Source organism: Phreatobacter oligotrophus (assembly GCF_003046185.1).
GTDB lineage: Bacteria > Pseudomonadota > Alphaproteobacteria > Rhizobiales > Phreatobacteraceae > Phreatobacter > Phreatobacter oligotrophus.
The window spans coordinates 1-54,480 of record NZ_PZZL01000004.1; the positions used below are offsets into that span (position 1 = coordinate 1).

57 protein-coding genes and 2 tRNA genes (1 of these 59 only partly in view) are annotated in these 54,480 nt (G+C 68.3%); 34 read left to right on the forward strand and 25 right to left on the reverse strand.

Annotated elements, in window-relative coordinates; genetic code table 11:
- Positions 1–628: 628 nt before the first annotated feature.
- Complete coding sequence (locus tag C8P69_RS09775; protein WP_108176598.1) at positions 629–1,903, forward strand: GGDEF domain-containing protein; 1,275 nt, start codon at positions 629–631, stop codon at positions 1,901–1,903.
- A gap of 250 nt (positions 1,904–2,153) precedes the next feature.
- On the forward strand, positions 2,154–2,843 hold the full coding sequence (locus C8P69_RS09780) for an outer membrane protein (RefSeq protein ID WP_108176600.1): 690 nt from the start codon (positions 2,154–2,156) through the stop codon (positions 2,841–2,843).
- A gap of 104 nt (positions 2,844–2,947) precedes the next feature.
- On the opposite strand, the gene C8P69_RS09785 is transcribed toward C8P69_RS09780, so the two are convergent.
- The 3 genes from C8P69_RS09785 to mnmA form a co-directional block, all read right to left on the reverse strand.
- Positions 2,948–3,024: transfer RNA gene (locus tag C8P69_RS09785), tRNA-Met, on the reverse strand.
- A 154-nt stretch (positions 3,025–3,178) separates the two neighbouring features.
- A complete protein-coding gene (locus C8P69_RS09790; protein WP_108176602.1) occupies positions 3,179–3,811 on the reverse strand; it encodes a class I SAM-dependent methyltransferase in 633 nt (210 codons plus the stop codon).
- An 11-nt stretch (positions 3,812–3,822) separates the two neighbouring features.
- Positions 3,823–4,992, reverse strand: coding sequence for a tRNA 2-thiouridine(34) synthase MnmA (gene mnmA, locus C8P69_RS09795; protein WP_108176604.1), 1,170 nt, complete (start codon positions 4,990–4,992; stop codon positions 3,823–3,825).
- Between the two features lie 105 nt (positions 4,993–5,097).
- On the opposite strand from mnmA, the gene C8P69_RS09800 reads away from it, so the two are divergent.
- The 5 genes from C8P69_RS09800 to C8P69_RS09820 all read left to right on the forward strand — a co-directional run bounded on the left by C8P69_RS09800 (position 5,098) and on the right by C8P69_RS09820 (position 10,301).
- A complete protein-coding gene (locus C8P69_RS09800) occupies positions 5,098–5,787 on the forward strand; it encodes a DUF1045 domain-containing protein (protein ID WP_108176606.1) in 690 nt (229 codons plus the stop codon).
- Between the two features lie 95 nt (positions 5,788–5,882).
- Positions 5,883–7,172 (forward strand): serine--tRNA ligase, encoded by a 1,290-nt coding sequence (serS, locus tag C8P69_RS09805; protein ID WP_108176608.1) that lies wholly within the window; start codon positions 5,883–5,885, stop codon positions 7,170–7,172.
- Positions 7,172–7,954 (forward strand): 5'/3'-nucleotidase SurE, encoded by a 783-nt coding sequence (gene surE / locus C8P69_RS09810; RefSeq protein WP_108176610.1) that lies wholly within the window; start codon positions 7,172–7,174, stop codon positions 7,952–7,954. Before serS ends, surE begins: the two co-directional genes overlap by 1 nt.
- Positions 7,955–7,961: 7 nt before the next feature.
- Positions 7,962–8,609, forward strand: coding sequence for a protein-L-isoaspartate O-methyltransferase family protein (locus C8P69_RS09815; RefSeq protein ID WP_108176612.1), 648 nt, complete (start codon positions 7,962–7,964; stop codon positions 8,607–8,609).
- A 96-nt stretch (positions 8,610–8,705) separates the two neighbouring features.
- Positions 8,706–10,301, forward strand: a complete 1,596-nt coding sequence (locus tag C8P69_RS09820) for a LysM peptidoglycan-binding domain-containing M23 family metallopeptidase (protein ID WP_108176614.1) — start codon at positions 8,706–8,708, stop codon at positions 10,299–10,301.
- Positions 10,302–10,447: 146 nt separating this feature from the next.
- On the opposite strand, the gene C8P69_RS09825 is transcribed toward C8P69_RS09820, so the two are convergent.
- Positions 10,448–11,476: an ATP-binding protein gene (locus C8P69_RS09825; RefSeq protein WP_108176616.1), complete on the reverse strand. Its 1,029-nt coding sequence runs from the start codon at positions 11,474–11,476 to the stop codon at positions 10,448–10,450.
- Positions 11,477–11,557: 81 nt separating this feature from the next.
- On the opposite strand from C8P69_RS09825, the gene yajC reads away from it, so the two are divergent.
- Genes yajC through C8P69_RS09850 form a run of 5 tightly spaced genes read left to right on the forward strand, consistent with a single transcriptional unit; the run spans position 11,558 to position 15,825 of the window.
- Complete coding sequence (gene yajC / locus C8P69_RS09830) at positions 11,558–11,887, forward strand: preprotein translocase subunit YajC (protein WP_108176618.1); 330 nt, start codon at positions 11,558–11,560, stop codon at positions 11,885–11,887.
- 48 nt (positions 11,888–11,935) lie between these two features.
- On the forward strand, positions 11,936–13,552 hold the full coding sequence (gene secD / locus C8P69_RS09835) for a protein translocase subunit SecD (RefSeq protein ID WP_108176620.1): 1,617 nt from the start codon (positions 11,936–11,938) through the stop codon (positions 13,550–13,552).
- Between the two features lie 25 nt (positions 13,553–13,577).
- Positions 13,578–14,534: a protein translocase subunit SecF gene (secF, locus tag C8P69_RS09840; RefSeq protein WP_108176622.1), complete on the forward strand. Its 957-nt coding sequence runs from the start codon at positions 13,578–13,580 to the stop codon at positions 14,532–14,534.
- Between the two features lies 1 nt (position 14,535).
- Positions 14,536–14,934 (forward strand): Mth938-like domain-containing protein, encoded by a 399-nt coding sequence (locus tag C8P69_RS09845; RefSeq protein WP_245901969.1) that lies wholly within the window; start codon positions 14,536–14,538, stop codon positions 14,932–14,934.
- A gap of 6 nt (positions 14,935–14,940) precedes the next feature.
- Positions 14,941–15,825 (forward strand): phytoene/squalene synthase family protein, encoded by an 885-nt coding sequence (locus tag C8P69_RS09850; RefSeq protein WP_108176624.1) that lies wholly within the window; start codon positions 14,941–14,943, stop codon positions 15,823–15,825.
- Between the two features lie 3 nt (positions 15,826–15,828).
- Here C8P69_RS09850 and C8P69_RS09855 read toward each other — a convergent pair whose 3' ends face one another.
- The 3 genes from C8P69_RS09855 to uvrA all read right to left on the reverse strand — a co-directional run bounded on the left by C8P69_RS09855 (position 15,829) and on the right by uvrA (position 20,369).
- Complete coding sequence (locus C8P69_RS09855) at positions 15,829–15,993, reverse strand: DUF1127 domain-containing protein (protein ID WP_108176626.1); 165 nt, start codon at positions 15,991–15,993, stop codon at positions 15,829–15,831.
- A 136-nt stretch (positions 15,994–16,129) separates the two neighbouring features.
- Positions 16,130–17,401 carry an MgtC/SapB family protein gene (locus C8P69_RS09860; RefSeq protein WP_108176628.1) on the reverse strand — a complete coding sequence of 424 codons (1,272 nt, stop codon included), beginning with the start codon at positions 17,399–17,401 and terminating at the stop codon, positions 16,130–16,132.
- Positions 17,402–17,447: 46 nt separating this feature from the next.
- Positions 17,448–20,369, reverse strand: a complete 2,922-nt coding sequence (gene uvrA, locus C8P69_RS09865; protein ID WP_108176630.1) for an excinuclease ABC subunit UvrA — start codon at positions 20,367–20,369, stop codon at positions 17,448–17,450.
- Between the two features lie 397 nt (positions 20,370–20,766).
- Here uvrA and ssb point away from each other — a divergent pair, with 397 nt between their 5' ends.
- On the forward strand, positions 20,767–21,303 hold the full coding sequence (gene ssb / locus C8P69_RS09870; protein WP_108176632.1) for a single-stranded DNA-binding protein: 537 nt from the start codon (positions 20,767–20,769) through the stop codon (positions 21,301–21,303).
- An 11-nt stretch (positions 21,304–21,314) separates the two neighbouring features.
- A complete protein-coding gene (locus C8P69_RS09875) occupies positions 21,315–21,827 on the forward strand; it encodes a GNAT family N-acetyltransferase (RefSeq protein ID WP_108176634.1) in 513 nt (170 codons plus the stop codon).
- Here C8P69_RS09875 and C8P69_RS23850 read toward each other — a convergent pair.
- Positions 21,824–22,201 (reverse strand): hypothetical protein, encoded by a 378-nt coding sequence (locus C8P69_RS23850; protein ID WP_170118196.1) that lies wholly within the window; start codon positions 22,199–22,201, stop codon positions 21,824–21,826. The two genes, C8P69_RS09875 and C8P69_RS23850, sit on opposite strands and share 4 nt — an antisense overlap.
- A gap of 79 nt (positions 22,202–22,280) precedes the next feature.
- Here C8P69_RS23850 and C8P69_RS23855 point away from each other — a divergent pair, with 79 nt between their 5' ends.
- Entirely contained in the window at positions 22,281–22,838 is a 558-nt protein-coding gene (locus C8P69_RS23855) for a TetR/AcrR family transcriptional regulator (protein WP_170118197.1), read from the forward strand.
- Between the two features lie 3 nt (positions 22,839–22,841).
- On the opposite strand, the gene C8P69_RS09885 is transcribed toward C8P69_RS23855, so the two are convergent.
- A complete protein-coding gene (locus tag C8P69_RS09885; protein WP_108176638.1) occupies positions 22,842–23,315 on the reverse strand; it encodes a hypothetical protein in 474 nt (157 codons plus the stop codon).
- A 90-nt stretch (positions 23,316–23,405) separates the two neighbouring features.
- Between C8P69_RS09885 and C8P69_RS09890 the strand changes: the two genes are divergently transcribed.
- Positions 23,406–23,801, forward strand: a complete 396-nt coding sequence (locus C8P69_RS09890) for a DUF2306 domain-containing protein (RefSeq protein WP_108176640.1) — start codon at positions 23,406–23,408, stop codon at positions 23,799–23,801.
- 2 nt (positions 23,802–23,803) lie between these two features.
- Here C8P69_RS09890 and C8P69_RS09895 read toward each other — a convergent pair whose 3' ends face one another.
- Entirely contained in the window at positions 23,804–24,433 is a 630-nt protein-coding gene (locus tag C8P69_RS09895) for a MarC family protein (protein ID WP_108176642.1), read from the reverse strand.
- A 211-nt stretch (positions 24,434–24,644) separates the two neighbouring features.
- On the opposite strand from C8P69_RS09895, the gene gyrA reads away from it, so the two are divergent.
- On the forward strand, positions 24,645–27,401 hold the full coding sequence (gene gyrA / locus C8P69_RS09900) for a DNA gyrase subunit A (protein WP_245901970.1): 2,757 nt from the start codon (positions 24,645–24,647) through the stop codon (positions 27,399–27,401).
- A 71-nt stretch (positions 27,402–27,472) separates the two neighbouring features.
- On the opposite strand, the gene C8P69_RS09905 is transcribed toward gyrA, so the two are convergent.
- On the reverse strand, positions 27,473–28,639 hold the full coding sequence (locus C8P69_RS09905; protein ID WP_245901971.1) for a M20 family metallopeptidase: 1,167 nt from the start codon (positions 28,637–28,639) through the stop codon (positions 27,473–27,475).
- A 208-nt stretch (positions 28,640–28,847) separates the two neighbouring features.
- Between C8P69_RS09905 and coaD the strand changes: the two genes are divergently transcribed.
- From coaD to tgt, 5 genes are all read left to right on the forward strand, one after another.
- Complete coding sequence (gene coaD / locus C8P69_RS09910) at positions 28,848–29,354, forward strand: pantetheine-phosphate adenylyltransferase (RefSeq protein ID WP_108176646.1); 507 nt, start codon at positions 28,848–28,850, stop codon at positions 29,352–29,354.
- 45 nt (positions 29,355–29,399) lie between these two features.
- Complete coding sequence (locus C8P69_RS09915; protein ID WP_108176648.1) at positions 29,400–29,969, forward strand: peptidylprolyl isomerase; 570 nt, start codon at positions 29,400–29,402, stop codon at positions 29,967–29,969.
- Positions 29,970–30,001: 32 nt separating this feature from the next.
- On the forward strand, positions 30,002–30,502 hold the full coding sequence (locus C8P69_RS09920; RefSeq protein WP_108176650.1) for a peptidylprolyl isomerase: 501 nt from the start codon (positions 30,002–30,004) through the stop codon (positions 30,500–30,502).
- Between the two features lie 71 nt (positions 30,503–30,573).
- Positions 30,574–31,650 (forward strand): tRNA preQ1(34) S-adenosylmethionine ribosyltransferase-isomerase QueA, encoded by a 1,077-nt coding sequence (gene queA, locus C8P69_RS09925; RefSeq protein WP_108176652.1) that lies wholly within the window; start codon positions 30,574–30,576, stop codon positions 31,648–31,650.
- Positions 31,647–32,792 (forward strand): tRNA guanosine(34) transglycosylase Tgt, encoded by a 1,146-nt coding sequence (gene tgt / locus C8P69_RS09930; RefSeq protein WP_108176654.1) that lies wholly within the window; start codon positions 31,647–31,649, stop codon positions 32,790–32,792. The genes queA and tgt overlap by 4 nt, the downstream gene beginning before the upstream one ends.
- Before the next feature lie 4 nt (positions 32,793–32,796).
- Here the strand turns inward: tgt and C8P69_RS09935 are convergent, their stop codons facing one another.
- Positions 32,797–33,621, reverse strand: coding sequence for a polyphosphate kinase 2 family protein (locus C8P69_RS09935; protein ID WP_108176655.1), 825 nt, complete (start codon positions 33,619–33,621; stop codon positions 32,797–32,799).
- Between the two features lie 115 nt (positions 33,622–33,736).
- On the opposite strand from C8P69_RS09935, the gene C8P69_RS09940 reads away from it, so the two are divergent.
- A complete protein-coding gene (locus C8P69_RS09940) occupies positions 33,737–34,102 on the forward strand; it encodes a hypothetical protein (RefSeq protein ID WP_146167313.1) in 366 nt (121 codons plus the stop codon).
- Between the two features lie 3 nt (positions 34,103–34,105).
- Here the strand turns inward: C8P69_RS09940 and C8P69_RS09945 are convergent, their stop codons facing one another.
- The gene (locus C8P69_RS09945; RefSeq protein WP_170118198.1) at positions 34,106–34,609 is read right to left on the reverse strand and encodes a DUF2937 family protein; all 504 of its coding nucleotides are present in this window, start codon (positions 34,607–34,609) and stop codon (positions 34,106–34,108) included.
- Positions 34,610–34,755: 146 nt separating this feature from the next.
- Between C8P69_RS09945 and C8P69_RS23860 the strand changes: the two genes are divergently transcribed.
- Both C8P69_RS23860 and C8P69_RS09955 read left to right on the forward strand, forming a co-directional pair.
- The gene (locus tag C8P69_RS23860; RefSeq protein WP_170118199.1) at positions 34,756–35,025 is read left to right on the forward strand and encodes a hypothetical protein; all 270 of its coding nucleotides are present in this window, start codon (positions 34,756–34,758) and stop codon (positions 35,023–35,025) included.
- 92 nt (positions 35,026–35,117) lie between these two features.
- A tRNA-Lys gene (locus tag C8P69_RS09955) sits at positions 35,118–35,192 on the forward strand.
- 64 nt (positions 35,193–35,256) lie between these two features.
- Here the strand turns inward: C8P69_RS09955 and C8P69_RS09960 are convergent.
- From C8P69_RS09960 to recG, 6 genes are all read right to left on the reverse strand, one after another.
- On the reverse strand, positions 35,257–35,769 hold the full coding sequence (locus C8P69_RS09960; RefSeq protein ID WP_211353814.1) for a translation initiation factor 2: 513 nt from the start codon (positions 35,767–35,769) through the stop codon (positions 35,257–35,259).
- Between the two features lie 110 nt (positions 35,770–35,879).
- Positions 35,880–36,626 (reverse strand): SDR family oxidoreductase, encoded by a 747-nt coding sequence (locus C8P69_RS09965; protein WP_108176663.1) that lies wholly within the window; start codon positions 36,624–36,626, stop codon positions 35,880–35,882.
- Between the two features lie 82 nt (positions 36,627–36,708).
- Positions 36,709–37,443, reverse strand: a complete 735-nt coding sequence (locus tag C8P69_RS09970) for a hypothetical protein (RefSeq protein WP_146167314.1) — start codon at positions 37,441–37,443, stop codon at positions 36,709–36,711.
- 23 nt (positions 37,444–37,466) lie between these two features.
- Positions 37,467–38,369 carry a PfkB family carbohydrate kinase gene (locus C8P69_RS09975; protein ID WP_108176667.1) on the reverse strand — a complete coding sequence of 301 codons (903 nt, stop codon included), beginning with the start codon at positions 38,367–38,369 and terminating at the stop codon, positions 37,467–37,469.
- Positions 38,366–38,731, reverse strand: a complete 366-nt coding sequence (locus tag C8P69_RS09980; protein WP_108176669.1) for a YbaN family protein — start codon at positions 38,729–38,731, stop codon at positions 38,366–38,368. Before C8P69_RS09980 ends, C8P69_RS09975 begins: the two co-directional genes overlap by 4 nt.
- A 3-nt stretch (positions 38,732–38,734) precedes the next feature.
- On the reverse strand, positions 38,735–40,849 hold the full coding sequence (gene recG / locus C8P69_RS09985) for an ATP-dependent DNA helicase RecG (protein ID WP_108176671.1): 2,115 nt from the start codon (positions 40,847–40,849) through the stop codon (positions 38,735–38,737).
- Between the two features lie 215 nt (positions 40,850–41,064).
- Between recG and C8P69_RS09990 the strand changes: the two genes are divergently transcribed.
- The 8 genes from C8P69_RS09990 to C8P69_RS10025 all read left to right on the forward strand — a co-directional run bounded on the left by C8P69_RS09990 (position 41,065) and on the right by C8P69_RS10025 (position 50,795).
- Positions 41,065–41,364 carry an FAD assembly factor SdhE gene (locus tag C8P69_RS09990; RefSeq protein WP_108176673.1) on the forward strand — a complete coding sequence of 100 codons (300 nt, stop codon included), beginning with the start codon at positions 41,065–41,067 and terminating at the stop codon, positions 41,362–41,364.
- Positions 41,364–44,882: a transcription-repair coupling factor gene (gene mfd / locus C8P69_RS09995; RefSeq protein WP_108176675.1), complete on the forward strand. Its 3,519-nt coding sequence runs from the start codon at positions 41,364–41,366 to the stop codon at positions 44,880–44,882. Before C8P69_RS09990 ends, mfd begins: the two co-directional genes overlap by 1 nt.
- Positions 44,883–45,146: 264 nt before the next feature.
- Complete coding sequence (locus C8P69_RS10000) at positions 45,147–45,536, forward strand: nuclear transport factor 2 family protein (RefSeq protein ID WP_108176677.1); 390 nt, start codon at positions 45,147–45,149, stop codon at positions 45,534–45,536.
- 160 nt (positions 45,537–45,696) lie between these two features.
- Positions 45,697–46,398 (forward strand): DUF3053 family protein, encoded by a 702-nt coding sequence (locus tag C8P69_RS10005; RefSeq protein ID WP_108176679.1) that lies wholly within the window; start codon positions 45,697–45,699, stop codon positions 46,396–46,398.
- Between the two features lie 276 nt (positions 46,399–46,674).
- Complete coding sequence (clpS, locus tag C8P69_RS10010) at positions 46,675–47,010, forward strand: ATP-dependent Clp protease adapter ClpS (protein ID WP_245902010.1); 336 nt, start codon at positions 46,675–46,677, stop codon at positions 47,008–47,010.
- Positions 47,011–47,081: 71 nt separating this feature from the next.
- Complete coding sequence (clpA, locus tag C8P69_RS10015) at positions 47,082–49,562, forward strand: ATP-dependent Clp protease ATP-binding subunit ClpA (RefSeq protein WP_108176683.1); 2,481 nt, start codon at positions 47,082–47,084, stop codon at positions 49,560–49,562.
- 148 nt (positions 49,563–49,710) lie between these two features.
- Complete coding sequence (locus C8P69_RS10020) at positions 49,711–50,448, forward strand: AzlC family ABC transporter permease (RefSeq protein ID WP_108176685.1); 738 nt, start codon at positions 49,711–49,713, stop codon at positions 50,446–50,448.
- Complete coding sequence (locus C8P69_RS10025; protein ID WP_245901972.1) at positions 50,445–50,795, forward strand: AzlD domain-containing protein; 351 nt, start codon at positions 50,445–50,447, stop codon at positions 50,793–50,795. The genes C8P69_RS10020 and C8P69_RS10025 overlap by 4 nt, the downstream gene beginning before the upstream one ends.
- Here C8P69_RS10025 and C8P69_RS10030 read toward each other — a convergent pair whose 3' ends face one another.
- The 3 genes from C8P69_RS10030 to C8P69_RS10040 all read right to left on the reverse strand — a co-directional run bounded on the left by C8P69_RS10030 (position 50,796) and on the right by C8P69_RS10040 (position 51,981).
- The gene (locus C8P69_RS10030) at positions 50,796–51,239 is read right to left on the reverse strand and encodes an HIT family protein (protein WP_108176687.1); all 444 of its coding nucleotides are present in this window, start codon (positions 51,237–51,239) and stop codon (positions 50,796–50,798) included.
- Positions 51,240–51,310: 71 nt separating this feature from the next.
- On the reverse strand, positions 51,311–51,556 hold the full coding sequence (locus C8P69_RS10035) for a hypothetical protein (RefSeq protein ID WP_108176689.1): 246 nt from the start codon (positions 51,554–51,556) through the stop codon (positions 51,311–51,313).
- Positions 51,557–51,711: 155 nt separating this feature from the next.
- Positions 51,712–51,981 (reverse strand): hypothetical protein, encoded by a 270-nt coding sequence (locus C8P69_RS10040; RefSeq protein ID WP_108176691.1) that lies wholly within the window; start codon positions 51,979–51,981, stop codon positions 51,712–51,714.
- Between the two features lie 221 nt (positions 51,982–52,202).
- Between C8P69_RS10040 and C8P69_RS10045 the strand changes: the two genes are divergently transcribed.
- Positions 52,203–52,520, forward strand: coding sequence for a hypothetical protein (locus C8P69_RS10045; RefSeq protein ID WP_146167315.1), 318 nt, complete (start codon positions 52,203–52,205; stop codon positions 52,518–52,520).
- A 9-nt stretch (positions 52,521–52,529) separates the two neighbouring features.
- Here C8P69_RS10045 and C8P69_RS10050 read toward each other — a convergent pair whose 3' ends face one another.
- The 3 genes in view from C8P69_RS10050 to C8P69_RS10060 are tightly spaced (at most 10 nt apart) and all read right to left on the reverse strand, a layout consistent with a single transcriptional unit that may run on beyond the window.
- On the reverse strand, positions 52,530–53,708 hold the full coding sequence (locus C8P69_RS10050) for a GNAT family N-acetyltransferase (RefSeq protein ID WP_108176695.1): 1,179 nt from the start codon (positions 53,706–53,708) through the stop codon (positions 52,530–52,532).
- 10 nt (positions 53,709–53,718) lie between these two features.
- Positions 53,719–54,471 carry a glycerophosphodiester phosphodiesterase family protein gene (locus tag C8P69_RS10055; protein ID WP_108176697.1) on the reverse strand — a complete coding sequence of 251 codons (753 nt, stop codon included), beginning with the start codon at positions 54,469–54,471 and terminating at the stop codon, positions 53,719–53,721.
- Positions 54,471–54,480 carry the end of a RidA family protein gene (locus C8P69_RS10060; protein WP_108176699.1) on the reverse strand. Its footprint extends 449 nt past the window's final position, so only the last 10 of its 459 coding nucleotides appear in the window; its start codon lies off the right edge, out of view; the stop codon is at positions 54,471–54,473. The genes C8P69_RS10055 and C8P69_RS10060 overlap by 1 nt, the downstream gene beginning before the upstream one ends.

The following is a 54,480-nucleotide window of genomic DNA, read 5'->3' on the forward strand; positions in this document are numbered from 1 at the left end:
GAGCGCTGGGCTACCGTTCCCCGCGCGAGTTCATCGCATCACGAGCAAACGAAACTACGGTGGCGATCGCGTCCGATAATTAAGGGGCTACAACAATCTCTCTGACCTGACTGTTCATTTCGGATCGCTCCTGTGGGCGATCCCCGTTCCCGAGGATCGATCTGATACATTTGAACGAGGTAATCAACGTTTGATTACCGATAGCGTTAACCGCGGAACCTTGATCTGGACGCCAGAAACATAGAGTTACCGTTGCGTGAGCGCGCCGGTGGCCAGGGCCTGTATCCAGTCGAGACAGCGCGGTGCTGTCGGGATGTCCTGTGCAAGATGGACGCCGCTTCTCCCGGGGCCGAAAGCCCCTGATTTTGCCCTTCTAGAGGCCTCCTGTTCGGGGTCTCGCCAGACGGGCACGGGACGTTAAGATTTCAGCAAGGATGGGCTGTCCCAAAACGGCGAGGGTCCAGTCACAAGCCTGTGCGCAGCCCTCACGTGTGGTCATGTCAGCCCCGGGCGGGACATGTGCGGCCACCGGGAGTCGTCCGCACCGCCGAATCCGGGCAAGGATGGCGCCGTCAGACGCGATGGCCTCCACGGCATCCCTGGCCGATTTCACAAAAGCGATTTTCACATGTCCGGCATCCTTCTCCTGCTGACGCAGTCGGTCGTCTACTTCATCGTCATGGCAGCTCTGTTTCGCTGCCGAGCCGTCCTCGGCCTTGGCGCGTTCTTTTGCGCCCTGGGGGTGATGCATTTCCTCGAGACCTATCTGGCGGCCGTCTTCTTCATCGAGCTGCCTTTCGGTTTGATCTCGCCCGGCTCGACCGTTCTTTTCTCCGGCAAGCTCGCCATCATCCTCCTGTTCTACATCCGCGAGGATGCGGAGGCGGTGCGCCAGCCGATCTATGGCCTTCTCATGGGCAATTTCCTGATGGTGACGCTGGTCGCGATGTTGCGGCTCTCGGGGCCGCCCGTGGCGCTGCCGGGCTACAATCCGGACCTCGCGCTGATCGACCAGATGGGCCTGCTGATGGTCTGGGGCACGACGCTGCTCTTCATCGACGCCATCGCGCTCATCCTCATCTACGAGCGCCTGCGCGGCCTTCTCGCGCGCTCCCTGGTGGTCCGGGCCTGGCTGAGCCTCGCCATCATCCTGTCCTTCGACCAGGTCGCCTTCTTCGTCGGCCTGCACTGGGTGACGGGAACGCCATGGAGCGCGCTGTTCGGCGGCTGGATCGCCAAAATGGGGGCGGCCGTCGTCTATGCGGCCTGTCTCGGCGTCTATCTCGCCGTGTTCGAGAAGAAGGCCGAGGAGTCAGCGCCGGAACCCCTGGCGGACATCTTCCACAAGCTCACCTACCGGCACAAATACGAGGTCCTGCTGGGGGCAACGAGCCGGGACGCGCTCACCGGCGCCTGGACGCGCGAGCGCTTCACGGCGCTCGCCCCCACCATGTTGGCCCAGGCCATCGACAGCGGCCGGCCCTGCAGCCTGCTCATGATCGATGCCGATCATTTCAAGCAGATCAACGACAGCCAGGGTCATATCGCCGGTGACGCCGTGCTGCGCCGGATGGTCGAGACCATTCGCGCCCATATCCGGGGCGATGATCGGATCTTCCGCTATGGCGGCGAGGAGTTCGTCGTCCTCGCCCCGGATCTCGGCGCGGCCGCGGCGACCATGGCAGCCGAGCGAATCCGCAAGGCTGTCGCGACCGAGTTCGCCGGTGATGGCGTCCCGGCGCCGACCATCAGCGTGGGCGTCGCCACGGCGCCGGACGAGGGCACGGGACTGGAGGGCCTGCTACGTCTGGCGGATTCGCGGCTCTATGAGGCCAAGCGTCTGGGCCGCAACCGCGTGGTGGCGGGCCCGGCTGTGGCCGGTGGCGGGCAGACCATGCCGTGAGACGGCGCCGGGCGGCCCGGCCGTTTGGCAGCGGGAGGATGTCGCGATCGGCTGCTCTTCTCGTTGCGCCGCCCTGAATCCCGACGCGTCATGCCAGCATGACCGCGGTGTCATCGCTGTTGCGCGGCGACCACAGTCCGTGACTCTCCCTACGGCAGGCCAAGTAAGGCACGGCAGCGCAGTGGCATTCCCTTGCGCAATCTGCTGCGGGGGGGCAAGTTTCGCGCGCTTTGAATCAAGGGGGGTCACCATGAAGTTGTACGCCATTACCGCTGCCGCCTTGCTCGGCCTCGCGAGCGGGGCCGGCGCAGCCGATCTCGGATCCCCGCGCAGCCCGGTTGCCATGGCTGCCACTGCGCCGGCGTTCAACTGGACCGGCTTCTATCTTGGCGGTTACCTCGGCGGCGCCTGGAGCACCTCGCGCCACGATTTCAGTCCCATCGGCACCCATGGCTCGGTCAGCCAGTCCGGTATCATTGGCGGTCTGACCGCCGGCTATAACTGGCAGATGAATGCCCTTGTCCTCGGTCTCGAGGCGGATCTCGGGCTGTCCGGCCTGCGCAATGCCACTACTGCCTTCTGCTGCTTCACCAACCAGAAATGGGACAGCTCGCTGCGGGGTCGCGCGGGCTTCGCCGTCGATCGGGCGCTGTTCTTCGTCACGGGCGGCCTGGCGGTGTCCGGTATCCAGGCGGGCGAGCCCGGGTTCAGTGTCGGCAACACCGTGACCCGTGCCGGCTGGACCGTCGGTGCGGGCGTTGAAGGCGCGCTGACGCCGAACTGGACCGTGAAGGCCGAGTATCGCTATGCCGATTACGGTCGCTGGGTCGGCTATGGCGGCGGCATCCCGCATCAGGTGACACTGCGGAGCCACAGCCTTCGCCTCGGCGTGAACTACCTCTTCTCCAGCGGTCCTTCCGCCGTGGTGGCGCGCTACTGAGCCGCCGCGCGCCGCGCAAACGACGAAGGGCCGCCCTCCGGGCGGCCTTTTTGTTGGCGCGATCCGGGAAAGCCAGGATCACGCCCGCTGTCATGGATTTGGAATGGTAGCGGGAGGCAGAGTCGAACTGCCGACCTCAGGGTTATGAATCCTGCGCTCTCACCAACTGAGCTACCCCGCCCCAAAAGGGCCGCAGGGCCGGCGCACCGGCCTTGCGAGAGCGCGGATATAAGGTCCGGGCCGAAGGGGTGTCAAGACGATCGCTGAGGCTTCTCGCCGCGATCTTTCAAGCCCCTGGCCAACACGTCCCGTGGGCCGGCCCGGTGGCGATGCCCTCAGGCCGCAGCCTTCTTGAACCGCACGAGCGTGAAGAGCCCGCCGAAGCCCGCCGGCTTCTTCTCGACCATGGTCAGGTCCTTCTCGCCCATCACGCGCTCGAAGGAGAAGTCGGGATGCCAGCCGAGCTTGTCGCCGAAGGGCGCGGCGGCCTTCTCGATCAGAGCGCGAATGCCGCCCTCGGCGGCGAAATGGTTCACCAGGATGACCTCGCCGCCGGGTTTGCAGACCCGGTTGAGCTCGGCCATGACGCCCTCGGGGTCCGGCACCACGGTGATGAGATACATGGCGACGACGCAGTCGAAGCTGGCATCGCCGAAGGCCAGGCGCCCGGCATCCATCTGCAGGATGCCCTCGACATTGGTCAGGCCCTCTTCCACCCGCTTGCGGGCGATCTTCAGCATGTCGAAGGACAGGTCGAGGCCGATGACCCGGCAGTCCTTGCCATAGTCGGGCAGGGCGATGCCAGTGCCGACGCCGACCTCGAGGATGCGCCCGCCGACGCGCGTCGCCGCGGCCACCGCCGCCTTGCGCCCGGTCGTGGTGATGCGACCGAAGATCGGATCGTAGATCGGCGCCCAGCGGGCATAGGCCTTCTGGATGGATTGGGCGTCGAGTTCAGCGGCTTGCATTGCAACCCCGGTCAGATCGTGGCCTGGAGAGTGGTGTGGGCGGCAGCCGGCCGCAGGTCCTGCCGCCGGCGGATGAAGCCGCCGCCGAGGACGCGGGCGGCGCCCGCAGGGCCGTCATAGAGCACGCAGGCCTGGCCCGGCGCCACGCCGTCCTCGCCGTCAAGCAGCTCGATTTCCGGGGCGCCGTCCACCATGCGCAGCAGGGCAGGGCGGGGCGGGCGCGTCGAGCGCACCCGGGCGTGGCAGGCAAGGGTCTCGCCCTCGGCGGGCAGCGCGTCGCCCAGCCAGTTGAAATCGCGCAGGCCGATCCGGTGGGTCGCCAGCGCCTCGCGCGGACCGACGATCACCTGCCGGCGCGCCGCATCGAGCCCGACCACATAGAGCGGTTCGGCCGCCGCGATGCCGATGCCGCGGCGCTGTCCCACGGTGAAGCGCATGACGCCGTCATGGCGCCCGAGCACCCGCCCGTCGACATGGACGATCTCGCCGGCCTCGGCCGCTTCCGGCTTCAGCTTCTCGACGATCGAGGTGTAGCGGCCGGTGGGCACGAAGCAGATGTCCTGGCTGTCGGCCTTGTCGGCGATGGCGAGGCCGAAGCGGCGGGCATGCTCGCGCGTCTCCGGCTTGGTCATGCCGCCAAGCGGAAACCGCAGCAGGTCGAGCTGGTCCGCCGTGGTGGCGAAGAGGAAATAGCTCTGGTCACGGTCGGCATCGACCGGCTGGTAGAGCCCGCGACGGCCGGAGGGCAGTGCGCGGCTCGCGACATAATGGCCGGTCGCCAGGGCGTCGGCCCCCAGATCCCGGGCGGTTGCCAAGAGGTCGGTGAACTTCACGTGGCGATTGCAGTCGATGCAGGGGATCGGCGTCTCGCCATCGGCATAGGACTGGGCGAAGCGGTCGATGACCGCCGCCTTGAAGCGCTCCTCGTAGTCCAGCACGTAGTGCGGAATGCCGAGCCGCTCGGCGACGCGGCGGGCGTCGTGGATGTCCTGGCCGGCGCAGCAGGCGCCCTTGCGGTGGATCGCGGCGCCATGGTCGTAGAGCTGCAGCGTCACGCCGACGACATCATAGCCCTGTTCGGCCATGAGCCCGGCCACGACCGAGGAATCGACGCCGCCCGACATCGCGACGACGACGCGCGTCGCGGAAGGCGGCTTGGCGATGTCGAGGCTGTTCCGCATGCGATCCGACGTGAGCTGAATGCCGCTATATAGGCGGTGCGGCGATCCGCGCAAAGCGGTGATGCCGTCTTGTGGCAGTCACCCGGCGGGGCTAAACGCCGCCCCATGGCTCCCCGCTACGCCCTCTATGCCGCCCCCGCCCCGGACAGTCCGCTCTGGCGCTTCGGCTCGTCCGTCATCGGCTATGATGCCGCGGCCGCGACCGATACGGCTTTCCCGGCCTCGCCGCCCTGCAATGCCGGTGACTGGATGGCGCTCACCGAGGAGCCGCGCCGCTATGGCTTCCACGGCACCCTGAAGGCGCCCTTTGCCCTTGCGGGTGGCGAGGACGAGGCCGGCCTGATCGAGGCCGTGATGCTGTTTGCCGAGCGTCGCCGCGCCTTTTCGGTTCCCCGTCTCGATGTCTCGCTGCTCAAGGCCTTCGTCGCGCTGACCCCGTCCGAACGGTCCGCCGAACTCGAAGGGCTCGCGGCGGATTGCGTCCGGCATTTCGACGCCTTCCGCGCGCCGCTCTCCGAGGCCGACATGGCACGCCGGCTGAAGGCGCCGCTGACGGAGCGCCAGAAGGCCCATCTCGACGCCTTCGGCTATCCCTATGTCTTCGAGGACTTCCGCTTCCACATGACCCTGACCGGCGCCTTGCCCGAGGACCGGCGGGAGACCATCCGGGACGGCCTTGCGGGCCTTTATGCGCCGGTGGCCGCGCCTCTGGCGGTCGACGCGTTGTGCCTCTTCAAGCAGGCGGACCGGGCAGGGCGCTTCACCATCCTCGCGCGCTTTCCCTTCGAGGGCTGATCGCCCGACCGTCTTGCCTTGCCGGGGAGCCTCGCTTAAGCCCGCAACGGCGGTTTCGCCGCGAGAATCCGCGGCGCGCAGACGGCAGGGCGACCATGCACGACATTCGCTGGATCAGGGACAATCCGCAGGCCTTCGACGCCGCGCTCGTCGCGCGCGGACGTGGGCCGCTGGCATCCTCCCTCATCGCGCTCGATGACGCCCGCAAGGCCGCCGTCTCGGCTCTCCAGGCCGGCCAGGAGCGTCGCAACGCCGCCTCGAAGGAGATCGGCCAGGCCATGGGCCAGAAGGACATGGCCCGTGCCGATGCCCTGAAGGCCGAGGTTGCTGCCCTCAAGGACCGCATGGCCGAGGCCGAGGCCGCCGAGAAGGCGGCGAGCGCCGAGCTCACCGCGGCTCTCGAGGTCATTCCCAACCTGCCGCTTGCCGACGTTCCGGTCGGCCCGGACGAGACCGCCAATGTCGAGCGCCATCGCTTCGGCACGCCGCGGGTCATCGCCGCGCCGAAGGAGCATTTCGAGCTCGGCGAGGCCCTCGGCCAGATGGATTTCGAGGCGGCCGCCAAGCTGTCCGGCGCCCGCTTCGTGGTGCTCAAGAGCAAGCTCGCCCGCATGGAGCGCGCTCTCGCCCAGTTCATGCTCGACCTGCACACCGACACCCACGGCTACACCGAGGTGAACCCGCCGGTGCTCGTCCGTGATCCTGCGGTCTATGGCACCGGCCAGTTGCCCAAGGCGGCGGAGGACATGTTCGTCACCCGCGAGGGCCTCTGGCTGACCCCCACCGCCGAGGTGACGCTGACCAACCTCGTGGCGCAGGAGATCGTCGCCGAGGACGCGCTGCCGATGCGCCTCACCGCCGCGACCCAGTGCTTCCGCTCGGAAGCCGGCGCCGCCGGCCGCGACACGCGCGGCATGCTGCGCCAGCACCAGTTCCTGAAGGTGGAGCTCGTCTCCATTACCACGCCCGACCAGGCCCTCGACGAGCATGAGCGCATGCTCGCCTGCGCCGAGGAGGTGCTGAAGCGCCTCGACCTGCATTACCGCGTCGTCACGCTCTGCACCGGCGACATGGGCTTCTCGGCCCGCAAGACCTATGACATCGAGGTCTGGCTGCCCGGTCAGAAGGCCTTCCGCGAGATTTCGTCCTGCTCGGTCTGCGGCGACTTCCAGGCCCGCCGCATGAATGCCCGCTATCGGCCGAAGGCCACCGACAACAAGCAGCCCGCGCCGCAGTTCGTCCACACGCTCAACGGTTCGGGGACCGCGGTCGGCCGCGCCCTCATCGCCGTGATGGAGACCTACCAGCAGGATGGCGGCGCCATCGCCGTGCCCGCCGTGCTCCAGCCCTATATGGGCGGCCTCACCCTTATCGAGAAAGCCTGATGCGCATCCTTGTCACCAATGACGACGGCATCCACGCGCCGGGCCTGCTCGCCGCCGAGCGCATCGCCCGCACGCTCTCCGACGACGTCTGGGTGGTCGCGCCCGAGACGGACCAGTCCGGCGTCTCGCACTCCCTGTCGCTGAACGATCCGCTGCGGCTGCGCGAGGTCGGCGAGAAGCGCTACGCGGTGAAGGGCACGCCCACCGATTGCGTGATCATGGCGGTGAAGCACATCCTGGCGGGGGAGGGGCCCGACCTCGTCCTCTCCGGCGTCAATCGCGGCCAGAACGTCGCCGAGGACGTCGGCTATTCCGGCACCATCGCGGGGGCCATGGAGGGCACGATCCTCGGCATTCCGTCGGTGGCGCTGTCGCAGTCCTACGGTCCCGAGAGCCGCCATCAGGTGCCCTACGAGACCGCCGAGGCCCATGCCCCCGGCATCATCCGCACCATCCTCGAGGAGGGGCTGCGTCCCGGCTCGCTCATCAACGTCAATTTCCCCAATCGCAGCCCCGACCAGGTGCGCGGCATCCGCGTGACCGCGCAGGGGCGGCGCGACCAGGAGATCCTGACGATCGACCCGCGCCATGACGGCCGCGGCAATCCCTATTACTGGATCGCCTTCGTGCGAAACCGCCATCGCATCGAGAACGGCACCGACCTCTGGGCCCTCGCCGAGGGCTATGTCTCGGTGACGCCGCTCGAGATCAACATGACCGACGAGCCGACCATGACGCGCCTCGCGGCGGTCTTCGCCGGCGACCGGGCGCCCGGGACCTGAGGCGGCGATGAACGCGGCGCCGGGACCGGATCATTTTCGTGCCGCTGCCGCTTTCGTCCTCATGCTGCGGCAGGCGGGCCTGTCCGACCGCCGCGTGCTCAACGCCATGGAGCAGGTGCCGCGCGTGCCGTTCCTCGACGAGGGGCATTTCGCGCTCGCCGACGAGGATGTGGCGCTGCCCATCGCCATGGGCCAGAGCGTCCTGCGCCCGACTCTCATCGCCGCCATGCTGGACGCGCTCGATGTCGCCCCGCACCACCGCGTCCTGCAGATCGGCACCGGCTCGGGCTACACCGCGGCGATTCTCGGCCGCCTCGCCAAGGAGGTCGTGACGGTCGAGCGCTGGCGGACGCTCGCCGACCAGGCCCATTTGCGCCTGCGCTCGCTCGGCTACGACATGGTCGAGACCATCTTCGGCGACGGCTTCGACGGCTTCGCCCAGCGCGCGCCCTATGACCGCATCCTGCTGACCTGTGCGGTGTCCGACCCGCCGCCGCACCTTCTCGCCCAGCTGGCGCCCGACGGTGTGATGGTGGTGCCGCTCACCGCCGGCGTCGTGGTCCGCACCGGCAAGGCCGACAGCCATGCGAGCCGCAACGCCTTCGCAGTGGCGCAGGTCGACCCGGCGGTCCATGGCGTCGCCCGCCGACTGTGAAAAAGACCTGACACCGAAGCAGCGCGACAACCGAAACTTAACCTGAACAGGTCATAAATCGTCCTGTCAGTGGTTGCGTACCGCGTGAGTGTTGCCATGGGTCTCCGTACCGTCTCCGGCTTGTCCCGGGCCGTCGTTGTGATTGCGGTCTCCGGGCTTGGCGCCGCCTGCAGCTCCGATGTGGCGCGCTTCGACGAAAACCCCTTCCGTTCCAGCCAGGTGGCCAGCGCGCCGCAGCCGAGCGTCTCGGCAGCGCCCGTCGCGGCCGTCGAGAGCCAGCCGCTTCCCTCCCGCGACTTCGTGGTGACCTCGCCGCCGCCGGCGACGGCCCAGGGCGGCTCGCCCTTCGGCCAGGGCGCCGATCCCGGCATGACTACCGGCACCGTGACCCCGCGCCCGGCCTTCGGCTCCTCCAACCCGCAGACGCCCGCCGTTCGCCAGATGGCCATGGGTCAGACGACGGCCGGTGGCCCGGTCTCGGCCGGCCGCGGCGGCTGGTCCTCCACCGGCGGCACCGCCATCCGCGCCGCTGCCGGCGATACGCCGGAGGCCCTGTCGCGGCGCTACGGCGTGCCCGCTGCCGCCATCGCGCAGGCCAATGGCATGTCCGGCAACCAGGCCTTCAGTGCCGGACAGAACGTCATCATCCCCACCTATTCCATGGCCAATGCCGGCCAGGCCGCCGCCGCCCCGGTTGCCGCGGCGGCGCGCCCGGCGACCGATCTCGTCCGCCAGCCGGCCGAGGCCCAGGCCCGTGCCCAGGCTCCTGCCGCCGCTCCGACCCGGACCGCTGCCGTCGCGCCGGCCCAGCAGCAGGGCCGCTTGTCCTGGCAGTCCGGCGCCCAGCCGGCGGCTGCGACGCCCGCTCCGGCGGCTACCGCTGCCCGTCCGGCTCAGGCCACCCGCGGCACCCACACGGTGACCGGCGGCGAAACCCTCGCCGGTGTCGCCCGTCGCTATGGCGTGCCGCGTGACCAGCTTGCCGCCGCCAATGGTCTCCAGCCCAGCCAGTCGCTGCGGACCGGTCAGGTGCTGCGCCTTCCCGCCGTTCAGGCCTCCACGCCGGCCGCCACCCGCCAGGCTGCCGCAACGCCTGCGCCGACGCCGGCGCCCGCCGCCGCTCCCACGGCCCGCCGCGAGCAGGCCCAGCGCGCCGTCGCCGAGGCCCAGGCCACGCCGGCCGGCCGCCAGGCCGACCCGCAGCCGACCGCCGCGATCCCCTCGCAGGCCGCCATCACCCAGTCGACGGCGCAGCCGTCGCCGGCCGCCGCTGCCGAAACCGCCTCCGCAACCGCCGAGGCTCCCGCTCGCGCCGCCAATGCCGAGCCGCAGTTCCGCTGGCCGGTGCGTGGCCGCGTGGTCGCCGGCTTCCGCGCCGGCACCAATGACGGCATCAAGCTGTCGGTGCCGCAGGGCACGCCGGTAAAGGCCGCTGAGGACGGCGTCGTCGCCTATGCCGGCAACGAGCTGCGCGGTTACGGCAACCTCGTGCTGGTGCGCCACTCCAACGGCTACGTGACGGCCTATGCCCACAATTCGACGATCGCGGTGCGCCGCGGCGAGCAGGTTCGCCGTGGTCAGACCATCGCCGCCGCCGGCCAGACCGGCAACGTCTCCTCGCCGCAGCTCCACTTCGAGATCCGCCGCGGCGCGACGCCGGTCGATCCGATGACATTCCTCGGCGCGAACTGAGGAACGAGGCGTCACCACCTTTCCCGGGGCAACCGGGCACGACTAGTCGATCGGTCCTCTCCTGCGACCTCCAAAGGGACCGGTCATTTTCGGGGCGGCACGGCGGTGCCGCCCCACTTGTTTTTCAGGGTCAGTTTGCGCCGGGATCAGGCCTCGAGGCGCACGCCAAGGCGGCCGGCCAGGTCCTGGACGAACTGCCAGGCGACGCGGCCAGAGCGCGAGCCGCGCGTGGTCGCCCATTCCAACGCCTCGGCGCGCATGCGCTCGGCATCGGCCTTGAGGCCGAAATGCTCCGCATAGCCCTCGACCATGGCCAGATACTCGTCCTGGCTGCACTTGTGGAAGCCGAGCCAGAGGCCGAAGCGGTCCGACAGCGACACCTTTTCCTCGACGGCCTCGCCCGGATTGATCGAGGTCGAGCGCTCGTTCTCCATCATGTCGCGCGGCAGGAGATGCCGGCGGTTGGAGGTGGCGTAGAAGATGACATTGTCCGGCCGGCCCTCGATGCCGCCTTCGAGCACCGCCTTGAGCGACTTGTAGGAGGTGTCGTCGTGGTCGAAGGAGAGATCGTCGCAGAAGACGATGAAGCGCAGGTCGGTGGCGCGCACCAGCGCCATGAGCTGCGGCAGGCTCTCGATATCCTCGCGGTGGATCTCGACCAGCTTCAGGTTGGCGGAGAGGCCCTCGGCCACCCTCTGCCGGTTGACGGTGGCATGGGCGGCCTTGACCAGCGAGGACTTGCCCATGCCGCGGGAGCCCCACAGCAGGGCATTGTTGGCGGGCAGGCCCTCGGCGAAGCGCCGGGTGTTCTCGATCAGCGTGTCGCGCGCCCGGTCGATGCCCTTGAGCAGCACCATCTCCACGCGGTTGACCCGCGGCACCGGATCGAGGCGCGGTCCGTCGGGGTTCCACACGAAGGCGTCGGCCGCCGCGAAGTCAGGCCGGGGCGGCGGGGCAGGGGCCAGCCGCTCGAGCGCGGTGGCGATGCGTTCCAGAAGAGCGTGGGAGAGGGGATCGGACACGGGATGCCTCCGGCGACGGTCGCGGTCCCATGCACCAGCGTGTGTCCCTGCGCAACCGGACCACTGGAAAGACAGGCGCGCGGCAGCTACATGAGCAGTCCCGACGCTGCGTCCGCGACCTTTCGTTGCGGGGGCGTGGCGGCATCGTTGCATTCGACGCCTTCGTGGCTATAGTCCGCGCCGAAATTCCGCCCTGCTGCGCCTCCGAGCGGGGCCTTCCCACGAGGATCCTTCATGTTCATTACTCCGGCCTTCGCCCAGACCGGTGCGGGCGGCACCAACGACATCCTGATGTCGATGCTGCCCTTCATCCTCATCTTCATCATCATGTATTTCCTGATCCTGCGCCCCCAGCAGAAGAAGGTGAAGATGCATCAGGAGATGATCGGAAACCTCCGGCGCGGCGACCAGGTGACGCTGTCCGGCGGCCTGATCGGCCGGATCACCAAGGTGGTCGACGACACGACGATCGAGCTCGAGATCGCCGACAACGTCCGCGTTCGCGCCGCCAAGCAGTTCGTCTCGGAGCTGCGCTCGAAGAGCGAACCCGCCGACGAGAAGTGAAGCCACTCCGCACCGGCCGACCCGCCGACAGCCGAGGATGACCGATCGATGCTGAGCTTCACCCGCTGGAAGGCGACGCTGATTCTCATGACCGCCTTCGCGGTCATGCTGCTGGCGACGCCCAACCTCATGCCGCAGTCTTGGGTGGACAAGCTGCCGCGGGCGTTGCGCACCCACATGACCCTCGGCCTCGATCTCCAGGGCGGCGTCGACCTGCGCCTGCAGGTCGATTCGGACGAGGTGCGGCGGACCATGCTGGAGAACCTGCGCGACGACGTGCGCCGCGTGCTGCGCGATGCGCGCCTTCAGGTCCAGAACATCGGCTTCCAGGGCAACGCGGTCGTCGTGCGCCTGCGCGAGGGCCAGAACGGCGACCTCGCGCTCACCGAACTGCGCAAGATCCCGCAGGCGATAGGCGGCGCCTTCTCGACCACCGGCCAGTTTGATTCCGAGGTCTCGCGCTCCGGTGACACCTTCACCGTCACGGCCACCGATGCCGGCATCCGCGACAAGGTCTCCCGCGCCGTCACCCAGTCCATCGAGGTGGTGCGCCGCCGTATCGACCAGCTCGGCACCACCGAGCCGGTCATCCAGCGCCAGGGCCTCGACCGCATCCTCCTGCAGGTGCCGGGCGAGAAGGACCCGCGCCGCCTGAAGGACATCCTCGGCCAGACCGCGAAGCTCGAATTCCGCCTCGTCGACCAGTCCATGACGCCGGAACAGGCGATTTCGGGCCGTCCGCCGGCCGACAGCGCCATCCTCTATGAGGAGGTCAAGGAGGGGAATCGCGTCGTCCAGCAGATCCCCTACGTGATCCAGCGCCGCGTCATCGTCTCGGGCGAGGAGCTGATCGACGCCCAGGCCGCGTTCAACGCCCAGCAGGCGGAATGGGTGGTGAGCTTCCGCTTCAATGCCTCGGGCGGCCGCAAGTTCGCCCAGACCACCACCGAGAACGTCAACCGGCCCTTCGCCATCGTCCTCGACAACAAGGTGATCTCGGCGCCGGTCATCCGCGAGCCGATCCTCGGTGGTTCTGGCCAGATCTCCGGCCGCTTCACGGCGGAGAGCTCGGCGAACCTCGCCCTGCTGCTGCGCGCCGGCGCGCTGCCCGCTCCGCTTACCGTCGTCGAGGAACGCACCGTCGGCGCCTCGCTCGGCCAGGATTCGATCACCTCGGGCACCCGGGCCGCGATCATCGGCTCGATCTTCGTGCTGGTCTATATCTTTGCGACCTATGGGCTTTTTGGCCTTTTCGCCAACATCGCCGTCATCGTGAACGTCGTCATGATGTTCGGCCTGCTCAGCCTGATCGGCGCGACGCTGACGCTGCCCGGCATCGCCGGCATCGTGCTGACCGTCGGCATGGCCGTCGACTCCAACGTGCTGATCTTCGAGCGCATCCGCGAGGAATCGCGCGCCGGCCGAAGCGTCATCGCCTCGATCGATGGCGGCTTCACCAAGGCCATGGGCACCATCATGGATGCCAACGTCACCCAGCTCCTCACCTCCATCATCCTGTTCTACCTCGGAACAGGCCCGGTGAAGGGCTTCGCGCTGACGCTCGGCCTCGGCATCGTCACCACCATGTTCACCGCCATCACCTTCACGCGCTACCTCGTCGTGCTGTGGCTGCGCTGGTTCAAGCCGGCGCGGGTGCCGATGTGACCGGACGGCAGGGAGACTGAAGACCGTGCGCCTGCTCCGACTCATCCCGGACGACACCAAGTTCGGTTTCATGCGGTTCCGTCCGATTGCCTTCGGCATTTCGGCCTTCATCGCCGCTGCGACCATCATCGGCTTCCTGACGATCGGCCTGAACATCGGCATCGATTTCAAGGGCGGCACCCTCGTCGAGCTTCAGACGAAGCAGGGCAACGCCAATCTCAGCGAGCTGCGCACCCGCCTGCAGGCCGCCAATGTCGGCGACGTCCAGCTGCAGGAGTTTGGCGGTCCCAACCTCGTCATGCTGCGCTATGGCGAGCAGCCCGGCGGCGAGCGGGGACAGCAGGCGGCCTTGCGCCGCGTCACCGGCCTGATCGAGGCCGATTACGACATCCGCCGCACGGAGGTCGTCGGTCCGACCGTGTCGGCCGAGCTCGTCCAGATGTCGGTCATCGGCGTGATCCTCTCGATCCTCGCCGTGCTGATCTACTTGTGGTTCCGCTTCGAATGGCAGTTTGCCGTGGCGGCGATGATCGCGACGCTGCACGACGTGACGGCCATCATGGCCTTCTACATCTTCACCCAGTCCGATTTCGACATCACCTCGATCGCCTCGGTGCTGACCATCATCGGCTATTCGCTCAACGACACCGTCGTGGTGTTCGACCGAATCCGCGAAATGATGCGCAAGCACAAGAAGATGCCGGTGGCCGAACTGCTCGACATCGCCATCAACTCGACCCTGTCGCGCACCACCATCACTGCCACCACGACCTTCCTCGCGCTGCTCGGCCTGTTTTTCTTCGGCGGCGAGGTCATCCAGGGCTTCACGGCCTCGATGCTGGTCGGCGTCATCATCGGCACCTATTCGTCGATCTTCATCGCCTCGCCCATCCTCATCTATCTCGGCCTGCGCACCGGCGGCTTCGGCGCCACGCGCCAGGCGGAGGAGGAGGGCGACGCGGCGGCCAAGGCCCGGGCCTGACGTGGCCCGCGGCGAGCCGATCCGCGTCCTCCACGACGGCTTCGTCCCCGGTCGCTTCGCCATCGACGCCTATGGGCGAGGCGGCTTTCGCTTCGCCGACATGAGCCATCGCGGCTCCATCCTGGCGCTGCCCTCGGGCATTCATGCCTGGCCAGTCATGTCGCTCACGGATGTCGGCGTGGAGAGCTTCGACAAGGCCGTGGCCGAGCGGGCCGCCATCGATGTGCTGCTGCTCGGCACCGGCCCGACCCCAATTCCGGTTGATGATGCGATCCGCTGGATCCTGCGCGATGCCGGCATCGGCCTCGAGGTCATGGCGACCGGCGCCGCGGCGCGCACCTACAACATCATGCTCGGCGAGAATCGCCGCGTCGCTGCCGCCCTCATGGCGGTGGATTGAACCGGCATGGACGTTCCGCCCCGGCCCGAGGCTCTCACTGCTGCCTTCGCCCATTGCGACGCGGCCGTGCGCGAGGGCGACAAGGACCGCTGGCTCGCCAGCCTCTTCGCGCCGGAAGACAGGCGCGCCGACCTTCTGGCGCTCTATGCCTTCAACCTCGAAGTGGCCTCGGTGCGCGAGCGCGTGCGCGAGGCGCTGCCCGGCGAGGTCCGCCTGCAATGGTGGCGCGATGTGCTGGAAGGCGCGGGGCGGGGGGACGTCCAGTCCCATCCCGTGGCCGCCGCCCTCCTCGACGTGGTGCAGCGCCACCGCCTGTCGGTCGCCCCGCTTGTCGCCTTGATCGATGCGCGGGTCGCCGATCTCTACGACGACCTCTTTCCGACCGTCGGTGATCTCGAAGGCTATTGCGGCGAGACGAGTTCGGCCGTGATGCAGATGGCCGCCCTGATCCTCTGCGGAGGCGACGATCCCCGCTCGGCCGATCTCGCCGGCCATGCCGGCATCGCCTATGCGGTGGCGGGGATGTTGCGCAGCTTCGCGCCGCTGGCTGCCGCCGGACGCGTCCAGCTTCCTGCGGAGATGCTGGAGGCACAGGGCGTCACGCGCGAGGACATCGTCGCGCGGCGGAAGCCGGAGGCTGTGCGGTTGGTCCGGAACGAGGCGATCGCCCTTGCGCGGCGCCATCTCGCGGCGGCCGAAGCGGCGATGAGCGGCGCCGATCGGCGGACGCTGGCGGCCTTCGTGGGTCTTGCGACAGTCGGGCCGCGGCTCGACCGTCTCTCGCGGCATACGGATCCCTTTGCGCCGGCCCCCGACCTGCCGCAATGGCGCAGGCAATGGGCCATGTGGCGCTGGGCCCGGCGCTGGGCGCGGCAGGATCGCCGCGCCTGATCGTCAGGCGGCGTCGGCAACCTTGCGGGCGATGTACTCGATCTCGCCGCGCTGGAAGCCGAGGTCGGCCAGGGCGCGGTCATCGAGCTGGGTCAGCTCCTCGCGGGTGCGCAGGTAGACAATGTGGGCCTTGAAGCGGGCGATCAGGGCGTTGAGCAGGTACAGCATGGCGGACAACCTCGAACGGACAGACGATCATTCGTTCGCGAACGATCTGACGCTTACATAGTCATTTTGCTGCAGTTGCGAGATGAGAAATTGTGCACCGCAGCTATGCCTTGGGCACATGGGGCGTTAACGGCGATTAACCAAGCATCGCCAAGGCGATGAAGGTCGCCGCGCCGGCCGCGAGCGCGAGGCCCGAGACCCCGGCGAAGATCGCCCCGAAACGTCCCGACCCCAGCGCCAGTCCGTAAGCCGCCTTGGCCAGGGTGTTGGCCGCGACGGCGATCAGCATGGCGCGGGCGGCGGCCTCGACGGTCAGGCCATGGCCGGCAAGCCCCGCCGCGGTGATCACCGGCGCGTCCACGTCGGCAAGGCCGGAGAGGGCGGAGACCGCGAAGACGCCCGCATCGCCGAACCAGGCTGCTCCCGCGCGCGTGGCGAAGGCGATGGCGCTGAGCAGGACGGCCAGCTGGATGACCCGCCAGAGATCGAAAGGATTGGTGGCGGCGGCCTCGGCATGGTCGCCGGTGTCCCGGCGCGCCAGGATGAGCGCGGCTCCTGCGGCGACCAGCGCACCGGCGCCAAGGGCCGGGCCCACCAGCGGCAGGGCCGCTGGCGCCAGTGTCGCGATGATCAGGCCGGTCCGGACATACGAGACGACACCGGCCGCCAGCGCTCCGGCCGCGAGGCGCGGCGCATCTCCGCCTTCGGCGGCGTGGCGGGCATTGGTGATGGTCGCAGCCGTCGAGGAGAGAAGCCCGCCGACCGCTCCGGCCACGAGCTCGCCGTGCCGTTCGCCGAGCAGCTTCACCGCGACATAGCCCACGAAGGAGATGGCCGCGAGCAGGATGGCGAGCGTCCAGATCCGCGCCGGCGAGACCCCGCCGAAGGGGCCGATGGGGTCATTCGGCACGAGCGGCAGGATGACGAAGGTCATGGCCAGCAGCACGATGGCCGCCCGCAGTTCCGCGAAGGTGAGCGCCTCGACGAAGCGGTGAAGCCCCTCCCGGGCCGCCAGGATGCAGACGAGGATGACGCCGCCCGCCCCGGCGATCCGGAGATCACCGATCACGGCCAAGGCGCCGAGTGCGAAGGGGACCATCGCCGCGGCGACCGAGGTGACGGAGAAGCGTCCCTCGGCGACCTGTTCGCGATACTGGAACAGGCCGAACACCGCGGAGAGGCCAAGGAACATGGCGGCGAGGAGCAATCCGCGCAGGCCCTGCGCGCCCAGCGCCTGGTCCAGCGCGGCCGACAGCCCGCCAAGTCCGCCGATCAGCGTGAAGGTGCGCAGTCCCGCCGTGCGCTGGCCATCGCTCTCGTCGCGGTCGCGCCAGTGCCGCTCGGCGCCGACCAGCGCCCCGATGGCGATGGCAATGCCGAGACGCTGCGCCAATTCGAGGTCTGTCATCATGGGTCCTGGCGACGGGACGCGTGACGTCCCGCCGGGGATCCTATCACTCCGCCGCCTCGCGCTTCACCTTGATCGGCCGGCGCTCCAGAACCTCGGCGAGGAACCGGCCGGTATGGCTGCGCTTCTCGCGGGCGATGACCTCGGGCGGCCCCTCGGCCACCACTTCGCCGCCGCCGTCGCCACCCTCCGGGCCCATGTCGATGATCCAGTCGGCGGTCTTGATGACCTCAAGATTGTGCTCGATGACCACAACGGAATTGCCCTGCGCCACCAGCTCGTGCAGCACTTCGAGGAGCTTCGCCACGTCGTGGAAGTGCAGGCCGGTCGTCGGCTCGTCGAGAATGTAGAGGGTCCGCCCGGTCGAGCGGCGCGACAGCTCCTTCGACAGCTTGACGCGCTGCGCCTCGCCGCCCGAGAGCGTCGTCGCCTGCTGGCCGATATGGATGTAGCCGAGGCCGACCTCCGACAGGGTCTTCAGGATGTCGCGCACCCGCGGCACCGCCTTGAAGAACTCGACGCCCTCGTCGACGGTCATGTCGAGCACGTCGGCGATCGACTTGCCCTTGAACACCACCTCAAGCGTCTCGCGGTTGTAGCGCTTGCCCTTGCAGACGTCGCAGGTGACGTAGACGTCGGGCAGGAAGTGCATCTCGATCTTGATGACGCCGTCGCCCTGGCAGGCCTCGCAGCGGCCGCCCTTGACGTTGAAGGAGAAGCGCCCGGGCTCGTAGCCGCGCGCCTTGGCCTCGGGGAGGCCCGCGAACCATTCGCGGATCGGCGTGAAGGCGCCGGTATAGGTCGCCGGGTTCGAGCGCGGCGTGCGACCGATGGGCGACTGGTCGATGTCGATGACCTTGTCGAGATGCTCGATGCCCTCGATGCGGTCATGCGGGGCAGGGGCCTCGCTCGCCCCGTTCAGCTTGCGGGCGATGGCCTGGTAGAGCGTGTCGAGCAGCAGGGTCGATTTTCCGCCGCCGGAGACGCCGGTGATGCAGGTGAAGAGCCCCAGCGGGATGTCCACCGTGACATTCTTGAGATTGTTGCCGCGGGCGCCGACGACCTTGAGCGCCCGGCCCTTCTGCGGCTTGCGTCGCTTCGGCAGCGGCACGCCCATCTCGCCGGTGAGGTACTTGCCGGTGAGGGAGGCGGGATCGGCCATGATCTCGGCCGGCGTGCCCTGCGACACGATCCGACCGCCATGGATGCCGGCGCCGGGGCCGACATCGACGACGTAGTCGGCCTGGAGGATCGCGTCCTCGTCATGCTCGACGACGATGACGGTGTTGCCGAGATTGCGCAGGCGCTTGAGGGTCCCGAGCAGGCGCTCGTTGTCGCGCTGGTGCAGGCCGATGGAGGGCTCGTCCAGCACGTAGAGCACGCCGGTGAGGCCCGAGCCGATCTGGCTGGCGAGGCGGATGCGCTGGCTCTCGCCGCCCGACAGCGTGCCGGAATTGCGGCCGAGGGTCAGGTAGTCCAGGCCGACATCGACGAGGAAATGCAGCCGCTCGCGGATCTCCTTGAGGATGCGCGTGGCGATCTCGTTCTGCTTGGCCGTCAGGCGGCCGGGCAACTCGTCGAACCATGCGCGCGCGCCGCGCACCGACATCTGCGAGACCTCGCCGATGTGGACAGCGCCGACCTTCACGGCGAGCGCCTCCGGCTTCAGGCGGAAGCCGTTGCAGGCCTTGCACGGGACAGCCGAGACGAAGCGGGAGATTTCCTCGCGCGCCCAGTCGCTCTCGGTCTCCTTCAGCCGCCGCTCGAGGTTCCGCACCACGCCCTCGAAGGTCTTGGTCGTCTCGTAGGACCTGAGGCCGTCGTCATAGCGGAAGGTGACGGTCTCCTCGCCGGTGCCGAAGAGGATGGCCTTCTTCGCGACCTCCGGCAGCTTGTGCCAGGGCGCGGTGAGCGAGAAGCCGTAGTGCTTCGACAGGGCGTCGAGTGTCTGGGTGTAGAAGGGCGAGGTGGACCGGGCCCAGGGGGCGATGGCGCCCTTGCGCAGCGACAGGTCCTTGTCGGGGATGACGAGGTCCGGGTCGATCGTCTGCTCGACGCCGAGGCCGTCGCAGGCCGGGCAGGCGCCGAAGGGGTTGTTGAACGAGAACAGCCGCGGCTCGACCTCGGAGATGGTGAAGCCCGAGACGGGGCAGGCGAATTTTTCCGAGAAGAGCAGGCGCAGCGGCTCGCCACCCTCGGTCTTGCTGTCGGCGAACTCGATCACGGCGATGCCGTCGGCGAGCTTCAGCGCCGTCTCGAAACTGTCGGCGAGGCGTGTGGCCATGTCCGGCCGCACGACGATGCGGTCCACCACCACGTCGATGTCGTGCTTCAGCTTCTTGTCGAGGGCCGGGGCATCGGCGATCTCGTAGAAGGCGCCGTTGATCTTGACGCGCTGGAAGCCCTTCTTCTGCCAGTCCGCCAGTTCCTTGCGGTACTCGCCCTTGCGGCCGCGCACGGCCGGGGCGAGCAGGTAGAGGCGCGAGCCCTCGGGCAGGGCGAGGGTCTTGTCGACCATCTGGCTGACCGTCTGGCTCTCGATCGGCAGACCGGTGGCCGGCGAATAGGGCACGCCGACGCGGGCCCAGAGCAGGCGCATGTAGTCGTAGATCTCGGTGACCGTGCCGACCGTCGAGCGCGGGTTCTTGGAGGTCGTCTTCTGCTCGATGGAGATGGCCGGCGACAGGCCGTCGATCTGGTCGACATCCGGCTTCTGCATCATCTCGAGGAACTGCCGCGCATAGGCCGAGAGGCTCTCGACATAGCGGCGCTGGCCCTCGGCATAGATCGTGTCGAAGGCGAGCGACGACTTGCCCGAGCCGGACAGGCCGGTGAACACCACCAGCGAGTCGCGCGGAATCGTCAGGTCGACGTTCTTCAGATTGTGCTCGCGCGCGCCGCGCACCGAAATGAAGCGGGAGTCCGGGCGGCGGACGTCGTCGCTGAACTTGTCGAACAGATCGCTCATCGCAACGGGCTCACGGGCGGCGGCAGGCGCGCGGGAAAGGGTGACGCTTAAACGGGACGGCGGCAGGGGCATGGCAGCAGGATGCCGGCCGCTCCCTCCGTCCAAAGGTAGAAACGCTCGAAGTGGAAAACCAGACCTGTGCCGTCACGGGATGTGTGCCGTGCACCAGAATCGTCGCGTTGGGGACCTCGGGTGCGGAACCTGACGGACCTTGCGGGCAAAGACAAGAACAAATATAGAACGAATGACCGCTGGCCGATCACGGAGCGGGTGGTTGGGGATATCCGAGGGTTTTCCGTCGGGACGCGGTGACGCATCGCGCCGAACGTGGGAAGCCTCGCACCTCGTGAGCGCAAGGCGCCCCGGGCCTCAGGCCGCGGGGAAAGGGAGAGCGACGATGGCAGGCAGCGTCAACAAGGTCATCCTGATCGGCAATCTGGGGCGCGACCCCGAGGTTCGTCGCCTCAACAACGGCGAGCAGGTCTGCAACCTGCGCCTCGCCACCACCGAAACCTGGCGGGACAAGGCCTCCGGCGAGCGCAAGGAGCGCACCGAGTGGCACCAGGTGGTGATCTTCAACGAGAACCTGGTCCGCGTCGCCGAGCAGTACCTGAAGAAGGGCTCGAAGGTCTATGTCGAGGGCCAGCTTCAGACGCGCAAATGGACCGACCAGTCCGGCGTCGAGAAATATTCGACCGAGGTTGTCCTGCAGCGCTATCGCGGCGAGATGACCCTGCTCGACGGCCGCGGTGGCGGCGGGGGCGGCGGCGACTATGCCGACGAGGGCTTTGGCGCCTCGGGCGGCGGTTTCGGCGGCGGCCAGGTCGAGGGCCGCGGCTCCATGGGTGGCTCCGGGGGGCGACAGGAAGCGCCGCGGCGGTCCGCTGCGCCTGCGGGCGGCCGCCGCATGGACGATGACGAGATCCCGTTCTGACGCCTGCCGCGATGAGCGATGTGCCGGTGACGGTCGCCCTGAGGCGGGCGACCGCCGACGATCTCGGCTTCGTCATGGCCACCGAGCGCCTGCCGGAGCATGAGAGCTTCATCGGTCGCTGGAGCGCCGATCGCCATGGCGCCGCCATGGCCTCCGAGGATTTCGCCTATCTGATCGCGCTGGCGGAGGGCGAGCCGGTCGGCTTCGCCATCCTGCGCGACCTGACCGATCCCCACGGCAATGTCGGGCTTCAGCGCATCGCCATGGTCGCGCCGGGCAGGGGGCTCGGGCGGGTCTTCCTGGCGTCCCTGCTCGACTGGGTCTTTCGGGAAACGGCCTGCCATCGCCTCTGCCTCGAGGTCTTCACCGCCAACACCCGTGCCCGCCATGTCTATGCGAGCCTCGGCTTCGTCGAGGAGGGCATTCTGCGCGAGGTCGTGCGCCGGGCGGATGGGACGCGCGTTGACCAGGCGCTGATGTCGATCCTCAGGCCGGAATGGCTGGCGCTGCGTTCGGCGGACTAGCGCACGGCAAGGAAGCAGAGCGCCCCGACGGCGAGGAAGACCGGCCAGGCGATGTGACGGCCGCGGCTGAGGGCGAGGATCGCAACCCCGTGGAGCACGAAGGTGACGCCGATCCCGATGATCGCGATCCGGCCGGCTTCACCCTGCGGGGCCAGGGCAAGCGCCGCCAGAACCACAGCCATCCCGGTCCAGGCGAGCGAGGTGATGTGCCAGGCGTGGCGCAGCACCTGCCGCAGGAAGGCGCTCTTCAGAACGCCGACGCGCGGTTCGATCGCGAGCAGCGGACCGATCAGCCGCCTCTCGCCGATCCAGGAATGGACGATGCTGATCGCGACCGTGAGAACGGCGGCGGTGAGAAGGGCGACGCTGCTCATGACCATCTCCATACGGGTGCGTATGGATACGCTAGGGCTGACTCTTGCCCGCGTCAATACGGCAGCGTATGGAATGCGCATGAAGGACAGCCTTGATCGCTCGGCCTGGGTTTCGGCGGGTCTTGCGGCCCTCGCCGACAAGGGGCTCGACTCGGTGCGCGTCGAACGGCTCGCGACCGACCTCAAGGTCACCAAGGGCAGCTTCTACTGGCACTTCCGCGATCGCGCCGACCTGCTCGCCATGATGGTCGAAGCGTGGCGGACATCCGCAACCGCCGACATCATCACCCGGGTCGAGGCCCGGGCCACCGCTCCGGCGGACCGGTTGAAGGCGCTGTTCGCCACGGTCCTGCGCGCCGACGGGCGCCTCGAAATGGCGATGCGCGACTGGGCAGCGCGCGATGCGGGCGTGGGGGCGGTGGTGGCCGAGACCGACGCACGCCGCGTCGCGTATGTCGAGGCGCTATTCGCCGCCATCGGCGTGCCGGGGGCGGAGGCCGGTGCCCGAGCCCGCTTCGCCTATCAGGCGCTGCTCGGCCATTTCCGCATGGGAGCGGGCGCGGCGGACGAGCGCGCCCGTGAAGAGCGCGCCCGCGAGGCGCTGGAGATCATCCTGCCGCTGATGAGCCGGCCGTGACCATCACACCACCCGCGGCGCCAGGATGGTCCACAGCGCCCGGCCGCCAAAGAGGCCTGCGGCAAGGCCGGTGACGGCGCCGAAGGCCATGCCGTAGGACCAGCCCGACACCGCCGCAGGCGCGATTGCGGTCATGGTGCCGTGGACAAACTTGGCGGTGAACAGGGTCATCATCAGCACCAGGGTCAGGCTTTCCCCGCCAAGACGCACATGGCGCGGCCCCTTGGCCAGGAGCCAGCGCCCCTGCAACCAGTAGCCGACCGCGGCGCCTGCAGCATAGGCGAGTGCGTGGGCCGCCAGCGCCGCGCCCGAATGCGGCAGGGCCAGCAGGGCGGGCAGGGTGAGAAGGCCGATCGCCGGCAGCAGATAGACGATGGTCAGCGGGATGGTGCGCTCCTGCCGCGAGCGCCAGCCGACCAGGATGAGGACGGCGAGGAGCGGCCAGACCCACAGGGGTGCGGAGGTCAGGATCAGCATGGGAAATCTCCTGGGATGAGCGATGTAAATGAACTTGACATGAGAAAATGAGAATGTAAATAGCATTCATATTGCCCACGGAGACGGACCATGACCCTCGCACCGCTGCTCGCAGCCCCCCTGGCCATTCAGCTCCATGCCATCGCCGCCCTGTCGCTAATACCACTGACCCTCGTCCAGCTGGGCCGCCGCAAGAGTGGCGTCTGGCACCGGCGCGTTGGCTGGGCCTGGGTGATCCTGATGGCGATCACCGCCGTGTCCTCGTTCTGGATCCACGGCATCCGGCTGTTCGGCCCCTTCAGCCTCATCCACATCCTGTCGGTGATCACGCTTCTAACCCTCGTCCATGCGATCCACGCCCGCCGCACCGGCAACATGCGCGGCCATCGCCTGGGGATGCTGGGTGTGACGGCGGGCTGGGCCGGGGCAGGGCTCTTCACCCTGCTGCCCTACCGCATCATGGGACAGGTGGTCTTCGGCGGCTGAAGTCAGCCGCGGAACACCGCCCTGATGCCATCGATGACGAACTGCACGGCCAGCGCCGCGAGGATGATGCCGAGGAGCCGCGACACCACGGCATTGCCCAGCGTCCCCAGCAGCTTGTTCATGCCCTCGGCCATGGACAGGCAGATCCAGGCGACGAAGACCACCACCGCCAGCACGCCGATCAGCGTCGCCATCATCACCGTGCTGCCCGCGGCCTGACCGGCGAGCAGCAGGGTCGCGGTGATGGCGCCGGGGCCCGCCAGCAGCGGGATCGCCATGGGGAAGGCGGCGACGTTGACGATGTGCTCCTTGTCGATGGCCTCCTTGGCCGTCTCGCTCTTGCGGCTGGCGCGCAGCCCGAAGACCATCTCGAAGGCGATCCAGAACACCAGGAGGCCGCCGGCGATCCGGAAGGCCGGCAGGGAAATGCCGAGCATCCGCAGGAGCCAGTCGCCGAAGAAAGCGCAGGCGGCAAGGATCAGGAAGGCGATCAGGCAGGCGCGCCAGGCGACCTGCTGGCGCTGCGCGGCGGAGAAGCCCTGGGTGACCGCCAGGAAGATCGGCACAAGCGCGATCGGCTCGACGATCACGAACATGGTGACGAGGGCGCCGGTGAGGAATTCGAGCGTCATCGGGACCCTGTTCTGCCGCTGTTTCCGGGAGATTGTGACCCCGCGAGACCCGCGTCGTCCACAGGGCTGACAGGAACCTTTCCAACCCATTGAAAACAGGGCGCTATCTGGTGCCCTGAAATCGCCGCCGGGGTTGGTTATCCCGAGCGGAATCGGATAGAAGGTCCGGGTCCCGCGGATGGCCTCCATCCGCCCCATCGGAAGAGTTCTCTTGGCCGAAGACGACGACAAGACGCCGGCGGGCGCCACGCCCACCGACCCGACCGAAATTCGCCCCGTCTCGATCACGGACGAGATGCGGCGGTCCTATCTTGACTATGCGATGAGCGTCATCGTCAGCCGTGCGCTGCCCGATGCCCGCGACGGCCTGAAGCCGGTCCACCGCCGCATCCTCTACTCGATGCACGAGAACGGCTACGAGTGGAACAAGCCCTATCGCAAGTCGGCCCGCGTCGTCGGCGACGTCATCGGTAAGTACCATCCGCACGGCGACCAGTCGGTCTACGACGCCCTCGTCCGCATGGCGCAGGACTTCTCCATGCGCGTCGAGCTCATCGACGGGCAGGGCAATTTCGGCTCGGTCGACGGCGATCCTCCGGCGGCCATGCGTTACACCGAGGTGCGCCTCGAGAAGATCGCCGGCGAGCTGGTCTCCGACCTCGACAAGCAGACGGTCGATTTCCAGGACAACTACGACAATTCCGAGCGCGAGCCGAAGGTTCTCCCGGCCAAGTTCCCCAACTTGCTGGTGAATGGCGGCGGCGGCATCGCCGTCGGCATGGCCACGAACATCCCGCCGCACAATCTCGGCGAGATCATCGATGCCTGCATCGCCACGATCGAGAAGCCCGAGATCGAGATCGAGGAGCTGATGGACTATGTGCCGGGGCCGGATTTTCCGACCGCCGGCCTCATCCTCGGCCGCGCCGGCATCCGCCAGGCCTATCTCACCGGCCGTGGTTCGGTGGTCATGCGCGCCCGCACCTCGATCGAGACGCTGCGCAAGGAGCGCGAGGCGATCATCGTCACCGAGATCCCGTATCAGGTGAACAAGGCGCAGATGCTGGAGCGCCTCGCCGAACTGGTGCGCGAGAAGAAGGTCGAGGGCATCTCCGAATTCCGCGACGAGAGCGACCGCGAGGGCATGCGCGTCGTCATCGAGCTGAAGCGCGACGCCGTCGCCGACGTGGTGCTCAACCAGCTCTTCCGCTTCACTGCCCTGCAGCAGAGCTTCGGCTGCAATTTCGTGGCGCTGAACGGCGGCCGTCCCGAGGTGATGAACCTCAAGGACCTGCTCGTCACCTTCATCGCCTTCCGCGAGGAGGTCGTCTCCCGCCGCACCAAGTTCCTGCTCGGCAAGGCGCGCGACCGCGCCCATGTCCTGTGCGGCCTTGCCATAGCCGTGGCGAATATCGACGAGATGATCCGCATCATCCGGACATCCGCCGACCCGGCCTCCGCCCGCGAGGCCCTCATGGGCCGCGACTGGGACGCCCGCGACATTGCCTCGCTGATCCAGCTGGTCGATGATCCGCGCCATCCCATCAACGCCGATGGCACCTACCGCCTGTCGGAGACGCAGGCCCGCGCCATCCTCGACCTGCCGCTGCGCCGCCTCACCGCCCTCGGCCGCGACGAGATTGGCGACGAGCTGAAGACGCTGGCCGACGAGATCACCGATTATCTCGACATCCTGCGCTCGCGCGCCCGCATCCTCGAGATCATCACCAACGAGCTGAAGTCGGTGCGCGACGAGTTCGCCACGCCCCGGCGCACCGAGATCGTCGACGGCATCGGTGAGTTCGACGATGAGGATCTGATCGCCCGCGAGGACATGGTCGTCACCGTCTCCCATGCCGGCTACGTCAAGCGCGTGCCGCTCTCGACCTACCGGGCGCAGCGCCGCGGCGGCAAGGGCCGCTCCGGCATGCAGACGAAGGACGAGGATTTCGTCACCCGCCTCTTCGTCGCCAACACCCACACGCCGATCCTGTTCTTCTCCTCGAAGGGCCAGGTCTACAAGATGAAGGTCTGGCGCCTGCCGCTGGCCGCGCCCCAGGCGCGCGGCAAGGCCTTCGTCAACATCCTCCCGCTGGAGCCGGACGAGCGCATCACCACCGTGCTGCCGCTGCCTGAGGACGAGGCCACCTGGGGCGAGCTCGACGCCATGTTCGCGACCACCCGTGGCACGGTCCGGCGCAACAAGCTGTCGGACTTCGTGCAGGTCAATCGCGGCGGCAAGATCGCCATGAAGCTCGACGAGGGCGAGGGCATTGTCGACGTCGCGGTCTGCACCGAGGCGGACGACGTGCTGCTGACCACCGCGCTCGGCCAATGCATCCGCTTCGCCGTGCCGGAGGTGCGCGTCTTCAAGGGCCGCGACTCCATGGGCGTGCGCGGCATCACGCTCGCCGAGGACGATCGCATCATCTCCATGGCGATCCTGCGCCACTTCGAGGCGAACTCGGAGGAGCGCTCGGCCTATCTCAAGATGCGCCGCGCCATTGCGGGCGAGGCGGCCGGCTCGGAAGCGGCCGACGAGGAGGAGAGCAACGGCTCCGGCGAACTCGCCGCCGATCGCTATGCCGCGATGTCGGCGGCCGAGCAGGTCGTGCTCACCATCTCCGAGAACGGCTACGGCAAGCGCACCTCGTCCTTCGAGTACCGGATCACCGGGCGCGGCGGCAAAGGCATCGTCGCCATGGCGGTGAACGAGCGCAACGGCCGGCTGGTGGCATCCTTCCCCGTGGAGGAGCGCGACCAGATCATGCTGGTGACCGATGGCGGCCAGCTCATCCGCTGCCCCGTCTCCGGTATCCGGGTCGCCGGCCGCGGCACCCAGGGCGTCATCGTCTTCGATACCCACGAGACCGAGAAGGTGGTCTCCGTCGAGCACATCTCCGACGAGGGTGACGAGGAGGAGGGTGACGGACCCGAGGCCGAGGGCGGTGAGGCCACCGAGGGCTGAGCTCGGTCTTCCGACCCGAAACGCTTTTGATCGCCCGGCCCCGTGCCGGGCGATTGCGTTTGGTCAGGCGGTCAGTCGACCTGTGTCCTGAGGATCGCCAGGGCGAGCGCCTGGGCCCGCGGCACGATGCTGTCGATCTCCAGATATTCCTCGACCGTGTGGGCATTGCCGCCGACCGGGCCGACGCCGCAGATGGTCGGCGTGCCGACGCTCGCCGTGAAACCGGAATCGGCGCAGCCGCCGGAAAATTCGCCATCGAGGCTGGTGAGGCCCGCATCGCGCGCTGCCGCCTGGTAGGCGGTGAAGATGGCCTTGGCCTCCGGCGTCTGGACCACCGGCAGGAACTCGCCCTTGATCTCCAGCTTCGCCGTCGTGCCCTTCACCGTGGGGGTATCGATGATCCGCTGGATGGCGGCGAGGGTGGAGGCGCGGTCGGCGGGGTCGATGTAGCGCAGGTCGATCTGCCCCTCGGCATGCGGGGCCGTGGTGTTCACGGACTGACCGCCCGAGACGAGGCCGACATTCAGCGTGATCCCGCGATCGAGATCCGTCAGGGCATGGATCTGAACGATCTTGTGAGCGATCTCGCCGATCGCACTGATGCCGCTTGTGAAATTGCCGCCGGAGTGAGCAGCTTTGCCATAGACGTCGAAGCGCATGAAGACGCCGCCCTTGCGGCCCGTGGTGACATTCCCCGACGGCCGCCCAGGCTCGGAATTGTAGACGGCCCGCGCCGCGCGGCCCTCGCGTTCGATGATCGGCCGCGACGACGGCGAGGCGATCTCCTCGTCCGAGGTGATCAGCACCTTGATCGGGCATGGCGCGCCGCCAAGCGCCTTGAAGGCAGCGGCGACGAAGACGTTCATGACGAGGCCGGCCTTCATGTCGGCGACGCCCGGCCCATAGGCACGGCCACCCTCGATCGTGAAGGGACGCCTTGAGACTTCACCTTTAGGAAAGACCGTATCCCGATGACCCATCAACAGAATAGGCTTCTCGTTTGAACCGGGATCGGCGACCTGCGCATGGATCGCGTCGCCGAACACCTCATGGTGCTCGCGCCAGGCGGAGATGTCGTGCTCGGCGAAGAAGCGCTCGAAGCGCGCGCCCACCGCATCGACGCCCGACTTGTCGTAGGAGCCGGAATCGATGTCGACCACCTCGCGCAACAAGTCGACCATGGCGTCCTTGTGGGCCGCCAGCCATTCGGTGATGCGTGTCTCGGTCGATGCGCTCATGGTCGTCTCCGCGTGGCTGTGCCCCCGTTCGGCCCGGCCGCTGCCGCCATTCTTCACGCGCCGCGACGGGGGGCAACGGCACCGCGACATGCCGTCCATGTGCGGCGGGGCTCGCCGGGGTTCCCTTGCGCGGGGACCGCAGTGCCGTTAAGCCGTCGCAGGTCCGCGCCGGCGGCCAACTTCAGGCGACCAGACGACAGGCGAACATATGAAGCGCGTCGCGCTCTACACGGGCTCCTTCGATCCGGTCACCAACGGCCATCTCGACGTCATCCGCCATGCCTGCCGTCTCGCCGACGAACTGGTGGTGGGCGTTGGCGTCCATCCCGGCAAGGCGCCCATGTTCACCGCGGATGAGCGTCTCGCGCTGCTGGAAGAGGTCTGCGGGCCCATCGCCGCGGCCGAGCACTGCGCTTTCCGCACCATCACCTTCGACGACCTCGCGGTCTGGGCGGCCCAGCGCGTCGGCGCCAGCCTCTTCATCCGCGGACTGCGCGACGGCACGGACCTCGACTACGAGATGCAGATGGCTGGCATGAACGCCCAGATGGCGCCGGGCGTGCAGACCGTCTTCCTCCCGGCCTCCACCACCGTTCGCCCCATCACCGCCACGCTCGTCAGGCAAATCGCCCAGATGGGAGGCGACGTGACCTCCTTCGTGCCGCCCGCCGTCGCCAAGGCGCTGGCCGGCAAGGTCAAGCCCAAGAAGGTCTGATCCCCGACCTGATCGACGCCCGAGCCGCCCCGATCCCAACGGAGAATCCCCGTGCAGCGCCGTTCCTTCCTCGCCGCCTCGCTCGCCCTCGCCGCAGCGCCCGCCGCCGCCCAGGCCATCCGCCTGCCGGCCGGTCTCGACCCCGAGAACACCCTGGTCATCGAACTCAAGGACGGCCCGGTTATCATCCGCCTGCGGCCGGACCTCGCGCCCAAGCATGTCGAGCGCATCAAGCAGCTCACCCGCCAGGGCTTCTATGACGGCATCGTCTTCCATCGCGTCATCGAGGGCTTCATGGCCCAGACCGGCGATCCCCAGGGCACCGGCATGGGCGGCTCGCAGCTGCCGAACCTTGCCGCCGAATTCTCGCGCGAGCCTTTCGTGCGCGGCACGCTCGGCATGGCCCGCGCTCAGAACCCGAACTCCGCCAACTCGCAGTTCTTCATCATGTTCGCGGAAGGATCGTTCCTGAACAATCAGTACACGGTCTTCGGCAACGTCGTCTCCGGCATGGAGCACGTCGACAAGATCAAGCGCGGCAGTGCCGCCAACAATGGCGCCGTCACCCAGCCGGATCGCATGGTCCGGGTGCGCGTCGCTGCCGATATCCGCTGACATATCCCTTTCAACGAGAACAGGAGGCCTGGATGGCCCTCGATCCCGAAAACACCATGATCCTTGAGACGACCAAGGGTCGCGTCGTCATCGGCATGCGCCCGGACCTCGCGCCCGGCCATGTCGACCACATCAAGAAGCTCGTGCGCGAGGGCTTCTATGACGGCATCGTCTTCCACCGCGTCATCGACGGCTTCATGGCCCAGACCGGCTGCCCGCATGGCACCGGCACCGGCGGCTCGAAGTACCCGGACCTGAAGGCCGAGTTCAACGCCGAGCCGCATGTGCGCGGCACCGCCTCCATGGCCCGCGCCCAGAACCCGAACTCCGCCAACTCGCAGTTCTTCATCTGCTTCGACGACGCCCGCTTCCTCGACCGCCAGTACACGGTCTGGGGCAAGGTCGCCGAGGGCATGGAGAACGTCGACGGCATCAAGCGCGGCGAGCCCGTGCGCGATCCCGACAAGATCGTCGTGGCCAAGATCGCCGCCGACGACATGGCGACCTACGGCGACGTCATCGCCAAGCTCTGACCTGTCGTGTTAGGGACGCGGCGCCCGGAGCGATCCGGGCGCCGTCTCCTTTTGTGGCCGCCCCTGACACCATGCGCGTCGACCTCTTCGACTTCGACCTGCCGAACGACCGGATCGCCCTGAGGCCGGCGAATCCGCGCGATTCGGCGCGTTTCATGGTGGTGCGGCCGGGCGAAGGGATCGAGGACCGCATCGTCCGCGACCTTCCCGACCTGCTCGCCCCGGGCGACGCGCTGGTCTTCAACGACACCCGCGTCATTCCGGCCCAGCTGGAAGGCATTCGCGAGCGCGCCGGCCAGACCGCTTCGGTGTCCGCAACCCTTCACAAGCGGCTTTCGGACAATCGCTGGCTCGCCTTCGTCAAGGGCGCCAAGAAGCTCCAGCCCGGCGACCTCGTGCGCTTTGGCGAGACGCCGGAGGCCTGCCTTCTCGCCGGCGTCCATGCCTCGGTGATCGCCAAGGACGATGACGGCGTCACCTTCGAGTTCGAATTCGCCGGTGCCTATCTCGACGAGGCCATCGCCCGCATCGGCCACATCCCGCTGCCGCCCTACATCGCCTCGAAGCGGCCGGAGGATGCCCAGGACCGTGCCGACTACCAGACGGTCTATGCCAAGGACGAGGGCTCGGTCGCAGCCCCCACCGCCGGCCTGCATTTCACGCCCGACCTGCTCGACCGGCTGAAGGCGCGCGGCATCGAGCTCCATTTCGTCACGCTGCATGTCGGCGCCGGCACCTTCCTGCCTGTGAAGGCGGACGACACCACGGCCCACCGCATGCATGCCGAATACGGCCAGGTGACGCCGGAGATCGCCGCCTCGCTCAACGCCGTCCGGGCGCGGGGCGGGCGCATCGTCGCCGTCGGCACAACCTCGCTGCGCCTCCTCGAAAGCGCCGCGGCCGAGGACGGCACGATCCATCCCTTCGCCGCCGAGACGGACATCTTCATCACGCCGGGCTATCGCTTCCGGGCCGTGGACGCGCTGATGACGAACTTTCATCTGCCGCGCTCGACGCTCTTCATGCTCGTCTCGGCCTTTGCCGGGCTTGAGACCATGAAGGCGGCCTATGCCCGCGCCATCGCCGAGGGCTACCGCTTCTACTCCTATGGCGACAGCTCGCTGCTCTTCCGGGCGGAGGCCCCATGACCCCAGTGCCGGGCTTCTCCTTCGCCGTCCATGGCCGTGACGGGGCCGCGCGCACGGGCGTCGTCACCACGCCGCGCGGCGCCATCCGCACGCCCGCCTTCATGCCGGTCGGCACCCAGGCGACGGTGAAGGGCATGTACATGGATCAGGTGAAGGCGCTCGGCGCCGACGTGATCCTCGGCAACACCTATCACCTCATGCTGCGGCCCGGCGCGGAGCGCATCGCCGCGCTCGGCGGCCTGCACCGCTTCGGTGGCTGGTCCGGCCCGATCCTCACCGATTCCGGCGGCTTCCAGGTCATGTCGCTGGCCAAGCTCCGCAAGCTCACCGAGCAGGGCGTGACCTTCGCCAGCCATGTCGACGGCTCCCGCTTCGAGCTGACGCCCGAGCGTTCGGTGGAGATCCAGGGCCTGCTCGGCGCCGACATCCAGATGCAGCTCGACGAATGCGTGGCGCTGCCCAATGAGCGCGCCGCCATCGACAAGGCGATGCAGCTGTCGCTGCGCTGGGCGGAGCGCTCGCGCCGCGCCTTCGAAGCGCAGCCCGCGGGCCGGGCGCTGTTCGGCATCGTCCAGGGTGGCGACCAGCCGGACCTGCGCGTCGCCAGCGCCAAGGCCCTCGCGGCCATGGACTTCCCCGGCTATTCCATCGGCGGCCTCGCCGTCGGCGAGCCGCAGGCGGTGATGCTGGCGATGATCGAGGAGGTCATGCCGCACCTGCCCGACGACAAGCCGCATTATCTCATGGGCGTCGGCACGCCCGACGACCTGCTGGCAGCGGTCGCCCGCGGCGTCGACATGTTCGACTGCGTCATGCCGACCCGCAACGGCCGCCACGGCCAGGCCTTCACCCGGTTCGGCAAGGTCAATTTCCGCAATGCCCGCCATGCCGACGATCCGCGCCCGCTGGACGAGGCATCATCCTGCCCCGCGGCGCGGGACTATTCGCGGGCCTATCTGCACCACCTCGTGCGGACCGAGGAAATGCTCGGCTCGATGCTGATCACCTGGATCAATCTCGCCTATTACCAGGAGCTGATGGCCGGCGCCCGCGCCGCCATCGCAGCCGGCCGCTATGCCGACTACATGGCCGAGGTCCGCGACGGCTGGGCCAGGGGCGACATCGAGCCCTGGACGAGTTGATCGCTCACTCGATCCGGAAATCCGACGGCTTCCACGGCATCTTCGGATATTGCGGATCCATCGCTTCCAGCGTGTCGCGGACGATCGCGGCGATGATGGCGTTGCGGGCCCATTTGCGGTCGGCCGGCACGATGTGCCAAGGCGCGTGATCGGTCGAGCAGCGGGCGAGGGCGGTCTCATAGGCCTTCTGGTACTCGTCCCAGAGCTTGCGGTCCTCAAGATCGCCGGCGTTGAACTTCCAGTTCTTCGTCTTGTCGTCGAGCCGCTCCTGCAGCCGCTCGGCCTGCTCCTTCTTCGAGATATGGAGCATGAATTTCAGGATCACCGTGCCGTTCTCGGCAAGGATCCGCTCGAAATCGTTGATCTGGTCGTAGCGCTGCTCGATCACCTCCTTCGGTGCGAGCTTGCGGACGCGGCCGACCAGCACGTCCTCGTAATGCGAGCGGTTGAAGATGCCGATCGTGCCGCGGCGGGGGGCGGCAAGGTGGACCCGCCAGAGGAAATCATGGGCGAGTTCCTCCTCGCTCGGCCGCTTGAAGGCGGTGACCGTGACCCCGAGCGGTCCGGTGGTGTTGAAGACGCCGCGGATCGTCCCGTCCTTGCCCGAGGTGTCCGTGCCCTGGAGGACCACGAGCAGCGCCCGCTTGCCCTCGGCATAGAGCCGGTCCTGAAGGGCGTCGATGGCGACGACGTCCTCTTCGAGCTTCGTCCGGACCGCTTCCTCCTTGCCAAGGCAATCGACGTCGCGCGGGTCGATGTCGCCGAGGTCGACCTTCGAGCCGGGCTTCACCACGAGATGCTTCAGATGCTTGGGACAGGATTGCTGCATGACGTCTCACGGGTTCGGGGGCGGCCATTGTGGCGGTTGGCGCCTCTGGCGCAAGCGCCCGTGCATCCGAATGGCCCTGCCGCGTGTACCCCCTCCGATCCCCGAGGAGGACGACATGACGACACGATGGATGAGGGCTGCGGCGCTGGTGGGCCTGATGGCGGCGGGACCGGCGCTGGCCGCCGAGGATTATGGCGCCTGGCCGTTGCTGCGCGACCCGTTTCCCAGCACCGGCGGAGGAGGGGTGATGATCGGCGGTTATGATCCGATCGTCGCGGATGGGCGTTGCCGCACCGCCTTCACGGCGACGCTGCCGGACGGCGCCGTCTATCGCAACCGCGCCGAGTTCGATGCCGTGCCGGCCCAGGGCGGCATCCTCTGCACTAATGGCCGCTGGCGGTCCGAGGATGGCTCGGCCGAGGGCACGACGCCGTTCCGGGTCTTCATTCGTGACGGCGTCAAGCGGATGCCGCCCGACTGACGCTCAGGCCGTGACGCGCGGCCGGTTGCGCCGGCGCTGGACCGGCCAGATGAGGGCCCGCCCGCCGATCCAGCCAAGAAGAAAGCCGGCCATGCCGGCCATCAGGCCCTCGGAGGTCACGGGGACAGCCGGCTCGAAGGCCTGGAAGGCCCGCCGGGCGATGTCGGCATCATGGTCGCGGACGAGCAGCGCCAGGCGATGGAACGGCCCCGCCTCGGCATAGGACTGCAACTGCCGCTGCAGCCGTTCGGCGCGGGCGATGTCGCTCTCGATCTGTTCGCCGCGCTGGCGCACGAACGTGTCCGCATTGGCCTTCAGCCGCTCGAGCCCGGTCTCGCGCGAGATCGCCAGGCGCGCGGCGTCGGCGTCGAAGGCCGCGATGATGCGGGTGAGCTCGTCCACCGCTCCGCCCAGCCGCTGGCGATATTGCTGGGCATATTCCGGCACCTGCGATGCGAGGGTGGCCAGGAACAGCGCGAGGGCGAAGACGAGGCGCTTGAGGATCATCAGCCGGGGCGCTCGGTGGGTGGGACAGGGCCAGTCTAGGGCCACGCTTCGGTCGGGCAACCGTCGCGGACGGAACGTCTCGGGCGGCGGCACGTTCCCCTGACGTCCGCCCGCCGCTCGGGCTTCCATCAGGATCGGAGTGACCCATGACCACCAGACGACAACTTTTCGCTGCCGGTGCCGGATTGGCGGTTCTCGCCACCGGGTCGACCGCAGTGCTCGCCGCCCCGGTCACCGCAACGGCTGTGCCCGTTGACCCGATCGTGACTGGGACTCCGCTGGAGATGCAGAACAACGTCGGCCCGCGTGGCGATGTCGTGCGCCGCGGGAGCCGCGGCTACTACCGCCGCCGCTGGCGCAACCGCGCGATGCGCCGTCGCTATTGGCGCCGCCGGGCCTGGCGCCGCGGCTGGTGAGGGCAGGGGGCCGGTGGTGATCACCGGCCCTTTCCTTATTCCCATCCCGGCGTTGACTTCCGTCCGCCGATCCGCCAAACCCGCGCCCGGATGGGCGGGTAGCTCAGCGGTAGAGCACGTGACTTTTAATCATGTGGTCGAGGGTTCGATCCCCTCCCCGCTCACCATCGTAGCCGGCGCGGGTACGTCGGCCGGGTGAGATCATCCACAATCACGCGTCAGCACACAGCCTCAGCGGAAGGCCGGCGTGACCGCGACGGAGGCCGTCATCTGCGCCGGGGGCGCGGTCAGAACGGCGACCGGCGTGCGCGCAGCGGCGGGACGGCGCACGGGCCTACGGTTCGTCGCGGGCGGCGGTGCCGGAGGCACGATGGCGGCGAGGCGTCCCACGACCGGGTTCGGCGTGTGATCGAGCGCGGCTCCGCTCGCAGCATCGACGCCCATGCCGATCAGTCCACCGGCGAGGATATTGCCGGCGAAGCTGGTGCCGCCTTCCCGCGAAATCTCGGTGCGGACGGCAACGACCGCGTGCTCGAAGCCGTCCTTGCGGAAGGTTGCCTCGAAGGGCTTGTTGCGTTCGATGGCGATCACGCAAGGGGTGACACAGCTGTGTCCGAGCGAGGTGGTGACGACGGCACCGCTCGGTTCGCTGGCGAAAGTGACCTGATTGGTGGTGCCCCGGATGGCCGTCGCGCAGCCGCCGACGGCAACGGCCACGCAGGCCGCTGCGATGATCCTCAACATACTCGTATTCCCCTCAGCCACGCGCATGGCGTGCAGGCGGAAGCTAGGGGCGCGCGCTCCTGCGAATCAACCGGACTTTGATACCTCTCCCGGTTGTTTCAACAGGTTCCTTACAACGAGAAACCACCATCGACGATGTGAATAGCACCTGTCGTATAGGCCGCCTCGTCCGACGCGAGGTAGAGCGCCAGCATCGCCACCTCTTCGGCGGTGCCGAGCCGGCCGATGGGCTGGCGGTCGATGAAGGCCTTGCGGGCGGCGGCCTCGCTCTGGTTGGTCGAGGCGGCGAGCGCCTTGATGCGGTCGTCGAGCGAGGGTGACTGGATAGTGCCCGGGCAGATGGCGTTCGAGCGGATACCGCGGCGAATATAGTCCATGGCCACCGACTTGGTGAGGCCGATGACCGCCGCCTTCGAGGCGCCATAGGCATAGCGGTTGGCGACGCCGCGCACCGAGGAGGCGCCCGAGGCGATGTTGACGATGGAGCCGGCGCCCTTCTGCAGCATGCCCGGCAGGAAGGCCTTGATGGTCCGGTGCATCGACTTGACGTTGAGGTCGAAGGAGCGGTCCCAGTCCGCCTCGCTGGTATCGAGGACATTGCCGTGATGGACCCAGCCGGCGGCGTTGACGAGGATGTCGATCGGGCCGGTCTTGGCGGCGAAGGCTTCCACTGCGCGGGTCGAGGTGACGTCGAGCTTCAGCTTCTTCGCCTTGGGGATGCCCTCGAGCTTCGCCTTGTCGATGTCGGTGGCGTAGACCTTGGCGCCCTCGGCCACGAAGGCCTCTGCGATCGCCCGACCGATCCCGTGACCTGCGGCCGTGATCACCGCCACCTTGCCCGCCAGCCTCTTGCCCATGGTGCTCTCCCGTATCGCCGTTCTCTGCGGCTCAATCGGTTGAAGTCGTGGCATGGGCGCCGCCACGCTGTCCAGCAGCCGGCTACCCGCCGAAGCGTTGGGTGAGTTGCGCGTCGAAGGTCTTGAGGTCGGTGAGAACACGGTCCAGCAGCGCCGGGTCGCGCAGCCGGATGGCCGAATCGATGACGTCGAGGGCGGCCCCGATGGCCTCGGCCTGGCGGCGGAAATCGCCGTCGCCGATGACATCCGCGGCCGCGAAGGGCTCGCAGCGGCGCAGGGCGTAGCGATAGACGGCGGTGCGCGCGATGATGTCGACGCGCGCCTCGGCGCGGGTGAGATCCGGCGCCTGCCGCTTGTGGACCATGAGGGCATCCAGGGCCTGCGCGGATTCGTCGAGGCATTCGACGAGGCCGTAGAGGCCGAGGCTCAGCTTGAGGGTGATCCAGTCGCGCTTCAGCGGGGCGAGTTCGTCCAGCGCGCCATCGGTGCGGCCCTGCGACAGCGCCTCGGCGGCGCGCTTCAGGCGGGCGCGGCCGCCTTCCATCTGCTCGGCGAAGAGGCTGACGCGTGCGGCCATGGCGGGCGGCGCTGCGATCGTCGCGGTCACCGTCTCGTCCCACAGCGCTACCAGCGCCTTCAGCGCCGCTTCGGCTTCCGCCGGGCGGTTGGCGCGCAGGCTCGTGGTGGTGGTGCGATAGAGCGCCTGGGCCTCGGTGAGGCCGCGGACGAGAAGGTCCGTGGTGCGGGCCTCGGCAGCCGTCGCAAAGGCGAGGCCGAGGGCGGCGAGCAGCAGGAGCGGTCGGAAGAACATCGTCACAACAGGCACCTTAGCCCAGATCGTCACGCACCTGCCAGCAGGGCATCCACGCGCTCGCGGCGTGGCATGCCTTTCCGACCGCCAAATTCCGTACATTTCAAGGCAGCCGCCGCATTGGCGAACAGCATCGCGCGCGCGAGCGGCTGCCCTTCGCCGAGCGCAACGGCGAGCGCGCCGTGCCAGGTGTCGCCGGCGCCGAGCGTGTCGACGGCTTTGACCGGGAAGGCCGGGAGATGCACGACCGCGCCCGCGTCCATGTACCAGCAGCCGCGCGCCCCATCGGTGACGGCGAGAACGTTGGTCGCATCCCGCGCGGCATGGGCGAGGGCCACGGCGAGATCGTCGATGCCGGTGAGGTCGCGCAGCGCCTGGGCGGAGAAGCCGACATGGCTTGCGAGCGCAATTACTTCCGGACGGCGGGGCCGGCGGTCCGCGTCGAGAACGGAGGGGATTCCGGCATCGCGCGCCCGGGGCAGGAGGGCGAGCGCCGCCTCGATCCAGCGCGTCTCGGCATAGATGGCATCTGCGCCACGCTCGACGCCCTCGGGGACCAGCGCCGGATCCGTCAGAAGGTCCGGGTCGGAATAGCTCACCACCATGCGCTCGCCGGCATCATCGATGATGACGGCGGAGACGGGGGTGCGATGGCCGGGGCAGCGGCGGATGGCGGATGTATCGATGCCCTCGCGCGCGAACTCCTCGGTGATCATCCCGGCGAAGGGATCATCACCCAGCCGCGCCACCAGCGTCACATCCGCGCCGAGCCGGGCGCAGGCGGTCGCCGCATTGCCGGCAAGCCCGCCGCCCGAGAGCTCCATGCGATGGGTGCGGAACTTCAGCGGCACGGTCGGGATGGCATCGAGGCCATAGACGAAGTCGAGCGTGGCGATCCCCGCACAGACGATGCGGACAGGCTTGGTGGTCATGACGAGGGGCGGGTCCCGACATAGAGGGCGCTCGCCCCGATGGCGATGCCGGATAGCGCGATGCCGATGGGCGGGGCGGTCATCCAGACGATCCCCCAGGACAGCGCCATGGAGCCGATGGCGATGGCCTTGATGCGCGGCGCGATGGCGCCGTTCTGCCGCCACTGCCGCACCGGTGGGCCGAGCTTCGGGTGATGCAGCAGCCACCATTCGAAGCGCGGCGAGGAGCGGGCGAAGCACCAGGCGGCGAGGATGAGGAAGACCGTTCCGGGAATGCCGGGCAGGATGAGGCCGATCACGCCGAGGCCCGTGAACAGGCAGCCCGCCAGGAAGATGATGAACCGGAACGGCCGGGAGATCATGGCTCAGCCCGCCTCGACGAGGCGGATCGCCTCGTTGCGCCCGAACAGGTAGAGCAGATCGCGCAGCGCCTCGCCACGGGGGCCTGCGAGATGCGGGTCCGTCTCGACGATCATGCGGGCATCATTGCGGGCCGTCTCAAGCAGCGGCGCGTGATGTTCGAGCCGCGCGATGCGGAAGCCCGGCATGCCCGACTGCTTGGTGCCGAGCAGGTCGCCCTCGCCGCGCAGCTTCAGGTCCTCCTCGGCGATGCGGAAGCCATCCTCCGTCTCGCGCATGATCTCCAGCCGGCGCCCGGCGGTCTCTCCCAAGGGGCCGCGATAGAGCAGGATGCAGGTCGAGGCATCGGAGCCGCGGCCGATGCGTCCGCGCAGCTGATGCAACTGGGCAAGGCCGAAATGCTCGGCATGGTCGATGACCATGATCGAGGCCTTAGGGACATCGACGCCCACCTCGATGACCGTGGTCGCGACCAGGCAGCGCGTCTCTCCCGCCTGGAAGCGCGCCATGGCCGCATCCTTGTCGGCGCCCTTCATCTGGCCGTGCACGAGGTCAACCGTGGCGCCAAAGCGCTGGCGGAGCATTTCGAAACGCTCCTCGGCCGAGGCGAGGTCGGGCGTGTCCTCGGTCGGCTCCTCGGCCTCCGCCACGAGCGGACAGACCCAATAGACCTGCCGGCCTGCGCTGAGCGCCCGGCCGATGCCCTCCACCACGTCGCCGAGCTTCTCCATGCCGATGACGCGGGTGTCGACGGGCTTGCGTCCCGCCGGTTTCTCGGTGAGCTGGGAGGATTCCATGTCGCCGAAATAGGTGAGGACGAGAGTCCGCGGGATCGGCGTCGCCGTCATCACCAGGAGATCGACCGCATCGCCCTTGGCGGCCAGCGCCAGGCGCTGCTGCACACCGAACCGATGCTGCTCGTCGATGACCGCAAGGCCGAGAGCCTTGAAGGCGACGCCGTCCTGGAACAACGCATGGGTGCCGACAACGATGGGGATCGAGCCGTCGGCGAGCCCGGCCAGCACCGCCTCGCGCTCGCGGCCCTTTTCGCGGCCCGTGAGGATGGCGACCTTGAGGCCGGCGGCCTCGGCGAGCGGCGTGAGGGTGCGGGCGTGCTGGCGCGCCAGCAGTTCGGTAGGGGCCATCAGCGCGGATTGGCGGCCGGCCTCCGCGGCGGCGGCCATGGCCATGAGCGCGACCACGGTCTTGCCCGAGCCGACATCGCCCTGGAGGAGCCGCAGCATCCGCGTCGGCGCGGCCATGTCGCTGGCGATTTCGCCAATGGCGCGCTGCTGCGATCCTGTCAGCGCAAAGGGCAGGGCGGCCTGGACCCGCGCACGGATCGACCCGTCGCCGACATTGCGGTTGCCGGCGGGACGCTTGAGATTGGCACGGACAAGGCCGAGCGCCAGCTGGTTGGCGAGGAGTTCGTCATAGGCGAGCCGCGTCCAGGCCGGCCCTTCCGGCGCGAAGGCCTCGGGGCGGTCCGGCTGGTGGACGGTCCGGAGCGCTGCGGCAAAGGCGGGCCAGGAGTGGCGGTCCTTCAGCCGTGCATCGAGCCATTCGGCGAGCGCCGGCAGCCTGTCGAGCGCGGCCTCCGCCGCCCGCCGCACATGGCCCGAGGCGAGGCCCTCGGTGAGCGGATAGACCGGCTCCATCATCGGCATGGACGCGGCCTGCTCCGCCGTCAGCACCCGGTCGGGATGGACCATCTGGCGCATGCCGTCGAAGAGCTCGATGCGGCCTGAGACCACCCGCGTCTCGCCCAGCGGACACATCTGCTCGATGCGGCCGCGATGGGCATTGAACCAGACCAGCGTGATGTCGCCCGTCTCGTCCGATGCGAGCACCCGGTAGGGCGTGCGGGCCTTGCCGGGCGGGGAGGGACGATGCTTCTCGATCAGCACCTCGACCGTGACGATGGCGCCCGGCACGGCTTCCGCGAGCGTCGGGCGCGCCCGCCGGTCGATGATCGTGTGCGGCAGGTGGAGCAGCAGGTCGATGACACGCGGCGGCCCCTCGGTGCCGAGGACCCGGGCATAGAGGCCTTCGAACTTCGGGCCGACGCCTTTCAGGCTGGTGAGCGGCGCGAAGAGGGGATCGAGTCGCGAGGGACGCATGGCGGCAATCTAGTCCGACCTGCGCGGCGCCGACAGGGCAGGGTGCTGCCGCACCGCCTCGCTTGTGCTGCCTGCCGCGCCTTTGCTAGGGGTGCGCGGCACCGGAAACGTCCCTCGTTGGGGGCCTTCCGGCTTTCGCCGTTGTGCGCCACGCGTACGAAGGGATCCGTCAGGGGTCCCGGACGTATAGGCGTCACAGTCCTGAAGAGGCCCCGATGACCGGAACGACACGCTCCTCCGCCGATCTCGACCCCCGTCGTCGCAAGATCCTGTTCCGGTCCTGGCACCGCGGCACCCGCGAGATGGACCTGATCATGGGTCGCTTCGCCGATGCGCGGATCGGCGAACTGACCGATGCCGAGCTCGATGATTTCGAACGGCTGATCGAGGTGCCGGACCGCGACCTCTTCGCCTGGGTCACCAGCAAGGCCGAGACGCCGGCGAACTACGACACCGCCGTGTTCCGCTCGCTCAAGACCTTCCACAGCGAGGGCAAGGGAGCCTGGGTCGGCTGATGGCCAAGCGCAGTCCCGCCGATGTCGTCGCCTCGCGCGGCCGCCTGACGCTTGCCGGCGTGCCCCAGGGCTTCGACGCGCTCGTCGTCGCCGATCTCGCCCGCCAGCTCCACGCCAAGGGCAACCAGTCCTCGCCGGAGCTGGTGGTGATCTGCCGCGACGGGCCGCGCATGCAGGCCATGGAGACGGCGCTGGCCTTCTTCGCGCCGGGGATCGAGATCCTGCCCGTGCCGGCCTGGGACTGCCAGCCCTATGACCGTGCCTCGCCCAACGGCGCGCTGATGGCGCGGCGGATGCTGACCCTGTCGCGGCTCGCCCGGACGACGGGCCGGGCGACGCCCGCCATCGTGCTCACGACCATCAATGCGGCGCTCCAGCGGGTGCCCTCGCGCGAGCTCCTTGCGCGCCAGTCGCTCTCGGCCGCGCCCGGCAATGTCATCGCCATGGGCGACCTGCAGGCCTGGTTGGAGACCAACGGCTATCTGCGCACCTCGACCGTCCGCGAGGTCGGCGAATATGCCGTCCGCGGCGGCATCCTGGATCTCTTTGCGCCGGGGCTCGACGCGCCGATCCGCCTCGATTTCTTCGGCGACCAGCTCGAATCCATCCGCTCCTTCGATCCCGAGACGCAGCGCACCACCGGCAACCTGAAGCGCCTCGACCTCGTGCCGACCTCCGAGGTGCAGATCACCACCGAGACCATGGTGAAGTTCCGCCTCGCCTATGTGCGGGCCTTCGGCGGCTCGACCAAGGGCGACGCGCTCTACGAGGCCGTCTCCGAGGGCCGCCGCCATCCCGGCGTCGAGCACTGGATGCCGCTCTTCCACGACAAGCTCGACACGCTCTTCGACTACATGCCGGATGCCGGCATCGTCCTCGATGCCCAGGTCGAGGAAGCCGCCAAGGAGCGGCTGACGACGATTGCGGATTACTACGACGCCCGCAAAACCCAGATGGAGCAGGACGGGGCAGGGGCGAACTACAAGCCGCTCCCGCCCGACGCACTCTACCTGACGCCGGCCGACTGGGACCGCCGCCGCGGTGGCGAGGCGGTGGTGAAGCTCTCGCCCTTCGCGCTGGCCGGGGCCTCGGACGGCGCCATGGTCGACCTCGAGGGACGGCGCGGCCGGTCCTTCGCCGCCGAGCGCGCCGATGAGAACGCCAATGTCTTCGACGCGGTCACGGCCCATGTCGCGGCGCTGCGCCAGGAGAAGAAGCGCGTGCTCATCGCCGCCTGGTCGGAGGGCTCGCGCGAGCGCCTGCAGCCCATTCTTGAGGATCACGGCCTGAAGCCGCTGAGGCCCGTGGCGAGCTGGGCCTCGGCGGAGGCGCTGCGCGGCGACGAGATCGCCCTTGGCGTCCTCGGCATCGAGGAGGGCTTCGAGACCCCCGACCTCGTCGTCATCGGCGAGCAGGACATTCTCGGCGACCGGCTGGTGCGCGCCCAGAAGCGCCGCAAGCGCGCCCAGGACTTCCTGTCGGATGTCGCGACGCTCGCCACCGGCGACCTCGTCGTCCATGTCGACCACGGCATCGGCCGCTTCATCGGCCTGAGGACCGTCACCGCGGTCGGCGCGCCGCACGATTGCGTCGAGATCCACTATGCCGGCGGCGACAAGCTCTTCCTGCCCGTCGAGAATATCGAGCTTCTGTCGCGCTATGGGTCGGAGGATGCCGAGGCGCAGCTCGACAAGCTCGGCGGCGGCGCCTGGCAGCAGCGCAAGGCGCGGCTGAAGAAGCGCATCCTCGAAATGGCGGCCGGCCTCATCAAGATCGCCGCGGCCCGCCAGCTCCGCGAGGCCCCGCGCCTCGTGCCGCCGGATGGCGCCTATGACGAGTTCTCGGCGCGCTTCCCCTATGACGAGACCGACGACCAGGCCAATGCCATCGACGCGGTGCTCGAAGACCTTGGCGCCGGCCGGCCTATGGACCGCCTCGTCTGCGGCGATGTCGGCTTCGGCAAGACGGAAGTGGCGCTGCGCGCCGCCTTCGCGGCCGTCATGGGCGGCAAGCAGGTGGCGGTCGTCGTGCCGACGACGCTGCTTGCCCGCCAGCACTTCAAGACCTTCGCCGAGCGCTTCAAGGGCCTGCCGGTCACCGTGGCCCAGGCCTCGCGCATGGTCGGCTCGGCCGATCTCGCCGCCGCCAAGAAGGGCCTCGCGGACGGCACGGTCGACATCGTCGTCGGCACCCACGCCCTGCTTGGCAAGACGATCGCCTTCAAGGATCTCGGCCTTGTCATCGTCGACGAGGAGCAGCATTTCGGCGTCGGCCACAAGGAGCGGTTGAAGGAGCTGCGCGCCGAGGTCCATGTGCTGACGCTGACCGCGACGCCCATCCCGCGCACCCTCCAGCTGGCCATGACCGGCGTCCGCGACCTCTCCATCATCGCGACGCCGCCGGTGGACCGTCTCGCGGTTCGCTCCTTCGTCACGCCCTTCGACCCGCTGGTCATCCGCGAGGCCCTGCTGCGCGAGCGCTATCGCGGCGGCCAGGCCTTCGTCGTCTGCCCGCGCATCGAGGACCTTGGCGATGCCGAGGCTTTCCTGCGCGAGCACGTGCCGGAGGCGAAGTTCATCGTCGCCCATGGCCAGATGGCTGCCGGCGAGCTGGAAGACCGCATCGGCGCCTTCTATGACGGCAAGGTCGACATCCTGCTCTCGACGACGATCGTCGAATCCGGCCTCGACATCCCCCGCGCCAACACCCTGATCGTCTGGCGCGCCGACATGTTCGGCCTTGCCCAGCTCTACCAGCTGCGCGGCCGCGTCGGCCGGTCGAAGACCCGCGCCTACGCGCTGTTCACCCTGCCGGAGAACAAGCCGGTGACGCCGCAGGCGGAAAAGCGGCTGAAGGTGCTGCAGTCGCTCGACACGCTTGGCGCCGGCTTCCAGCTCGCCTCGCACGACCTCGACATCCGCGGCGCCGGCAACCTGCTCGGCGACGAGCAGTCGGGCCACATCAAGGAGGTCGGCTACGAGCTCTACCAGCAGATGCTGGAGGAGGCGGTGTCGATGATGAAGGCCGGCCTCGTCGAGGAAACGGTGGAAGACCGCTGGTCGCCGCAGATCACCGTGGGCACGCCGATCCTCATCCCCGAGACCTATGTCGAGGACCTCGGCCTGCGCCTGTCGCTCTATCGCCGCCTCGGCGACCTCGACACCGACGAGGCCATCGACGCCTTCGCCGCCGAGATGATCGATCGCTTCGGCCCGCTGCCCGAGGAGGTCCAGCACCTCGTCAAGGTCGCGGTGATCAAGGCCTATTGCCGCCGCGCCAATGTCGAGAAGGTCGATTCCGGCCCGCGCGGCATTGTCATGACCTTCCGGGAGGGCAAATTCGCCAATCCGGCTGGCCTCGTCCGCTACATCGGCGAGCAGGGCTCGCTGGCGAAGGTCAGGCCCGACCAGAAGATCGTCTTCATCCGCGACTGGCCGAAGGCCGACGACCGGCTGAAGGGCACGGCGGTGATCCTGCGCAACCTCGTGAAAATCGCTGAAACGAAAAAGGCGGCGTGACGGGCAGGGGGCCCCATCCTGCAAGGTTGCGGGGGTCGGCCGTCTATCGCCCTTGACGGTGAGACAAAGGCGGGACAGAGTCCACCCGTGTTCCAGAACAGGCCCTTCGTCGACCGACGCCGACGCCGCGCGACCCGCGGCGGCGATGCTGTGCCTGCGAGGTTCGGGACAAGGGCGGGTTAACCCGACGTCCTGATCCGCATTCTGAAAGCACCATTCGCCCCGCGACCTCCGTCGCGGGGTTTTTCGTTTTTGGAGCCAGCAATGACCATTACGCCGCTACAGCCCTACGATCCGGCTTATCCCGTCCATATGCAGCTCGCCGCCTACAATGCGCGAGACATCGACGCGTTCATGCCATGGTGGGCTGACGACTGCGAGTATTACGCGTTCCCCTCGACCCTGCTTGCCAACACCGCAACAGCCATTCGGGAGAGGCATGTCGAACGCTTCAAGGAGCCCGATCTGCATGGGAAGCTGCTGACCCGCATCGTTGTCGGCAACATGGTTGTGGACCATGAAACCGTGCAGAGAAATTTTCCCGAGGGCCGCGGTGAGGTGGATGTGATCTGTATCTACCAGGTTGTGGACGGGAAGATCGCCAAGGCTTGGTTCAATATGGGAACGCCTCGCCTCCATTCGCCGAAGGTTTGACCCGGGATGTGCCGGACGATGACCGCTACGCATGGGAGCTGAAGGGCACGGCGGTGATCCTGCGCAACTTCGTCAAGGTCGCTGAAACGAAGAAGGCGGCGTGAGGCAAGGGGCGGAAGTGGTGGCGGGATAGGGGTTCGACAACCCAGAGGACCCCGTTATGACTGCCCTGACCCGCCGCCATTGTCTCGTCCTTGCCGCCGCCGTCCCGCTTGCCGCCTGTTTCGAGCCGGGCGAGCTGTCCGCGCGCCGCGCCTTCATCGCCTTCCTCGAAAAGCGCGTCCTGGCGCCGCAGGGCCTGCGCGTCCCGCGCCCGACCGAGGACGAACTGACCAGCTTCGGCCGCTATGCCGCGCATTGGGAGCCGCTGCGGGTCTATCATCACGAGATGGAGACACGGCTTGCGCCGCTCCTGTCCAATGCCGGCCGCATCCTGCCAGCCCTGCGCCATCCCGAGACCTGGATGAACAAGGTGGCCGAGATCGCCGACAGCCGCCGGCTCCTCGCCGTTGCCATGGAAGGCACGGACGAGCTTGCGCGGCGCACCGAGGGGGAGGTCGCGCGACTGGCGCAGCCCGACGACCTCAAGATGGTCTATGCCCGGGCTTTCAAGAAACTCGTGACCGACGTGACGCCGGTTTTCCGCGGCGGCCTTGAAGGGCTCGACGGCGTGCTCGCCGCCATCGCGGACACGGGCAGCTTCCTTGCCGACAACGCCGGGCGGTTCCGCTTCGCGAACGGGACCATCATCTGGTCCGATCCGGCGCTCCATGCCCGCTTCCAGGCGAAGATCGCCGCCATCGAGACGGCGCGCAGCCGGTTGGCTGCCCTGCATTCGGCCCTGTCCGCCCTGCGCGCTTGAGGTAGGCCGGCCGTTTGGTCGAAGCTTGAGCAAATGAACGGTGAAAGCCTGGGCGGTGATCTGGCGATCCCGTTCAGGCTTCCCTATTTTTACGCTCAGAGTTCCCTTGCCCGTCCCGGCATGAATCTCGCATTCTCGGTGCTAGGGTTTCGCCTTGGAGTGGACACAGCAGGATTGGACTGATCGGGGGTGCCGCTCCACCGGCACGAGAGGACGATGACCAAGGACGCCATGCCTCAAGCATTCCATCCGGTCGGGCCCGCAACGCCGCTGGCCATGGCAGGCAAACGCGACGAGCGCGACCAGGATCCGGGCGGGCCCGGCACCTCGGTGATCGCCAAGACGCGGCCGCAGACCAAGCGCCCGAGCCTCTATCGCGTGTTGTTGCTGAACGACGACTACACGCCGATGGAGTTCGTGGTGCACATCCTCCAGAAATTCTTCAACAAGAATGCCGAGGACGCCACGCGCATCATGCTGCACGTTCACCAGCACGGCGTCGGCGAATGCGGGGTCTACACCTACGAGGTCGCCGAAACGAAAGTGACCCAGGTCATGGACTTCGCCCGCAAGAACCAGCACCCTCTCCAATGCGTGATGGAGAAGAAGTGATTTGCCCCGGGGCCGCCCAGCCGGCCCTCCCAGGCGCCGCAAGGCGCCGCGACCGATGATCCGAGGTTCCCTTGCCCTCATTCTCCCGCAGTCTTGAACAGTCTCTCCACCGGGCGCTCGCGCTAGCCAACGAGCGGCGCCACGAATATGCGACGCTCGAACATCTCCTGCTGGCCCTGGTCGACGACCAGGACGCCGCCGCGGTGATGAAGGCCTGCAGCGTCGACCTGGAGAAGCTCAAGAAGAGCCTCGTCGGCTATATCGACACCGAACTCGAGAACCTCATCACCGACGGGTCCGAGGATTCCAAGCCCACCGCCGGCTTCCAGCGCGTCATCCAGCGCGCGGTGATCCACGTGCAGTCCTCGGGCCGCGAGGAGGTGACCGGCGCCAACGTGCTCGTCGCCATCTTCGCCGAGCGCGAGAGCCACGCCGCCTATTTCCTGCAGGAGCAGGACATGACCCGCTACGACGCGGTCAACTACATCAGCCACGGCATCGCCAAGCGCGCCGGGCTCTCCGAGACGCGCGCGCCGAAGGGCGCCGACGAGCCGGAGGAGGCCAAGGAGAAGGCGACCGAGGGCGACAAGAAGAAGGGTGACGCGCTGGACACCTATTGCGTCAACCTCAACCGCAAGGCGCGCGAGGGCCGGATCGACCCGCTGATCGGCCGCGACAGCGAGATAAGCCGCACCATCCAGGTGCTCTGCCGCCGCCAGAAGAACAACCCGCTGCTGGTGGGTGATCCCGGCGTCGGCAAGACCGCCATCGCCGAGGGCCTCGCCAAGCGCATCGTCGAGAACGACGTGCCGGAGGTCCTCAAGGACGCCACCGTCTTCTCGCTCGACATGGGCACGCTGCTGGCCGGCACCCGCTATCGCGGCGACTTCGAGGAGCGCCTGAAGCAGGTGATCAAGGAGGTGGAGGCCCACCCCAACGCCATCATGTTCATCGACGAGATCCACACCGTCATCGGTGCGGGTGCGACCTCGGGCGGTGCCATGGACGCCTCGAACCTGCTGAAGCCGGCGCTCGCCCAGGGCACGCTGCGCTGCATCGGCTCGACCACCTACAAGGAGTACCGCCAGTACTTCGAGAAGGACCGCGCCCTCGTCCGCCGCTTCCAGAAGATCGACGTGACCGAGCCGACGGTCGAGGATTCCATCGAGATCCTGAAGGGCCTCAAGCAGACCTTCGAGACCTATCACAAGCTGCGCTACACCAACGACGCCATCCGCGCGGCGGTGGAGCTCTCGGCCCGCTACATCCATGACCGCAAGCTCCCCGACAAGGCGATCGACGTGATCGACGAGACCGGCGCCGCGCAGATGCTGGTGCCGGAGGGCAAGCGCAAGAAGACGATCGGCATCAAGGAGATCGAGGCGACGATCGCCACCATGGCGCGCATCCCCCCGAAGACCGTCTCCAAGGACGATGCCGAGGTGCTGCGCAACATCGAGAACACGCTGAAGCGCGTGGTCTACGGCCAGGACAAGGCCATCGAGGCGCTCTCGGCCTCGATCAAGCTCGCCCGGGCCGGCCTGCGCGAGCCGGAGAAGCCGATCGGCAACTACCTGTTCTCCGGCCCAACCGGCGTCGGCAAGACCGAGGTCGCCAAGCAGCTCGCCCAGGTCCTGGGCGTCCAGCTGCTGCGCTTCGACATGTCGGAATATATGGAGCGCCACACGGTGTCCCGGCTGATCGGCGCGCCGCCCGGCTATGTCGGCTTCGACCAGGGCGGCCTGCTGACCGATGGCGTCGACCAGAATCCCTATTGCGTGCTGCTGCTGGACGAGATCGAGAAGGCTCATCCGGACCTCTTCAACATCCTCCTGCAGATCATGGATCACGGGAAGCTGACCGACCACAACGGCAAGTCGGTCGATTTCAGGAACGTCATCCTGATCATGACCACCAATGCCGGCGCGGCGGATCTCGCCAAGCCCGCCATCGGTTTCACCCGTAACAAGCGGACCGGCGAGGACACCGAGGCCATCAACCGCCTCTTCGCGCCGGAATTCCGCAACCGCCTCGACGCCACGATCGCCTTCGGCCACCTGTCGACCGAGGTCATCGGCAATGTCGTCGAGAAATTCGTCCTCCAGCTCGAGGCCCAGCTCGCCGACCGCCAGGTCACGATCGAGCTGTCGCCCGATGCCAAGGACTGGCTGATCGAGCGCGGCTATGACGAGCAGATGGGCGCGCGCCCCATGGCCCGCGTCATCCAGGAGTACGTGAAAAAGCCGCTCGCCGAGGACCTGCTCTTCGGCCGGCTGAAGAACGGCGGCCATGTCCGGGTCATCGTCTCGAAGGACGAGGAGGGATTCCCCATCCTCGGCTTCGACTATCCGGCAGGCCCGGTCACGCCGAAGCCGGAGCCGGTCGCTCCCGACGTGCGCAAGATCGCCAAGCGCGCGGCGAAGAGCGCCCCGGCCAAGGCCAAGCGCAAGCCGAAGGGCGGCTCCGGCGGTGGTTCGGGCGGCGTTCCGGCTCCCACCGAGCCGAAGCGTCCCTCCGGTTCCGTGCCGAAGGTGCCGCTCAAGGCGGACTGAGGACGTCGTCACCACCACGCTCCCGAGCCCGGCCGTCACCGACGCGCCGGGCTCCGTCGTTTCAGGCTCCGTCTTTCGGGCGATGAATGGCCTTCATGCAGCATCGTTTCTTGCCAAGGCCGGTGCTTCCACGGCGTGATCGGCGACGATGTCAGCCGCCGAGCCCTACCAACCCCTGAGCCAATCCGCCTATTTCCGCCGGGGATTGCGCGCCGCGGTCGCGCTGCCGGCGGTGATTCTCGCCGCAACCTTCATCGGCATCGGCTCGGTCTGTGCGGGCTATGGCATGCCCCTGGCGTGGGCATTGCTCGCGACCGTGCTGATCTGGGCAGGTCCCGCTCATCTCATTCTCGTCGGCGGTCTTGCCTCCGGCGCCTCGTGGCTTGCGGTGGGGATCACCGTGGGGCTGTCCTCGGTGCGGCTGCTGCCCATGGTCGTGTCGCTGCTGCCCTATCTCAGGCTGCAGAACCGCAACCCGGTGGTGGCGGTGATCTGCGCCCATTTCGTCGCCATCTCGATCTGGGTGGAAGGCCTGCGGCTCCTGCCGCAGATCGACGCCGAGGGCCGGGTGCCCTTCTTCCTCGGCCTCGGCACCGGGCTCCTCGCTTCGGCGACCACGGCGACGGCGGCGGGCTATTTCCTCGCCGGCATCATCCCGCCGGCCTTTAGCGCCGCGCTCCTGTTCCTCACCCCGATCTTCTTCCTGCTCTCGCTCTTCACCACGGCGCGCGCACTCTCCGACCGTCTCGCCATCGGCTTCGGATTTTTCGGCCTGCTCGCAGCGAGCACTATCGGCGACGGTCTTGAGCTGCTCTATGCCGGCCTCGGTGGCGGGACGATCGCCTATGGCGTCGCGCGGCTGAAGCGCCTGCGGGAGGCTCCGTGACCCTCTTCGGATCCGATCCCACGCCCTATATCGCGCTGCTGCTGGTCGGGGTGCTCCCCAGCGAGATCTGGCGCTTGATGGCGCTGGTCGTCGGGCGCGGCCTCGACGAGACCTCGGAGATTCTCGTCTGGGTGAGGGCCGTCGCCACGGCGACCCTGGCGGCGGTGGTGGCAAAGCTCGCCTTCTTCCCCGGCGGGGCGCTGGCCGAGTTGCCGACCGGTTGGCGCATCGCGGCCTTCGTCATCGGCCTCACCGCCTATGCGGTGGGGCGCAAGTCCGTGCTGCTGGGCGTCCTCTCGGCCGAGGCGGTGATCGTCGGCGCCTCGCTCTGGCTCGGGATCCGCTGATCATCCGCCGGCCTGCATCGCCTCGAGCGCAGCACGGATGGTCCCGGCATGCTTGGCCAGGACCTCGCCGTTCTCCATCGCGCCGGTATGCGGACGCAGCGCGACGCCCTCCCAACGCGGCAGCACGTGGACGTGGATGTGGAACACCACCTGGCCACCGGCGCTCTCGTTGAACTGCTGGATGGTCAGGCCGTCGGCCGCCATGGCCTTCTTCACGCCCTTGGCGACGAACTGCACGGCCTTGGCGAGTTCCGCAAGATCGTCGGGATGGATGTCGAGAATGTTGCGCGCGGCCGCCTTGGGGATCACCAGCACATGGCCGTCGGCGCGGGGCATGATGTCCATGAAGGCCAGCACCTTGTCGGTCTCGTAGACCTTGTGGGCCGGCATCTCGCCGCGCAGGAGCTTGGCGAAGACGTTGTTCGGATCATAGGCGGCGGACATGAAAACACCCTCGCGATGGGAACCGCGAGGGTGTCGCAATCCGATGGCGCGGCGTCAAGCGCCGCGGCCGGTCACCAGTAATAGACCCGGCGGCGCCAGTAGCGGCGACGGCGGATGATATAGACCCGGCGGGGGCGGCGATACCAGCGACGGCGACGGACGATGTAGTACTGCATTTCCGTCGGGGTTTCGGCGGCCGGGGCCACAGGAGCGACGGGAGCGGTTGCGGTGGCGGGCGCGGCCTGGGCCGTGCCGGCAGCCGCTGCGACGGCGAGGCCGCCGATAGCGGCCGCGACGAATGTGCGACGATGAATCATTGGCATGTCTCCTCAGGCAGGCGGCGCATCGGGGGGCACGGTGATGCGCGGGTGATGCGGCGTCAATCCGCTTCGGCACTGACAGTCTGTGTCATGTGTTTCTGCCTGTCGACGCCCGGCGACGGAGGCCATGTCGCCGGGCGTCGGAGGGGGCGTCAGGCGCGGCGCGCGGTGCGGCGGGCCACCCGGCGGGCGCGGCGATGGGCCCGGCGGGCATGGCGGCGAGCATGGCGATGCGCATGGCGGCGGCCACGGCGGCGCATCTCGACCGGCTCACCGGCGTCCGGCGTCACGGTGGTCGCGGCGGCCGGCTCGATGGCGGCAAGGGCCTCGGCGGCGGGAGCAGCCTGGGCCGCAGCGGCGGCGAGGGCGGTCGCGGCGACACCGGCACCGAGGGCGGTGAAGAACGTGCGGCGATGCATCATGGTCAGTCTCCTTGGGGTTCGAAGCGAAACCGTGTGAACCGGTTCGAGGATGACTGTGCTCCTCCCCATCTGAACCGCTCATATCGCGGCGTTTAGGAACCGTTCATCGCTGCAGGCGCGCGCAATGGCGGCGATGAGGCCGTGGCATCGAACGGACATGATCGGCCGTGATCATCCTCCTGTCAGCCTCGCGCCACCTGAACCCACGGGAGAAGAGCTCCATGGCCATCGACCCCAGCATCGCCGCCAAGGCCGCCGAAGAGGCGGAGGCCAAGGAGAAGCGCAAGGCCGCCGATAACGGCTCATGGGTCGACGTGGCGGACGTTGCCGGCTCCGTGCTCGACCTCGTCGGAACCGCCGCCCCCAGCGTTGGCCGGACGACCGCCGCGGCAGCCAGCACGGTCACCGAGACAGCCGGGACCCTGGCGACAGGAGCCTTCGAGACGGGCGGCGCCATCGTGTCCGGCGCTGCCGAGACGGCCGGATCGATCGTCTCCGGCGTCGCAGACGTGGTGGGCGGGCTCTTCGACGGCCTGTGACCGCCGCCGCTAGTCCTGTTCCTCGAGCTCGGGCCGGCGGAACGGGGTCAGCGTGCCGAGTTCGTCGATCGCCTCGGCGATGTAGCGCCGTTCCCGTTGCAGGTAGTCATCGACCGCGCGACGGAAGCCGCGATCGACGATGAAATGCGCTGAATAGGTCGTCACCGGCTTGTAGCCGCGCGCCAGCTTGTGCTCGCCCTGCGCCCCCGCCTCGACCCGCTTCAGGCCCTTCTCGATCGCATAGTCGATGGCCTGGTAGTAGCAGACCTCGAAATGCAGGAAGGGATGGTTCTCCACCGCGCCCCAATGGCGTCCGTAGAGAACGTCCCGGCCGATGAAATTGATGGCGCCGGCGACATAGCGGCCCTCGCGCTCCGCCATGACGAGGAGGATTCGGTCGGCCATGCGCTCGCCGATCAGCGAGTAGAAGGCGCGCGTCAGGTAGGGCCGGCCCCATTTGCGGGAGCCGGTGTCCATGTAGAACTCGAAGAAGCGGTCCCAGACCGCCTCCGTCAGCTCCGGCCCGGTGAGGCGACGGATGGTGATCCCATTGCCCTCCAGCGCATCGCGGCGTTCGCGGCGGATCACCTTGCGCTTGCGGGAGGAGAGGGCGGCGAGGAAGTCGTCGAACGAGCCGTAGCCCTCGTTCTCGAAGTGGAACTGGGTGTCGGTGCGCTGCAGATAGTCCGCCTCGCCCATCAGCGCCCACTCGTCCGCGGGACAGAAGGTGACGTGCAGCGAGGAGACGCCGGCCTCGGCGGCGACCTGCGCCGCCCCCTGGACGAGCGCCGCGCGGGCGAGGTCCGCGCCCTCGCCGGGGCGGACCAGAAGGCGGCGCCCGGTCGCGGGGGTGAAGGGGACGCTCGCCTGCAGCTTCGGGTAATAGCGCCCGCCGGCCCGCTCATAGGCCTCGGCCCAGCCCGCATCGAACACATACTCGCCGCGGGAATGGCTCTTCAGGTAGCAGGGCAGGATGCCGGCGATGACGCCGCCGCGTTCGAGCACGAGGTGATGGCCAAGCCAGCCGGTCTCCCGCACCGCCGATTTCGACTCCTCCAGCGACAGGAAGAAGGCGTGGTCGAGGAAGGGATCAACGGCGCCGGTGGGGTCGGCGGCACAGGCATTCCAGTCTCCCGCAGCGATGTCCTTGACGCTGCGGACGACGCGGATGGTGAAGCTATCGGACATGCCCGGCAGATTAGGCGAGATAGCCCTCGAAGGTCACCTGATCCGCATGCTTTGCCCCGATCACACGCTCGTCATCCGTGCGGACCGTCCAGCAGATCACCGGCTTGCCGGCGGCGCGGAACGCCGTGGTCGCGGCATTGGGGAGGTCGGCGACGCGCCAGGAGAGGAAATCCGGCTCGGTGCGGGCGGCATGGGCAAGGCTTGACAGGTCGCGGCGCACCGCTTCCGGCAGCTTCGCCCAGTGGGCTCCGGCATAGTGGCTCTCGGCGACGATGCCGCGGACGAGGGCAGGGGCGTTGTCCTTGAGCCAGGCGATCGGGCCGGGATCGAAGGACATGAGGGCGAGGGGGCCGGAATAGCCGGCCGCCAGCGCCGCGACGCGGCGGGTGAGATCGAGCCGCCCGTCAAACTCGGATTTGATCTCGACGACCAGCGGCACCCGGCCGGCCACCTGGTCGAACAGGTCCGACAGGGTTCCCATCCGGTCGTCGGTCGCCTTGAAGGCCGTGGCGCGCAGGTCCGCCACGGTCCGCGCATCCACGCGGCCGCTCGCGGTGGTGAGCCGGTCGAGGGTCGAATCATGGAAGACGATGGCGTCGCCATCGGCCGTCGGCTGCACGTCGCATTCGATGGCATAGCCGCCGGCGATGGCGGCGGCGAAGGCGCGCGGGCAGTTCTCGATCACGCCGGCCGCAAGCCCATGCAGGCCGCGATGGGCGATCGGCCGCGCCGTCAGCCAGGACAGGTCCGCGCGCCCGGCCATCACGCGATC

Bases quoted from the DNA above. Each gene is read 5' to 3' on its own strand.
- C8P69_RS09775 (WP_108176598.1), top strand. From the start codon at position 629: ATGTCCGGCATCCTTCTCCTGCTGACGCAGTCGGTCGTCTACTTCATC.
- C8P69_RS09780 (WP_108176600.1), top strand. From the start codon at position 2,154: ATGAAGTTGTACGCCATTACCGCTGCCGCCTTGCTCGGCCTCGCGAGC.
- C8P69_RS09790 (WP_108176602.1), bottom strand. From the start codon at position 3,811: ATGCAAGCCGCTGAACTCGACGCCCAATCCATCCAGAAGGCCTATGCC.
- mnmA (WP_108176604.1), bottom strand. From the start codon at position 4,992: ATGCGGAACAGCCTCGACATCGCCAAGCCGCCTTCCGCGACGCGCGTC.
- C8P69_RS09800 (WP_108176606.1), top strand. From the start codon at position 5,098: ATGGCTCCCCGCTACGCCCTCTATGCCGCCCCCGCCCCGGACAGTCCG.
- serS (WP_108176608.1), top strand. From the start codon at position 5,883: ATGCACGACATTCGCTGGATCAGGGACAATCCGCAGGCCTTCGACGCC.
- surE (WP_108176610.1), top strand. From the start codon at position 7,172: ATGCGCATCCTTGTCACCAATGACGACGGCATCCACGCGCCGGGCCTG.
- C8P69_RS09815 (WP_108176612.1), top strand. From the start codon at position 7,962: ATGAACGCGGCGCCGGGACCGGATCATTTTCGTGCCGCTGCCGCTTTC.
- C8P69_RS09820 (WP_108176614.1), top strand. From the start codon at position 8,706: ATGGGTCTCCGTACCGTCTCCGGCTTGTCCCGGGCCGTCGTTGTGATT.
- C8P69_RS09825 (WP_108176616.1), bottom strand. From the start codon at position 11,476: ATGCAACGATGCCGCCACGCCCCCGCAACGAAAGGTCGCGGACGCAGC.
- yajC (WP_108176618.1), top strand. From the start codon at position 11,558: ATGTTCATTACTCCGGCCTTCGCCCAGACCGGTGCGGGCGGCACCAAC.
- secD (WP_108176620.1), top strand. From the start codon at position 11,936: ATGCTGAGCTTCACCCGCTGGAAGGCGACGCTGATTCTCATGACCGCC.
- C8P69_RS09850 (WP_108176624.1), top strand. From the start codon at position 14,941: ATGGACGTTCCGCCCCGGCCCGAGGCTCTCACTGCTGCCTTCGCCCAT.
- C8P69_RS09855 (WP_108176626.1), bottom strand. From the start codon at position 15,993: ATGCTGTACCTGCTCAACGCCCTGATCGCCCGCTTCAAGGCCCACATT.
- C8P69_RS09860 (WP_108176628.1), bottom strand. From the start codon at position 17,401: ATGACAGACCTCGAATTGGCGCAGCGTCTCGGCATTGCCATCGCCATC.
- uvrA (WP_108176630.1), bottom strand. From the start codon at position 20,369: ATGAGCGATCTGTTCGACAAGTTCAGCGACGACGTCCGCCGCCCGGAC.
- ssb (WP_108176632.1), top strand. From the start codon at position 20,767: ATGGCAGGCAGCGTCAACAAGGTCATCCTGATCGGCAATCTGGGGCGC.
- C8P69_RS09875 (WP_108176634.1), top strand. From the start codon at position 21,315: ATGAGCGATGTGCCGGTGACGGTCGCCCTGAGGCGGGCGACCGCCGAC.
- C8P69_RS23850 (WP_170118196.1), bottom strand. From the start codon at position 22,201: ATGAGCAGCGTCGCCCTTCTCACCGCCGCCGTTCTCACGGTCGCGATC.
- C8P69_RS23855 (WP_170118197.1), top strand. From the start codon at position 22,281: ATGAAGGACAGCCTTGATCGCTCGGCCTGGGTTTCGGCGGGTCTTGCG.
- C8P69_RS09885 (WP_108176638.1), bottom strand. From the start codon at position 23,315: ATGCTGATCCTGACCTCCGCACCCCTGTGGGTCTGGCCGCTCCTCGCC.
- C8P69_RS09890 (WP_108176640.1), top strand. From the start codon at position 23,406: ATGACCCTCGCACCGCTGCTCGCAGCCCCCCTGGCCATTCAGCTCCAT.
- C8P69_RS09895 (WP_108176642.1), bottom strand. From the start codon at position 24,433: ATGACGCTCGAATTCCTCACCGGCGCCCTCGTCACCATGTTCGTGATC.
- C8P69_RS09905 (WP_245901971.1), bottom strand. From the start codon at position 28,639: ATGAGCGCATCGACCGAGACACGCATCACCGAATGGCTGGCGGCCCAC.
- coaD (WP_108176646.1), top strand. From the start codon at position 28,848: ATGAAGCGCGTCGCGCTCTACACGGGCTCCTTCGATCCGGTCACCAAC.
- C8P69_RS09920 (WP_108176650.1), top strand. From the start codon at position 30,002: ATGGCCCTCGATCCCGAAAACACCATGATCCTTGAGACGACCAAGGGT.
- queA (WP_108176652.1), top strand. From the start codon at position 30,574: ATGCGCGTCGACCTCTTCGACTTCGACCTGCCGAACGACCGGATCGCC.
- tgt (WP_108176654.1), top strand. From the start codon at position 31,647: ATGACCCCAGTGCCGGGCTTCTCCTTCGCCGTCCATGGCCGTGACGGG.
- C8P69_RS09935 (WP_108176655.1), bottom strand. From the start codon at position 33,621: ATGCAGCAATCCTGTCCCAAGCATCTGAAGCATCTCGTGGTGAAGCCC.
- C8P69_RS09940 (WP_146167313.1), top strand. From the start codon at position 33,737: ATGACGACACGATGGATGAGGGCTGCGGCGCTGGTGGGCCTGATGGCG.
- C8P69_RS09945 (WP_170118198.1), bottom strand. From the start codon at position 34,609: ATGATCCTCAAGCGCCTCGTCTTCGCCCTCGCGCTGTTCCTGGCCACC.
- C8P69_RS23860 (WP_170118199.1), top strand. From the start codon at position 34,756: ATGACCACCAGACGACAACTTTTCGCTGCCGGTGCCGGATTGGCGGTT.
- C8P69_RS09960 (WP_211353814.1), bottom strand. From the start codon at position 35,769: ATGTTGAGGATCATCGCAGCGGCCTGCGTGGCCGTTGCCGTCGGCGGC.
- C8P69_RS09965 (WP_108176663.1), bottom strand. From the start codon at position 36,626: ATGGGCAAGAGGCTGGCGGGCAAGGTGGCGGTGATCACGGCCGCAGGT.
- C8P69_RS09975 (WP_108176667.1), bottom strand. From the start codon at position 38,369: ATGACCACCAAGCCTGTCCGCATCGTCTGTGCGGGGATCGCCACGCTC.
- C8P69_RS09980 (WP_108176669.1), bottom strand. From the start codon at position 38,731: ATGATCTCCCGGCCGTTCCGGTTCATCATCTTCCTGGCGGGCTGCCTG.
- recG (WP_108176671.1), bottom strand. From the start codon at position 40,849: ATGCGTCCCTCGCGACTCGATCCCCTCTTCGCGCCGCTCACCAGCCTG.
- C8P69_RS09990 (WP_108176673.1), top strand. From the start codon at position 41,065: ATGACCGGAACGACACGCTCCTCCGCCGATCTCGACCCCCGTCGTCGC.
- mfd (WP_108176675.1), top strand. From the start codon at position 41,364: ATGGCCAAGCGCAGTCCCGCCGATGTCGTCGCCTCGCGCGGCCGCCTG.
- C8P69_RS10000 (WP_108176677.1), top strand. From the start codon at position 45,147: ATGACCATTACGCCGCTACAGCCCTACGATCCGGCTTATCCCGTCCAT.
- C8P69_RS10005 (WP_108176679.1), top strand. From the start codon at position 45,697: ATGACTGCCCTGACCCGCCGCCATTGTCTCGTCCTTGCCGCCGCCGTC.
- clpS (WP_245902010.1), top strand. From the start codon at position 46,675: ATGGCAGGCAAACGCGACGAGCGCGACCAGGATCCGGGCGGGCCCGGC.
- C8P69_RS10020 (WP_108176685.1), top strand. From the start codon at position 49,711: ATGTCAGCCGCCGAGCCCTACCAACCCCTGAGCCAATCCGCCTATTTC.
- C8P69_RS10030 (WP_108176687.1), bottom strand. From the start codon at position 51,239: ATGTCCGCCGCCTATGATCCGAACAACGTCTTCGCCAAGCTCCTGCGC.
- C8P69_RS10035 (WP_108176689.1), bottom strand. From the start codon at position 51,556: ATGATTCATCGTCGCACATTCGTCGCGGCCGCTATCGGCGGCCTCGCC.
- C8P69_RS10040 (WP_108176691.1), bottom strand. From the start codon at position 51,981: ATGATGCATCGCCGCACGTTCTTCACCGCCCTCGGTGCCGGTGTCGCC.
- C8P69_RS10045 (WP_146167315.1), top strand. From the start codon at position 52,203: ATGGCCATCGACCCCAGCATCGCCGCCAAGGCCGCCGAAGAGGCGGAG.
- C8P69_RS10050 (WP_108176695.1), bottom strand. From the start codon at position 53,708: ATGTCCGATAGCTTCACCATCCGCGTCGTCCGCAGCGTCAAGGACATC.
- C8P69_RS10055 (WP_108176697.1), bottom strand. From the start codon at position 54,471: ATGGCCGGGCGCGCGGACCTGTCCTGGCTGACGGCGCGGCCGATCGCC.